Origin of the sequence: Mycolicibacterium novocastrense, from assembly GCF_001570485.1 — a bacterium.
Taxonomy (GTDB): domain Bacteria; phylum Actinomycetota; class Actinomycetes; order Mycobacteriales; family Mycobacteriaceae; genus Mycobacterium; species Mycobacterium novocastrense.
Window position 1 is genome coordinate 1 of the sequence record NZ_BCTA01000046.1, and the last position, 47,660, is coordinate 47,660.

Consider the following 47,660-nt stretch of genomic DNA (forward strand, 5'->3'; position numbering starts at 1 on the left):
CGCCGGTGGGGACATCATCTCCGACAACGAGGGCCCGGTCATCAACGATGTCGACATGAGTGGAGGCAACGGTGGAGGCGCGGTCGGCGGTGATGGCGGCGGCGGTCTGATCGGTGTGGGCAATGACGGCGGCAACGCCACCGGTGGGGCCGGCGGTTCTGGTGGGGGCATCGTGATCAACGACAACGACACGAGCACCACCACCGTGGAGGGCAACCAGACCACCGTCGGCGATATCGACGGCAGCGTGTCTGGTGGTATCTCGGGCGGGACGAGCATCGAGGACAACTCGGTGGACAACTCGGTGGACAATTCGGTCGACAACTCCGGGCAGGACAACTCGACTGACAACTCCGGTCAGGTCAACACCGACGTCGATGTGAGCACCACCGTCGACACCGGCCTGTTCTGAGCCCAACCACACAACGCCAGCCCAACCACACAACGCCACTGGCGGGGATCAATCCACGATCCCCGCCAGTCGGCACGTCTACCGTTGACTCACCGGCCCACCCGGACGCGAGGACTTCATGACGCAAGGCAACGACCCACGACCGGCCAGACAGACTTCGGCCGGCAAGCCGGCCAGACAGACTTCGGCGGGCGAGCCGGCCAAACAAACCAGAGTCATCGTCGAACTGATCGACCACACCAGCAGGATCGCCACTGCCAACGACCGAGGAGATCTGGTCGAGCGGCTGGCCAAGGCCAAGGACCGCATCACCGACCCGCAGATCCGGGTGGTGATCGCCGGTCAGCTCAAACAGGGCAAGAGCCAGTTGTTGAACTCGCTTCTCAACGTTCCTGTTTCGCGGGTCGGTGACGACGAGAGCACGGTGCTGCCGACCGTGGTGACCTACGGCGAGACCGCCGCCGCCAAGCTCATCGTGGCGCGGGGCGAGGGCGAGGAACCCGAGGCCGTCGAGATCCCGATGGCCGACATCAAGAACGACCTGCGTCGCGCGCCGCAGGCCCATGGTCGTGAGGTGATCCGGGTGGAGGTGACCGCGGCCAGCCCGCTGCTCAAGAACGGGCTCGCCTTCGTCGACACCCCGGGCGTCGGCGGGCACGGCCAACCTCACCTCTCCGCGACGTTGGGTCTGTTGCCCGACGCCGATGCGCTGTTGATGTGCAGCGACACCAGCCAGGAGTTCACCGAGCCCGAAATGACGTTCATGCGGCAGGCCTTCGAGATCTGCCCTGTCGCAACGATAATCGCGACCAAGACCGACCTGTATCCGCACTGGCGCCAGATCGTCGATGCCAACAAGGCGCATCTGCAGCGTGCGGGTGTCAACGTGCCGATGATCCCGGCCTCCTCACTGCTACGCAGCCACGCGATCGCGCTCAACGACAAGGAACTCAACGAAGAGTCGAACTTCCCGGCCATCGTGAAGTTCCTCAGCGAGCAGGTGCTGGCGCTGCAGAACGGCCGGATCCGCGACCACGTCGTCAACGAGATCTATTCGGCGGCCGAACATTTGACGCTCAAGGTCAAGGCCGAGCTGTCCGCACTCAACGACCCCGAGACGCGTGACCGGCTGAAGGAGGACCTCGAGCGGCGCAAGCAGGAGGCTCAGGATGCCTTGCAGCAGACCGCGCTGTGGCAGCAGGTGCTCAACGACGGGATCGCCGACCTGACCGCCGATGTCGACCACGATCTGCGCGGGCGGTTCCGCATCATCGGCCAGCACATCGAAAAGGTCATCGACACCTGCGACCCGACACATCACTGGGCCGAGATCGGCGCCGAACTCGAAAACGCGGTCGCCACGGCCGTGGGCGACAACTTCGTCTGGGCCTATCAACGCGCCGAGGCGCTGGCCGCCGAGGTCGCGCGCACGTTCATCGAGGCGGGTCTCGACGCCGTCAGCATGCCCCAGCTCGACCCCAGCCGGATGGGTGCCAGCCTCGGCGAGATGAAATCGCTGGGCAAGCTGGAGGCCAAGCCGGTCCGCGCGGGACGCAAGCTGACCATGGGCATGCAGGGCTCCTACGGTGGCGTCCTGATGTTCGGCATGATGACGTCGTTCGCGGGCCTGGGCATGTTCAACCCGATCTCGCTGGGGGCGGGTCTACTGATGGGGCGGACGGCGTACCGCGAGAATATGGAGAACCGGATGCTGCGGGTGCGCAACGAGGCCAAGACCAACACCCGCAGATTCCTCGACGACACCCAGTTCGCGGTGGGCAAGGAATCGCGCGACCGGCTCAAGGCCATCCAGCGGCAGCTGCGCGACCACTACCGCGGCATCGCCAACCAGACCTCCAGATCACTCAACGAGTCGTTGCAGGCGACCATCGCCGCCGCGCAGGTCCAGGAGGCCGAACGCAGTGGCCGGATCAAGGAACTCGAGCGCCAACTGAACATCCTCAACCAGGTCACCGAGCACGCCACCAAACTGATGCGCACCGAATCGGCGCCCGAACCCGTCGGGACCACGTAGCGGCGTCGGTGAATAAGCTGGACTCTTGGCCATCGCCGAACGCCGGAGGGCAGCCAGGAGCATTGGTGGGCAGCGCGAAATGAGCACGAGCGACCAGGTGCGCGCGATCCTGGGTGGAACCATCCAGGCGTACCAGGCCGATCCCGCGTATGGTCATCGCCCCGATGTGCACAACGAGCTGGAGCGCATCGGTGGTCGGCTCAACCAGCCGATCCGGATCGCGCTGGCCGGCACGCTCAAGGCGGGCAAGTCGACGTTGGTGAACGCGCTTGTGGGCGAGGACATTGCGCCGACGGACGCCACCGAGGCCACCCGGATCGTCACGTGGTTCCGGCACGGTCCCACACCGAAGGTGACCGCAAACCACCGCGGCGGCAGGCGATCCAACGTGCCGATCGGGCGCGATCCCAACGAGGGCGGGCTGACGTTCGACTTCGCCACGCTCGACCCCGAGGACATCGTCGACCTGGACGTGGAGTGGCCGGCCGCCGAGCTGATCGACACCACGATCATCGACACCCCGGGTACGTCGTCGCTGTCCCGCGACGTCTCCGAGCGCACCCTGCGCCTGCTGGTCCCCGAGGACGGGGTGCCAAGGGTCGATGCGGTGGTCTTCCTGTTGCGGACGCTGAACGCCGCCGATATCGCGCTGCTCAAGCAGATCGGTGAGTTGGTCGGTGGTTCCGCGGGCGCGTTGGGCGTGATCGGGGTGGCTTCTCGCGCCGACGAGATCGGGGCGGGGCGCATCGATGCGATGCTGTCGGCCAAGGACGTCGCGACGCGGTTCACCGCCGAGATGGAGCGGACCGGGACGTGTCAGGCGGTCGTGCCGGTGTCCGGCCTGCTGGCGTTGACGGCACGGACGCTGCGGCAGAGCGAGTTCGTCGCGCTGGAGAAGTTGGCCGGGGTGGACGCCGCCGAGCTGACCAAGGCGATGCTGTCGGTGGACCGCTTCGTCCGCGACGACAGCCAGTTGCCGGTGGACGCCGCAACGCGGGCGGCGCTGCTGGACCGGTTCGGCATGTTCGGGATCCGGATCTCGATCGCGGTGCTGCGCGCCGGGGTCAGCGATTCGGTGGCGCTGGCCGATGAGTTGTTGGAACGCAGCGGATTGGTGACGCTGCGGGAGGTGATCGATCAGCAGTTCGCGCAGCGGTCGGATCTGCTCAAGGCGCACACCGCGCTGCTGTCGCTGCGGCAGTTCGTTCAGGCCAACCCGATCTACGCGACGCCCTACATACTGGCCGACATCGACCCGCTGCTCGCCGACACGCACGCGTTCGAGGAGCTGCGACTGTTGAGTCAGTTACGTTCGCGGCCAACAACACTGAACGATGACGAGATGGCCTCGCTGCGCCGGATCATTGGTGGTTCGGGCACCGACGCGGCTAGCAGGCTCGGCCTGCAGCCGGACAATCCGTACGACGGGCCGCGCGCGGCGTTCGCGGCCGCACAGCGCTGGCGTCGGCGCGCCGAGCATCCGTTGAACGACCCGTTCACCACCAGGGCATGCCGGGCCGCGGTCCGCAGCGCCGAGGCGTTGGTGGCCGCGTACGCCGCGCAGCACCGGGCCTAAGGGGTCGGTGGCGCCGTCACGGTCTCGGTCACCGTTTCGGTGCTGGTCTCGGTGCTGATGCTCGTGGTCGGCGGAGGGGTGGTCGTCGTGGTGGTTGTGGTGGTTGTGGTGGTCGGCTCCGTGGTGGTCGGCGCGGCCGGCGGTGCGGTGATGGTCTCGGTCACCGTCTGGGGTGACGGTGTTGTGGTGACCGGTGCGGCGGTCCGCGTCGTGGTCGTCAACGGCGTCAACGACGTCGGTTCGGTGGTGGAGTCATTGCCGCTGATCAGGCTGGCCAGCCCCCACACGATGAGGGCGACGAGCAGGGCACCGATGGCGCCGAACGCGACCAGCGCCGCGGGCTTGCGGTACCAGGGAATCGGCTCCTCGGGAGGCAACCCGGGCCCGCCGTCGCCGTAATTGAGGTACGCCGTCGGCTCGTTGTCGGGATGGTTCGGGTCGTCGGGGGGTCCGTATCGCGCCACGGCCACCGATAGTAGGCGCTCAGGGGTACGGATAGAGCGTGCGCGTCACATTCGTCCGGGGTCGGCGCGTCGTGCGGGTCGTGGTCGGATCCTCGTCCTCGTCGGCCTCGCTGGTGGGCGTCGTGTCGCTGCTGGTCGTCGTCTCGCTGGTGGTCGTCTCGGTGCCCGACGTCGTCTCGGTGCCTGACGTCGTCGTTCCCGAGGGCGGGGGGTCGTTGATCTCGGTCGTCTCCGGTGGACTGGTGGTGGTGATCGTTCCGGTGGTCGCGGTGGTGGATGTCCGGGTCTCGGTTGCGGTGAATGTCGGCTCGACGTAGTTCAGCGGCGCCTGCGGCGGTTCGCTCGATCGGCCGGTGACGAACGAGACTGCCAGCACCAGGATTCCGATCGCGAGCAGGCCGAGCAGGCTCGCGCCGACGACTTCCGGCGTGCGGTTGTACCAGGGCTGCGGCGGCGGGTTCCCACCGCGGTCGTCGTCGCTGTCACCGCCGGGCACGGCCACTGATCGTAGGGCCGCACGCCCGCGCGCGCCTGCTCAGCGAAGCTGCGGCAGCACCTCGCGAGCGACGAACTCGAGGTGATCGAGGTCTGACATATCGAGAACCTGCAGGTATATGCGCTGCACTCCGGCCTGGAGGAATGGTCTGAGTTTGTCGGCGATCTCGGCGGGCGTGCCGACCGTCGGAGAGTTGCTCCGCAACTCGTCGACCTCGCGGTTGATCGCGGCCGCCCTGCGGGCGATTTCGCCGTCGTCGCGGCCGGCGCACAGCACGAACGCCGCGGAGTACGTCATCGAATCGGGGGATCGCCCGGCATCGGACACCGCCGCGGCGACGCGCTCGAACTGGGTCTTGACCGTGTCGAGCGGCACGAACGGGACGTTGAACTCGGTGGCGTACTTCGCGGCCAGTGCCGGCGTGCGCTTGGCGCCCTGGCCGCCGATGATCACCGGCGGATGCGGTGACTGCGCGGGTTTGGGCAGGCCGGGAGAGTCGGCGACCGTGTAGTGCCGGCCGGTGTAGTCGAACGTCTCGCCCCGTGGCGTCGTCCACAGACCGGTGATGATCTCGAGCTGTTCGGAGAGCCGGTCGAATCGTTCGCCGAGCGACGGGAACGGGATCGCGTACGCCTGGTGTTCGGCCTCGAACCAGCCCGCGCCGAGGCCGAATTCCACCCGGCCCCCACTCATCTCGTCGACCTGGGCGACCGATATCGCCAGTGGGCCCGGAAATCGGAAGGTCGCGGAGGTCACCATCGTCCCCAGGCGGATCGTCGACGTCTCGCGCGCGATACCCGCCAGCGTGACCCACGAGTCGGTCGGGCCCGGCAGGCCGTCGCCGCTCATCGCGAGGTAGTGATCGGACCGGAAGAAGGCGGAGAAGCCCAGATCTTCGGCGGCTCGCGCGACGGCGAGCTGGTCGGCGTACGACGCGCCCTGCTGCGGTTCGACGAAAACCCGGAAATCCACCGATGAGCTCACGGACGCCAGCTTAGGCACGATCGACGGGTCACAGCCCGCGGCGGTTTGCGCGCACCGCCTCGACGGTCGCCGGGTCGCCGTCGAAGTCCAGGCGCACTTCGTCGCGACCGGAGATGAACAGCAGCAGTTCCTGCGCTTCGCCGACGACGGTCAGCGGTTGCCCCTTTCCGACCGTGGCAAGCACCTTGCCCTGCGGTGTCTTCAGCGTCATCCGCGCGGGCGCCTTGGCCAACGTCATCTTCGCCATCAGCGGTAGCGAACGCGTCAGGGCGCTGACCGTGCTGTCATCCAGAGGCCTTGGCTCCCAACCGGATTGCGCGCGCCGGACGTCCTCGTGGTGAATGTACATCTCGCCCATGTTGGCCACCGGGTCGAGCAGTTTGAACGGCGAGTACAGCGGCGGGCCGGAGGCGACCTTGTCGAGCAGTTCCTGCCAGTCGGTCTGCGCGGTCTGCCGTTGCACCTTGTCGGTGTATCCGGCCAGAGCGGGGATCATGATCCCCGGGGTGGCGTCGAGCCTGCGCTCGCGTACCACCAGATGCGCGGCGAGGTCCCGGGTGGTCCAGTCCCCACACAAGGTGGGCGCGTCCGGTCCGACCTCGCGCATGGTCTCGACGAGTGCGGCGCGTTCCCGTTGTGCGGCGGTCATTCCTCCACCTTAGGGACGGGCGAGCGTCACACGCCCCACCTGACCATCTGCCGGCCGGGATGGGCTTCGTGCCACGCCGCGATCGCCGCATCCCAGTCCTCGCCGTCCAATTCGGTGATCGACGCAGGGAAGATCCCGTCCTCCTCCTTACGGGTGTGCTCCCAGAGGTCCTCGACGGCGTCGCGGATGGCTCGCTGATCGGCCTCGCGGCTCAGGTCCACGGAGGCGAGGAGCGCGGCGAGTTCACGGTGCTCGCGGATGAGGGGCTCGATGTGCTCGGCGAACAGGTCCTCGCGCAGAAGCACTTTGAACAGGCCGTTCTCCTCGCCGCGCCAGTGGGTGCCCAGGTCCTCGGCCATCTGCGCCAGAAGCTGTCGCGCCGTGTCGAGGTCGCCGCGGTCGATGCGCCGGACGGCTTCGCCGCCCAGGTTGAGGACATGGGCGTGCTCGTCGATGTAGTCCCGGATCAAGGGCATGTCGCGGCAGCCGCAGTACTGACACATCGGATTCGACGGTACGCCGCGGGAACAAATCCGCGAGGAGGCCCGTTGACCGATTCGACAGTTGAGTGAAACAGACTCAAGTTTGAGTTGACAGGGTAGGGTTCGTCGGCGCAGGCTTGAGTGCGGTGCACTCAGACCCCAACAAGCAGGACTATTCCAGGAGGAACCAACATGGCTCGTGCGGTCGGAATCGACCTCGGGACCACCAACTCCGTCGTCGCGGTACTGGAGGGTGGCGATCCCGTTGTCGTCGCGAACTCCGAGGGCTCCCGCACCACGCCGTCCGTCGTCGCGTTCGCGCGTAACGGAGAGGTGCTGGTCGGCCAGCCCGCCAAGAACCAGGCGGTGACCAACGTCGACCGGACCATCCGTTCGGTCAAGCGGCACATGGGCACCGACTGGTCCGTGGAGATCGACGACAAGAAGTACACGGCGCAGGAAATCAGCGCCCGAACGCTACAGAAGCTGAAGCGCGACGCGGAGAGCTACCTCGGTGAGGACATCACCGACGCCGTCATCACCGTGCCCGCGTACTTCAACGACGCCCAGCGGCAGGCCACCAAGGAAGCCGGGCAGATCGCCGGACTCAACGTGCTACGCATCGTCAACGAGCCCACCGCGGCGGCGCTGGCGTACGGCCTGGACAAGGGCGAAAAGGAACAGACGATCCTGGTCTTCGACCTCGGCGGCGGCACGTTCGACGTCTCGTTGCTCGAGATCGGTGAGGGCGTCGTCGAGGTGCGCGCCACCAGCGGCGACAACCACCTGGGCGGCGACGACTGGGACGACCGGATCGTGGAGTGGCTGGTCGACAAGTTCAAGGGCACCTCCGGCATCGACCTGACCAAGGACAAGATGGCGATGCAGCGGCTGCGTGAGGCCGCCGAGAAGGCCAAGATCGAGCTGAGCTCGAGCCAGAGCACCTCGATCAACCTGCCCTACATCACCGTCGACGCGGACAAGAACCCGCTGTTCCTCGACGAACAGCTGACCCGCGCCGAGTTCCAGCGCATCACCCAGGATCTGCTCGACCGCACCCGCCAGCCGTTCCAGCAGGTGGTCAAGGACGCCGGCATCTCGGTGTCCGACATCGACCACGTGGTGCTGGTCGGCGGCTCGACCCGCATGCCCGCGGTGTCAGATCTTGTCAAGGAGATGACCGGCGGCAAGGAGCCCAACAAGGGTGTCAACCCCGACGAGGTCGTCGCGGTCGGCGCCGCCCTGCAGGCCGGTGTGCTCAAGGGTGAGGTGAAGGACGTTCTGCTGCTTGATGTCACGCCGCTGTCCCTCGGTATCGAGACCAAGGGTGGCGTGATGACCAAGCTGATCGAGCGCAACACCACGATCCCGACCAAGCGGAGCGAGACCTTCACCACCGCCGACGACAACCAGCCGTCGGTGCAGATCCAGGTCTATCAGGGTGAGCGTGAGATCGCCGCGCACAACAAGCTGCTCGGCAGCTTCGAGCTGACCGGTATCCCGCCGGCTCCGCGCGGTGTGCCCCAGATCGAGGTCACCTTCGACATCGACGCCAACGGCATCGTGCACGTGACCGCGAAGGACAAGGGCACCGGCAAGGAGAACACGATCCGCATCCAGGAAGGCTCCGGCCTGTCCAAGGACGAGATCGACCGGATGATCAAGGACGCCGAGGCGCACGCCGAGGAGGACCGCAAGCGTCGCGAGGAGGCCGACGTCCGCAACCAGGCGGAGTCGCTGGTCTACCAGACCGAGAAGTTCGTCTCCGAACAGCGGAGCGGTGAAGGCGGCTCCAAGGTTCCCGAGGACACGCTGGCCAAGGTGGACGCCGCGATCGCCGATGCCAAGAAGGCGCTGGAAGGCACCGACATCGGTGAGATCAAGTCCGCCATGGAGAAGCTCGGCGTCGAGTCGCAGGCTCTCGGTCAGGCCATCTATGAGGCCACCCAGGCCGAGCAGGCGGCGAGCGGCGGTGCGGACGCCGGTGCGGCGGACGACAACGTCGTGGATGCCGAGGTAGTCGACGATGATTCGGACAAGGAGAACAAGTGACAGGAAACGATCCGCACGAGCCGGTGACCGTCACCGACAAACGGCGCATCGATCCGGTCACCGGTGAAGTGAGAGAAGCAGGTTCGGGCCCGGCGCCGGATTCGGCGCCGGACGAGCCCACTGCGACGGCGGCAGGGGAGGAGGCCGACAAGGCCTCCGAACTGCTCGCCGATCTGCAGCGGGTGCAGGCCGATTTCACGAACTACCGCAAGCGGGCGTTGCGCGATCAGCAGGTGGCGGCGGACCGGGCGAAGGCTTCGGTCATCGCGGAGCTGTTGCCGATCCTCGATGATCTCGACCGCGCGCGAAGTCACGGTGACCTCGAGAGCGGACCGCTCAAGGCGATGGCTGACAAGTTGGTCAACACCCTTGAGGGGCTGGGTCTTTCGGGATTCGGCGCCGAGGGCGACGACTTCGACCCCGAACTTCACGAGGCCGTGCAGCACGAGGGCGAGGGCACTCACCCCGTCATCGGCAACGTGATGCGGCGCGGCTACAAGGTGGGCGACCAAGTCGTGCGCCATGCGCTGGTCGGGGTGGTGGACACGGTTCCCGGGGACGGCGGCGACACCGCCTCGGGCGACGGTGCGCCGGAAGCCGAAGCCGAGTGATGAGGAGGTGGCGCGGAATCGCCGAGAGCGACGAATCCTGCGCCACCTTCGCCTCATCGGCGACGATGGATCCGACGCGAATCGTCGGTAACCAGCAAAATCTGAAGTGAGACTGCGATAAACCTACAGAAGCGGAAGGAGGTGACGCGGTATGGCCCAGCGTGAATGGGTCGAGAAGGACTTCTACAAGGAGCTCGGCGTCTCCTCTGACGCCAGCGATCAGGACATCAAACGGGCAGCCCGAAAGCTGCTCGCGGAAAACCATCCCGACCGCAACCCCGGGAACTCGGCCGCCGAGGAGCGGTACAAAGCCGTCTCCGAGGCCAAGGAGGTGCTCACCGATCCGGCCAAACGCAAGGAGTACGACGAGACCCGGCGGCTGTTCGCCAACGGCGGATTCGGCCGTGGCCGGTTCGGCGGGGGCGGGGGCTTCGGTGGTTTCGGTGGCGGCGACGGCGTCGAGTTCAACCTGAACGACCTGTTCGATGCGGCCGGACAGACCGGCGGCGCGAACATCGGCGACCTGTTCGGCGGGCTCTTCGGCCGCGGTGCACAACAGGCGCGACCCAGCAGGCCGCGCCGCGGCAACGACCTCGAGACCGAGGCCGAGCTGTCGTTCCTGGAAGCCACCAAGGGGGTGGCGATGCCGTTGCGGCTCACCAGTCCCGCGCCGTGCACGAACTGTCATGGCAGCGGCGCCCGTCCCGGAACGAGCCCCAAAGTCTGCCCGAACTGCAACGGGTCCGGTGTGATCAACCGCAACCAGGGCGCGTTCGGATTCTCCGAGCCGTGCACCGAATGCCGCGGCAGCGGGTCGATCATCGAGCACCCCTGCCAGGAGTGCAAGGGCACCGGCGTGACCACCCGCACCCGCACGATCAACGTGCGGATCCCCCCGGGCGTGGAGGACGGTCAACGGATTCGGCTGGCCGGCCAGGGCGAAGCGGGTCTGCGCGGCGCACCGTCGGGCGACCTGTACGTCACCGTTCACGTGCGGCCCGACAAGGTGTTCGGCCGCGACGGCGACGATCTGACCGTCACCGTACCCGTCAGCTTCCACGAATTGGCGCTGGGGACAACGCTTTCGGTGCCCACGCTCGAAGGCAAGGTCGGTGTGCGGGTACCCAAGGGCACCTCGGACGGACGCATCCTGCGCGTGCGCGGTCGCGGTGTGCCGAAACGCTCTGGCGGACACGGTGATCTGCTGGTGACGGTGAAGGTGGCGGTGCCGCCGAACCTGGAGGGCGAGGCGGCCGAGGCGTTGGAGGCCTATGCGAAGGCGGAGCGGGCCACTGGCTTCGATCCGCGGGCCGGATGGGCAGGTGCGTAATGGCAGCGAAACGGTCCAACGACGAGGCCCGCACGTTCCTGATCTCCGTCGCCGCGGAGCTCGCCGGCATGCATGCCCAGACGCTGCGCACGTATGACCGGCTCGGGCTCGTGCGTCCGCAGCGCACCTCCGGCGGCGGTCGGCGCTACTCGCAGCACGACGTCGAGTTGCTCCGCGAGGTGCAACGGCTGAGCCAGGACGAGGGCGTCAACCTCGCAGGCATCAAGCGCATCATCGAACTGACCAACCAGGTCGAGGCGCTCCAGTCGCGGGTGCGGGAGCTGACCGAGGAAGTCGAGGCGCTGCGGGGTTCTCCGCGCCGCGACCTCGCCGTGATGCCGAAGAGCACCGCGGTTGTGGTCTGGCAGCCCGGAGCGGGTCGGCGGCGACGTCAGGCGGAGTAGAGCTTCTGTCAGTGAATCGTGATCGAGAACCGAGCGGTCTCCGGCTTGCCGGGGGCCGCTTTTCGGTATCCGCCTCTGCGTAGCGCATCCGTCGGCGCCGCCATCGGTTCGATACCGATCAGGTCGTCGTTCGGGGGCGCGAAGAGTTGCGCTGCGGGATAGCCGGTTTCGAATGTCACGTCGATGCGGCGGCCACCTCCGGCGAGGGTGAACACCGCGCCTTCGGGCACCTGGTCGAAACCGTCGTCGTAGGCGGTGACCATCAGGGTCTGCTCACCACCGGGCCAGGGCTCGTCAGCGCCGGTGGGTATGCCCTTGTCGTCCACCGGCAGATGGCGCATCGGCGGGGTACTCAGCACCCACTCCTCCCGCGGCACACCGGGGATCTTCACGTACGGGTGATAGCCGAAGCACAGCGGTACGGACAGCGACGAGGTGGGCGTCACCGTGGTCTCGATGGCGAGCCTGCGGTCCTCGAGCACCACGTGCTGGGTGAGCACGTGCGGGAAGGGAAACGCCGCGAGCAGTTGCGCGTCGGCGCCGTAGTCGAGCACCGCGGTCAGGCTGTTGTCGGTACGGTCGCTGACCTCCCAGCCGGGGTACGCGGCGAGCACGCCGTGGATCGGCGCACCGTGCTCATCGGTCCGCACACCACCTGTGCCCGGAGCCAGGGTGACGACGGACCCGTCGACCTCATAGGTGTTGGCGCTCAACCGGTTCGCCCACGGATACAGGATCGGGATCCCCATGGTCTTGCCGTTGTTCACATACGCGGTCAAACCGCGGCGCTGACCGAGGAACTCGTCACCGGACTCCGCCAACGACGTGCCCACCATGCCTGCGGCGGGCACGAACGTCGCGGTCAGGTCCGACGACGGATCGCTCAGCGTGACGGCATCGAAGTCGATCACAAGACGATCGTCGCACGCTGCGCACGTGGAGTCGGGCCCCTTACTGGTTTGTGAATCTGGCGACGCTCGAAGCGCCGAAACCGTCGCCAGATGCACAATTCAGCGGGCTCAGTCGTAGACGATCACCGCACGGCCGACGAAATCGCCGCGGCCCAGCGCGTCGATGTGGTCGTTGACGTCTTCGAAGCGGACCTGCGTGACGCTGTCCTTGATCTTGCCCGCCTCGGCGAGCGCGACGACCTCGGTCAGGTCGGTGTAGTTGCCCCAGAACGACCCGAAGAACGTGTACTCCCTGCCGACCACCGGAAACAGCGGGATGTCGACGCGGTTGCCCACCAGGCCGACCGACGCGACCGCACCTTCGGTGGCCAGCAGCGCGAAGGCCAATCGGATGCTCTCCTCGGCACCGACACACTCGATCACCGCGTCGAACTCGCGCCTGCCGGTGGCCTGCTCGAGCGCATCACGCACCTGATCGTCGGTCCTACCCCTGGTGTTGACCGTGTGGTCGGCGCCGTTTTCGGTTGCCAGCGCCAGCTTTTCGTCGCTGCGGGCGAAGGCGACCACCGTCGCACCCGCCCCGAGCAGCTTGGCGTACTGGACGGCGTACGCGCCGAGGCCGCCGACACCCATCACCGCCACCGTCGTTCCGGGCCCGAGCACACCCGCCGCACGCAGCTTCTTCAGCCCGCGGTACGGCGTCAGGCCCGCATCGGTCAGCGGCGCCAGCGACACCGGTGACAGGTCGGCCCCGACGGGTATCACCTGTTGGTACGCCACCGGTACGTACTCCGCGTACCCGCCGTGCGGACCGAAGCCGACCCAGTGGCCCTGGTTGCAGATCTGTTCGTTGCCGCGGTGGCACTGGCGGCACGACCCGTCTCCGAGTGGGCCGAAAACCACCGCGCGAATCCCCTCCGACAGGCCCGCAGACGCCGGCACGTCGGCACCGATCCGGTCGACGGTGCCCGCAACCTCGTGACCCGGCGTCACCGGAAGCGGCATCGGCAGGCTGAAGTAGCCGTCGATGAGCTGAAAGTCGGTGCGGCACATGCCTGCGCCGCCGACCTTGATCAGCACCTGGTTCGGCTCGATGTCGGGTATGGGGATCTCCTCCAGCCGCAGCGGCTGCTTGTACCCGTGCATGCGTGCGGCTCGCATCGTCGCCATCTGAGCCCCCGATCGTTGATCTTGATCGGAGTGTACGGGTGCGGTGGCCACCGCGCGACGTTTCAGGAGGCCAGGGGATCGTGCTGAATACGTTCGGGGGGCGCCCCTTTGGCGATCAGGGCGGCCTTGGTCGCCGTCACCATGGCAGGGCTGCCACAGATCAGGATCTGCCGGTCGCCCCAGTTGCCGTAGCGGGTCACCACGTCGGCCAGCACGCCGGTCTGTCGCACGTGCAGGCCGCGGGGCGGCTGCACATCCGGGTAGTCAGCCGCCCACGGCGGGTCGACGTTGAACTCCGAGACCGGTGTGACCGAGAGCCACGGGTTCTGTGAGGCGATCTCCCACAGCGTGCGCAGGTCGTAGAGGTCGCACGGATACCGCCCGCCGAAGAACAGGTGCACCCGCGGATTGACCCCCCAGCGGGTGAGGTCCATGATCAGTGCCCGCAGCGGCGCCAGCCCGGTGCTACCCGCCACCATCAACACGTCGCCGCCGTCGCGGTCCACGTGCAGCGCGCCGTGTGGGTTGGACAGCCGCCACCGGTCGCCGGGTGTCGTCTCGGCGACGATCGCGGTACTCACCATCCCCCCGGGCACCGAGCGGATGTGGAACTCGATGCCGCCGCTGGGTTCGGTCGGGATCGACGGGCTCAAGTACCGCCACCGCCGCGGCCACTGCGGGACCTGGACCGTCACGTACTGGCCCGGGTGGTAGAACAGCGGCTGGTCCAGTTGCAGCCGCACGACGGAGACGTCGCGGGTGACGCGCAGGTGCTCGATGACCGTGCCGTCGCAGAACGGCGGGCCGTCCTCGGCGTCGGCGGCGCCGCGCATCACCCCGATCATCAACGCGACCGCGTCATGCGTGGCCTCGGACAGTTGGTCGTTCCAGTTCGCGCCGAAGTGATTGCGGAAGCCGGCATACAGAGCGGTCTGCATGCTGTCGTAATGCCGTTGTGTGACACCGTATTTGCGGTGGTCGCGGCCCAGCTGGGCGAGGAATGCCACCGGCTCCTGCGCCCGCTGGGCGACGAGTTCGCCGAGAACCCAGCTGACGGCCTGCCCGAAGCGCCGGCGTTGCTCGTCCATGTCCGGCGGGAACAGGTCGCGCACCGACATGTCGATCGCGAACCAGTGGGTGTAGAAGCGTCGGATCAGGTCGTCGCCAAGCGCGGGGTCGACCGCGTCGCGCAGCATGCGCAGCGCGTCACGGTCGTCGAGTCCCACGCGGCCCGAGTGTATGTCAGGCGCGTCGGGCCCTTCTTTGGCGAAGTGCCGCCAGCACGATCAGCGCCACGCCCAGGGCGGTCCAGCAGAACAGCACGATGACCGGCACCGCGCCGCCCGCCCCGTCGAAGAACGCCGCCGAGCGCAGCAGGGTGGCGTTGGCGCCCTGCGGCAGGAACTGCCCGAACTGTCCCCAGCCGCTCGGCAGTAGTTCCGGGGCGCTGTTCAGGCCGGACAGCGGATTGCCGACGAGAAGCGCCAAAACCGCGCCCAGCGCCAAGCCGACGCGGCCGAACAGCGATCCCAAGCCCAGCAGGGTCAGCCCCGTCGCCAGGATGCCCAGCGTCAGCGCACCGGTGACTCCCCAGAAGTTCGCGTCGATCGACCCCAACACCCAGCGCAACAGCGCGGCGATGGTCAGGCCGGCGACACCGGCGAAGACCACGGCGGTGGTGAACCGGGACCACACTTCGCGCTTGAGCGCGAACACCAGCGCGATCGCGGGCAAGAGCCCGGCGAGGGTGATCGGCAGCGCCGATGCGGCCAGCCCGGCGCCGCGTGGGTCGTCGGCGGTCGGGGGCGCCAGGTCCTCGACGCGCAACTGGGCACCGGTCTTCTGCGCGATGCCGTTGCCGATCTGGGTCAACATCTGGGCGATCATCGGGCTGCCACCGGTCGCGATCATCAGCGTGGGGCCCTCAGGTCCGAGTGCGATGCCGCCGTAGACGTCGCGGGCGCGGATCGCTTCGCGCAGCGCGCCGGCGCTCGGGTAATAGGTGAACGAGAACGCGCCCGGGGCCTGCTGCTCCATCGTGGCGGCGACTTGCCCGCTCGCCGCCTGCGGGCCCGCCGCGCCGATCGGCACGTGGTGCGGAGCGGTGCGAGCCGCGGGCAGTGCGAAGGCCAACGCGACGATCGCGATGACGACGGTGAGCACCACGACCACGCCCGTCGCCCGTATGGCGGCAGGTGGCTCGTGCGCCGGTGATGTGTGGTGGTTGGACCGCGCGGGGGTTTCGATGGTCATGTCGGCCGCCTTTTCATTCGTCGTTGAATTAATGCGTAGCGGCAGCGTAACTCCGCAGGCTTCACTTTTCAACAGGCATTGAAATGATAATCTCGGGGCATGGCGTCACCAGCGAAAACGGCCCGTCGCCGAGGCCGCCGCGAAGGCGAGCCGGTGTCGCGCGACGCGGTGCTCGCCGCGGCGCGCAAGCGGTTCGCCGCCGAGGGATACGAGAAGACGACGCTGCGCGCCATCGCCGGCGACGCCCACGTCGACCCCTCGATGGTGCTCTACTTGTTCGGGTCCAAGGCCGAGCTGTTCCGGGCGTCGCTCAACGTGGTCGTCGACCCTGGGGCGCTGGTCTCCGCGCTCGCCGGGAACTCCGATGACGACCCCGACATCGGCACTCGCATGGTGCGGGCGTACCTGCGGATCTGGCAGTCACCCGAAACGGGTCCGACGATGGTCGCGATGTTGCAGTCGGCGACCTCGAACTCCGATGCTCACGAGGCGTTCCGCGGGTTCATGCAGGACTATGTGCTGAGCGCGGTGTCCCAGGAGCTCGGGGGCACAGAGCAGGCCCGGCTGCGCGCACTGCTGGCCGCGAGCCAACTCGTGGGCACGGCGATACTGCGCTTCGTCATGAAGATCGCACCGTTGGCCACGCTGCCCGACGACGACCTGGTTCGGCTCCTGGCGCCGACGGTGACGCGGTACCTCACCGCCGGCGCCGCCGAGCTCGGCTTGCCGACGTTCGACGAGTCATAGCCCGTGAATGCCCTTGTACAGCACCATGAGACCGATGACGACGAGGATGCCCGCCGTGAGGACGGCGTGCTGGCTGTCCATCCAGTCCTTGAGCCGGCTCAGCGGTCGGTCGAGGCGATCACCGGAGACCGCATAGGCCAGGATCGGCAGCGCGACCGTCGATCCGGCCGCGATCACGAACCAGGCGACGGCCGGCCAGTCGTCGCGTGCGCTGCCGCCGGCGGTGCCGATCGCCAAACCGGCTGCGGCGCAGATGAACAAGACTTTCGGGTTGGCGACGGTCAAGGCCATCGCCGCACCCCCGGCCCGCAGCGGGGTCAGCGTGCTCAGGCTCTGCATCCATTTGGGTTTGTGGGCTGACTTCTTCCTGTTGAGCCACCGGTGCAGGCCGAACGCGATGAGTGCCGCACCGACCACGATCCGCAACCAGGACGCCCACCCCGGCGGGTGACCCTCGCGCCCGCCCATCAAGCTCGACACTTGCAGGAAGATGCTCGTCAGCAATGCCAGCCCGATGATCCAACCCGCCAGAAAGGCCAGCCCGGTCGGCCGCGGGCGCGCTGTGTGCAGCACGAGGACGGCGGGAATGATCGACAGCGGCGAGAGCGCGACCACCAAAGCCAAGGGAATCAGTTCAGTCAGCAACGATCCCGTGTCCACGAGGCCGAACATTATCGGAATGCCCGCTGTCGGTGCGGTTCTTACCGCCAGATGCGATGCGCGCGTCGCGGCGCCTCGGGTCCGGTGTCAGTGCAGACGCCAGAGGACGACCGTCGCGAAGTGGAACGTCAGCGCCCAGAACAACATGGTGATCGCGACTGTCGCGAGGCCGCGCACATTGGTCCGTGCTGGGGGCACGTCCGGCGGCGGGCGCAGCCAGTTTCCCAGCAGCGGGTTCACGTAGTAGGGCATGACGACGAAGCTGATGATCAAGCTGGACAACAGGTTTCCGACGAGCAGGTTCAACCACAACGGCAGACGCAGTGGGGACAGGGCGATGGTGAGCAGCATGACGGTCGGATACAGGCCGACCCACACCGCGATCGACGTCTTGAGGTCCGAGGGTGGTGGGGCCGGTCTGCCGTGCTCGTCGAAGGCGAACCAGCTGCCGAACGAATTGTCGACGGTGCGCAGTTCGAAGTCGGAGAACCTCTCGCCCTCGGCAAGGAGGTCGCGCCGCTCCTTGGAGCCCAGCCACCGGTCGAGGTCAGCGGCGGTGTCATAGCGGTAGATGGCGGTCCACTCGTCCTGGACCTCCGGCACGGGACGGAACAGCTCGCTGCCGCGGAAGCCGGGAAAGGTGTTCTCGGCCAACCGAAGTCGCTCCTGCCACGCGAGAAAGTCGTCGACCTGATCGGCGCTGACGCGGTGGCTGACGACCGCAGTCACCAGCGCATCGTCCGGCTTGGCCCGACCGCCGACGACCTGCTGGGTGGCCGGGCCGTCAAGGTAGTCCCGGCCCGCGCTCAGCCGGTCCTGTCGGGTAGCGCTGTTGAGCCACGCCTGCAGGTGAGCGATCGAATCGAACCGATAGACCACCACCCATTCGGGCTGAACGGCGGTGGGAGGGTCGACCTCGGCGCCGAGGAAGCCGGCATACCGGGAGGCCTCGCGGTTGAGGTCGTGCTGCCAGCGCTCGAACTTCCGCTCCTTACCGGCGCGGACCCGCTGCCCGATGATGACCGTGGCGACGGTGTCGTCGTCAGTCTTGGCGTCCATTTGGTGGACTCAGAAGACCGGCAGCGGTCGAGGTCCACGGGAAGCGTCGGCGATCATCACGGTCAGATCGATCGCGTGGGGTGGTACTGGCACGCCTTCCACTCGCCCCCCTCGCGCAGGAAGTCGATGTCGAAGGTCTTGGCGGTGGGCTGGTTGGCGGCAGAGAACCGCACTGTGGCGACGGCCGACACCACGGGTTGGCCCGCGACCGTCACCGCGCTGACCGAGATCCGGGTGGGACCGTCGGCCGTGCGGCTGGCGTGCCACTCGTCCTCGAACCCCGCGGCCCGGCGCATGGGTGCGCAGACGTGCTCGGCGAACGATGCGAAATCCGCGCGGTTGTAGGAGCCGTTCATTCCGGCGAGCACCGCGCGGACCTGATCCTCATCACTGGCCGCAGAAGCGGAGGCAGCCAACGCTGTCGAGGCGACCGCGCTCAGCGCGATGCCCGTGAGCACGGCGGAAAGTCGACGCATGGAACAAGCGTCGCTGATACAGATGTGAAAACTGTGACAGCCGTGCGGCGTGTTGTTCTGCTGACGGAACATGCGACGGTAATGAGGCCGGAAATTGATTAGACTTGAGCGGAACAGACTCAAGATTGACGACGTTGAAGTATCCGACAAGCATTTTTGCCAAGCTCACGTACCCAGGAAAGGGAAGGTGTCGTGGACTCGTTCAACCCGACGACCAAGACTCAGGCGGCGCTGACCGCGGCGTTGCAGGCGGCCACGGCCGCGGGCAACCCGCAGATCACCCCCGCCCATCTGTTGATGGCTCTGCTGACTCAGAACGACGGTATCGCCGCACCCCTTCTCGAGGCCGTCGGCGTCGAACCGGCGACGATCCGCGCGGAGACGCAACGACTCCTCGACCGGCTACCCAGCGCCAGCGGCGCGGCCTCGCAGCCGCAGCTCGCTCCGCAGGCTCTGGCCGCGATCACCGCCGCCCAGAACCTGGCGACGGAGATGGACGACGAGTACGTCTCGACCGAACACCTGATGGTCGGGCTGGCCACCGGTGACTCGGATACGGCCAAGCTGCTAAGCGGTCACGGGGCCTCCCCGCAGGCGCTGCGTGAGGCGTTCGTCAAGGTGCGCGGCAGCGCCCGGGTCACCAGCCCCGATCCCGAGGGCACCTATCAGGCGCTGGAGAAGTACTCCACCGATCTGACCGCGCGTGCCAAGGAGGGCAAGCTCGACCCGGTGATCGGCCGCGACACCGAGATCCGTCGCGTCGTGCAGGTGCTGAGCCGTCGCACCAAGAACAACCCGGTGCTCATCGGTGAGCCCGGCGTCGGCAAGACCGCGATCGTGGAGGGCCTGGCCCAGCGCATCGTGGCCGGCGACGTGCCGGAGAGCCTGCGCGACAAGACCGTCGTCAGCCTGGACCTGGGCTCGATGGTCGCCGGCTCGAAGTACCGCGGCGAGTTCGAGGAGCGGCTCAAGGCCGTGCTCGACGACATCAAGAACTCGGCGGGCCAGATCATCACCTTCATCGACGAGCTGCACACCATTGTCGGCGCCGGTGCCACCGGTGAGGGCTCGATGGACGCCGGCAACATGATCAAGCCGATGCTCGCCCGCGGCGAGCTGCGCCTGGTCGGGGCGACCACGCTCGAGGAGTACCGCAAGCACATCGAGAAGGACGCCGCACTGGAGCGCCGGTTCCAGCAGGTCTACGTCGGTGAGCCATCGGTCGAGGACACCGTCGGCATCCTGCGCGGGCTCAAGGACCGCTACGAGGTGCACCACGGTGTGCGGATCACCGACTCCGCGCTGGTGGCGGCGGCGACGCTGTCCGACCGCTACATCACCTCGCGGTTCCTGCCGGACAAGGCGATCGACCTGGTCGACGAGGCCGCCTCCCGGCTGCGCATGGAGATCGACTCGCGTCCCGTCGAGGTCGACGAGGTTGAGCGGCTGGTGCGCCGGCTCGAGATCGAGGAGATGGCGCTGTCGAAGGAAGAGGACGCCGCCTCCAAGGAACGCCTCGAAAAGCTGCGCGCTGAACTTGCCGACCACAAAGAAAAGTTGGCGGAGCTCACGACCCGCTGGCAGAACGAGAAGAACGCCATCGACATCGTGCGCGAGCTCAAGGAGCAGCTCGAGTCTTTGCGAGGGGAAGCCGATCGCGCCGAACGCGACGGCAACCTGGAGCGGGCCGCCGAACTGCGGTACGGCCGCATCCCCGAGGTGGAGAAGAAGCTCGACGCGGCGCTCCCGCACGCCGAGGCGCGTGAGGACGTGATGCTCAAGGAGGAGGTCGGACCCGACGACATCGCCGACGTGGTGTCGGCCTGGACCGGCATCCCGGCGGGCCGGATGCTCGAGGGCGAGACGGCCAAGCTGCTGCGCATGGAAGACGAGCTGGGCAAGCGGGTCGTCGGCCAGCGCAAGGCGGTGACGGCGGTTTCTGATGCGGTGCGCCGCAGCCGCGCCGGTGTCGCCGACCCGAACCGGCCGACCGGTTCGTTCATGTTCCTGGGCCCGACCGGTGTCGGTAAGACCGAGCTGGCCAAGGCGCTGGCGGAGTTCCTGTTCGACGACGAGCGCGCCATGGTCCGCATCGACATGAGCGAGTACGCCGAGAAGCATTCGGTGGCCCGCCTGGTCGGCGCGCCTCCGGGTTACGTCGGCTACGACCAGGGTGGTCAGCTGACCGAGGCAGTGCGGCGGCGCCCGTACACGGTGATCCTGTTCGACGAGATCGAGAAGGCCCACCCGGACGTGTTCGACGTTCTGCTGCAGGTGCTCGACGAGGGCAGGCTGACCGACGGCCAGGGCCGCACGGTCGACTTCCGCAACACGATCCTGATCCTGACGTCGAACCTGGGTGCCGGCGGTACCGAGGAGCAGGTGATGGCCGCCGTGCGCGGGGCGTTCAAGCCGGAGTTCATCAACCGGCTCGACGACGTGATCGTGTTCGACGGGCTGAACCCCGAGGAGCTGGTGCACATCGTCGACATCCAGCTGGCACAGCTGGCCAAGCGGTTGGAGCAGCGCAGGCTCACCCTCGAGGTTTCGCTGCCCGCCAAGAAGTGGTTGGCCGAGCGGGGCTTCGACCCGCAGTATGGCGCCCGTCCACTGCGCAGGCTGATCCAGCAGGCCATCGGTGACCAGCTGGCCAAGATGCTGCTGGCCGGCGACGTGCACGACGGCGACATCGTGCCGGTCAACGTCAGCCCCGACGGCGACTCCCTGGTCCTGGGCTGACCCGTCGTTCCGCCCGCGAAATTGCATTCCGGCAGCGAAATGTCGAATAGGCACCTGCTGGAATGCAATTTCGCGCGATCGATATCGCAAGATGCCGGGTTGTGACCAGCACGAGTTCTGGATTCGGCGCTACCTGCAAGTAGGCTAGAGCGCAATGGTCCCGCTTTGGTTCACGCTGTCCGCGCTCTGCTTCGTCGGTGCGGCCGTGCTGCTGTACGTCGACATCGACCGTCGACGGGGCTTGGGGCGCCGGCGCAAGTCCTGGGCGAAGTCGCACGGCTTCGACTACGAACACGAATCGGCCGACATCGTCCAACGGTGGAAGCGCGGCGTGATGTCGACCGTCGGCGATGTGACGGCCAAGAACGTCGTCCTCGGGCAGATCCGCGGCGAGGCGGTGTTCATCTTCGACCTCGAAGACGTCGCGACGGTGATCGCCCTGCACCGCAAGGTCGGCACCAACGTCGTCGTCGACCTGCGGCTCAAGGGGATCAAAGAGCCTCGGGAGAACGACATCTGGCTGCTCGGCGCGATCGGGCCGCGCATGGTCTACTCCACCAACCTCGATGCCGCGCGACGCGCATGCGACCGGCGGATGGTGACCTTCGCCCACACCGCGCCCGACTGCGCCGAGATCATGTGGAACGAGGAGCATTGGACGCTGGTTTCCATGCCGGTGACCAGCACGCGGGCCCAGTGGGACGAGGGGCTACGCACCGTGCGTCAGTTCAACGATCTCCTGCGTGTCCTGCCGCCGACCCCGCAGGCCATGGCGAGCCAGGGCAGCCAGGCCGCGCTGGCCCGGCGAAGCGGGTCGCCGAGCCGCCCGCTCACCCCCGCCGCCGGCCGCGGTGAGCCGGCACCGGGCATCGACGCACCGCCCCGGCCCGAGGCGCGCTACCCCCAGCAGCCGCCCCCACGGCCCGACGCGCGGCGTCAACCGCCCTCGCGCAACGGCCGGCAGTCACCGCACTACCAGCGGTAAGTGCCGCCCGGAGCTTGTGCCCGGGGAAGTAGCCTGAAAGCCATGTCTCGCCCCGTCGCCCTGATCACCGGACCGACGTCCGGCATCGGCGCTGGCTTTGCGCGCAGGTTCGCCCGCGACGGTCACGATCTCGTGCTCGTCGCGCGCGACGCCGGCAGGCTCGAGCGCCTGGCCGCCGAACTGCGCGACGAAGGCGGTGCGGCCGTAGAGGTGCTCACCGCCGATCTCGCCGAGGCCGCCGACCGCGCGAAGGTGGCCGACCGGCTCGCCGCGGGTGTTCAGGTGCTGGTCAACAACGCCGGTTTCGGAACGTCCGGGGAGTTCTGGAGCGCGGAGTACTCCCTGTTGCAATCGCAGCTCGACGTCAACGTCACCGCCGTCATGCAGCTGACGCACGCGGCGCTGCCCCCGATGCTGGACGCCGGCCGCGGCACGGTGATCAACGTCGCCAGCGTCGCCGGTCTGCTACCCGGCCGCGGGTCGACGTATTCGGCGTCCAAGGCGTGGGTGGTCGCGTTCTCCGAGGGCCTCGCCAACGGCCTGGGCGGCACCGGGGTCGGAGTGCACGCCGTGTGTCCGGGCTTCGTCCGCACCGAGTTTCACCAGCGGGCGGGCATCGACATGGACGGCACACCGTCATGGTTCTGGCTCGAGGTCGACGATGTGGTTCGCGAGACGATGGCCCATGTCGGGGAAGGCGCGAAGAACGAGAAGGTCGTGATCATCCCCGGTGTGCAGTACAAGGTGCTCACCACCGCAGGGCGGATGGTGCCGCGAAACCTGGTGCGCGCCATGACCAAAGTCGTGGGCAGGGGCCGTGGCCGGACTTAGGGCACTGCGTACGTGCGTGCGCTGATCGCGGCGCTGACCGCGATCGTCGTCGTCGCGGCCTCGGCATGCTCCAAAGACGATGCGTCGGTTCATCCTTACGGCGCGCAGACCGCCACCATCGGCGAATCGCTTGCCACACTGGGCTGGAACATGTCGGTGTCGAACCTGCGCTTCGACGGCGACTATGTGTTGTTCGACGTCGACGCCTCACCCGCGCAGGCCGACGGGCCGCACGCCAACCCGAAGACATCCGGTTCGGCCTGTACGGGGCGCTCGCGCACCCGATCGAGGCCAACGGCATCGGAAGCTGTCGGGACGCGACCGACCTTGAGTTGCAACCACTCTCGGCACCCGCGGCCGACCGTCTCACCGGCACGGTGTGCATAGGGCCCGCACGCGACCAGGTGCAGGTTCGCGGTGTGTACGCCTACTCGCCGCGCGACCGGACACCGGGCACCACCGTCGCCCATCCCGCGGCCTTCCCCGTCGGCCTGCCCGCGGTCAGGGACAACGACACCGGATTGTCGCTGCGCACCACGAGTTTGGATGCCTTCCGCGCCGACGGCGCCATGCTCGCCCCGGCGGCGCTGGGTGACCCGAACGCGTTCACCGGAAACGGTTACATGCTGGTCGGTCTCGAGATCAGCGGTGTGGCAGAGCAATACCGCGAGGTCTCGCAACAGCGCGGCGGACCGGCGATGGTGCTGGTCGCCCCGACGCTGCCCGCGCCGGGGCTGAGCCACGCATGCGACGTCTACGGCGCCTCGGTGTTGGTGCTTCCCGACGCCTCCCGCGATGCCGTGCAGGTCCGTGCATCGCTGTGCACGCAGGGCGAGATCAACAACGCGCTGCTGTACGCCACCGTTTCGCTCGTCGGTACCCACGCCGCGCTCTGGACGAAGGATGACTGACGCAGGGGAACCCGAAGCCGCCGGCCCCACCGAATGGGGCGAGGCGCCCGGCGTCGGCCCCTGGCAGGGGACGCCGCCCGACGACCCGCGCTACGACCCGACCCTGCTCCGCGATGGAGACAGCCGCAATGTCGTCGACGCGTACCGCTACTGGACTCGCGAAGCGATCATCGCCGACATCGACACGCGCAGGCACGCCCTGCACATCGCGATCGAGAACTTCGGCAACGACGCCAACATCGGCGCGGTCGTGCGCACCGCGAACGCGTTCGCCGTGGACACCGTGCACATCGTCGGCAGGCGACGGTGGAACCGTCGGGGCGCGATGGTGACCGACCGCTACCAACGGCTGCGCCACCACGACACCACCGCCGCGCTGCTCGCCCACGCGGCCGACGCCGGCCTGACGGTGGTCGCCGTCGACAACGTCCCGGGGTCGGTGCGCATCGAAACCACCCCGCTGCCGCGGGACTGTCTGCTGGTCTTCGGCCAGGAAGGGCCGGGCATCACCCCCGAGGCGAGGGCCGGCGCCGCCATGACCGTGTCCATCGCCCAATTCGGCTCGACGCGAAGCATCAACGCCGGCGTCGCGGCGGGTATCGCGATGCACATCTGGATCACCCAACACGGGGACCTTTCGGCGGCCTGGTAAGGCAGGATCGACACCATGGATCAGCTCTGGGCCAACCGCGCAGCCAGCGCTGAGGCCGCAATCGCCAAGCGACACATCAGACGGTTGTGGGGCCTGCCGGGTACCCAGCTCGGCGTCGTCGCCTGGCCCGCGACCCGGCAGCACCGGCTGTTCGGAACGTGGCACTACTGGTGGCAGGCGCACCTGCTCGACAACCTCGTCGACGCCCAACTGCGCGACCCGCAACCCGAGCGGCAAAAGGCGATCGCCCGCCAGATCCGCGCACACCGGTTGCGCAACAACTTCTCGTGGGTCAACGACTACTACGACGACATGGCGTGGCTGGCGCTGGCACTGGAACGCGCCGCCGCGCTCGCATCGGTCGACCGGCCCAAAGCGCTGAAGAAACTCTGCGAGCAGTTCATGAACGCGTGGGTGCCCGAAGACGGTGGCGGCATCCCCTGGCGCAAACAAGATCAGTTCTTCAACGCGCCCGCCAACGGCCCGGCGGCGGTCTTCCTGGCTCGCTATGACCGGTTGCGCCGAGCGCAGCAGATGTCGGACTGGCTCGACGAGACCCTGATCGACCCGGACACCCACCTCGTGTTCGACGGCATCAAGGGCGGCTCGCTCGTGCGCGCGCAGTACACCTACTGCCAAGGCGTGGTGCTGGGGCTGGAAACCGAACTGGCGGCGCGCACCGACGACCCCGAGCACGCCGCCCGGGTGCACCGGTTGGTCGCCGCGGTCGCCGAACACATGGCGGTCGACGGCGTCATCAAGGGTGCCGGGGGCGGTGACGGCGGCCTGTTCAACGGCATCCTTGCCCGCTATCTCGCGCTCGTCGCGACCACGCTGCCGCAGAACTCCGAGCACGACGCCGCGGCGCGGGACACCGCCCGCTCGCTCGTGCTCACCTCCGCCGAGGCGGCGTGGCAGAACCGCCAGGTGGTCGACGGGCTGCCGCTGTTCAGCGCATTCTGGGACCGCACCGCCGAAATGCCCACCGCTGCCGGGGAGCAGGCGCAGTTCGTCGAGGGTGCCGTCAACGCCTCCGAGGTGCCCGAGCGCGATCTGTCCGTGCAACTGGCGGGCTGGATGCTGATGGAAGCCGCCCACGCGGTGGCCGGGGAGTGAGCTTCGAAGCCGCCCCGCGCATCGGCCGTGTGCTGCCCGCCCGATTCAGCGCCGGCGCCAAAGCGGCCAAGACCGGGGAGAACGCCGCGGCGGGCCTGCTGCTACTCTTCACCGTCGCGGCGCTTCTGTGGGCGAATTCGCCTTGGGCGCACAGCTATTGGGCGCTGCTCGACACGCATGTCGGATTCACCTTTGCCGAGCACCGCTTCGAACTGACCGTCAAGCATCTGATCAACGACGGTCTGATGGCGTTCTTCTTCTTCATCGTCGGCCTCGAGGTCAAGCACGAGTTCGCCATCGGCGAGCTCACCGACAGGGCCAGAGCGGCGGTACCCGTGGTGGCGGCGTTCGCCGGCCTGACGGTTCCCGCCGCGATCTTCTTGTTGTTCAACCCCTCCGGGGAGGACGCACAGGCGTGGGGTGTGGTGATCTCCACCGACACCGCGTTTCTGATCGGCGCTTTGGCGATCATCAGACCGAAGTTCCCCGCCCGGCTGCGGATCTTCCTGCTCACGCTAGCCGTCGTCGACGATGTCGGCGCGCTGTGCGTGATCGCCCTGTTCTACTCCGAGCGCATCGACGTTGTGCCGCTGGTGATTTCGATGGTACTGATTGCGGCGATCGCGGTGGTGCGGTTCATGCCCGCGGGCCGGGGCCCCGCCTACGCCGCGCTCGGCTTCTCACTGTGGGTGAGCCTGTACATGGCCGGGGTGCATCCGACGCTGGCGGGCGTTGCGGTGGCTCTGCTGATTCCGGTGTTCTCGCCCGAGCGCAGCCAGGTCGAGGAGGTCGTCGCGCGTATCCGGGCGTTCCGCCAGTCGCCGAACTCCCACTATGCCCGCGAGGTGACTCGCGGTCTGCGCGATTCGATCTCGATCAACGAGCGGCTTCAGACCAGCGTGGGCCCCTATGTGTCCTTCCTGGTGCTGCCGCTGTTCGCGTTGGTCAACGCCGGTGTCCAACTCGACGCCCAGAGCATCTCGGCGGCGTTGCGCTCCCCGCTTACATGGGGGGTGGTGGCCGGTCTGGTGGTCGGCAAGTTCATCGGTATCACCGCCGCGACGTGGATCATGCAACGCAGCGGTGTCGGCGCACTGGCGCCCGGGCTCAGCCTGCGCCGGATCGCCGGGGGTGCCGCACTGTCCGGAATCGGCTTCACCATCTCGCTTTTCATCGTCGACATCGCGATCGACGATCCGGTCCGTCGAGAGCAGGCCATCATCGGCGTGCTTCTCGCGTCGGTGATCGCCTTCCTCCTCGGCTGGTTGATCTTTCGGGTCACCGACCGGCTCAGCCCGCCGGACCCGGTTGGCCTCAAACTCTTGCGCCCGGTTGATCCGGACCGCGATCACATCGCGGGCGAACCCGACGCCCCGCTGACGTTGGTGGAGTACGGCGACTTCGAGTGTCCGTTCTGCAGCCGGGCGACCGGGGCCATCGAGGAGGTGCGCGAGCGCTTCGGCGGTGAGCTGCGCTACGTGTGGCGCCACCTACCGCTGGAGCGCGTCCATCCCCGCGCCTTCGACGCCGCGCGGGCCAGCGAGGCCGCCGCACTCCAGGGCAGGTTCTGGGAGATGGCCCACGAACTGTTCGCCCACCAGGACGATTTGGAGTGGTCGGATATGTACCGCTACGCCGTGGCGGCGGGTTGCGACATCGAGCGGTTCGACCAGGACGTACGGGTGCACTCGTCGAAGGTCTTCCACCACGTCCAGGACGACGCGCAGGACGCGGAGTTGATGGACCTGAACTCGACGCCGAGCTTCTTCGTCAACGGCAAGCGGCACACGGGTCCGTGGGATGCGGCCAGCCTGATCCGCGCGCTGGAGAACAGCCGAGCCCGCTAGCCTGGCTGCTCTCCCGAGGAGGAGTCGAGCGGGGGCGCGGCGATCCCGGCGCGTTTCGCCGCGCGGCGCCGCTTGTACCACTCGATGAACATCGGCAGCACCGAGATCACGACGATCGCGATGACGATGGGCTCGAGCAGCTTCTGGACGGTCTCGAACCGGCCGAGCCAGTATCCGAGCAGGGTCAGGCCCACCCCCCACACGACGGCGCCGACCACGTTGAACAGTGTGAACACCGGATAGCTCATTCGGGCCGCGCCGGCCGTCAGCGGGGCGAGGGTGCGGACGATCGGCACGAAGCGGGCGATGACGATCGCGAACGGTCCCCGCTGCTCGAAGAACACGTGCGCCTCTTCGAGGTACTTCTGCTTGAGGATCCGAGCATCGGGCCGAAACATCGCGGTGCCGATGTTGCGCCCGATCCAGTACCCGACCTGACCGCCCAGGACCGCGGCGATGGGGATGAACAGCAGCAACTGCCAGAGCTGGAAGTTGATGACCTCGCCGCCGCCCTCGGCCAGCGCGGCCGTGCCCGCGGCCAGCATGCCCGCCACGAACAGCAGCGAGTCGCCCGGCAGGACCGGGAACAACACCCCGGACTCGACGAAGACGACGACCAGCAGTCCGACCAGCGCCCACGTGCCGAAGTAGCCCAACAGCGTCATCGGGTCGAGGAAGTCCGGCATCAACGCCAGGTGGTCGGTCGCCGCAAGGGCCGAGATTCTCACAAGGCCCCAAGATACCGGGCTGTCAGGGCAGTCCGAGAAATGACGAAGGCGGGCGGCCCCGCGGGCCAGCGAATACGCTCACAAAATGCCCACTCACAAGGCGGTTCTCGTCGAATCCGTTGGCGGTCCTCTCACCTTGGCCGACGTCGAGACGACGTCGCCGCCGCCGTTGCATGTGCGCATCGCCGTCGCCGCCTGCGGCGTGTGCGGTACCGACCAGGGCTTCGTGGCCGGCGGCTTTCCCGGCCTGAACTGGCCGATCACGTTGGGCCACGAGATCGCCGGAACCGTCGCCGAGGTGGGCGACGGTGTGGAGGACTTCGCGGTCGGTGACCGGGTGGCCGTGGGATGGTTCGGCGGCAACTGCAACCGGTGTGTGCCGTGCCGCAAGGGCCAGTTCATGCAGTGCGCGCGCATGCAGGTGCCGAGCTGGCACTATCCGGGCGGCTACGCCGAATCGGTGACGGCGCCGGTCACCGCGCTGGCCCGCATCCCCGAGGGGTTGTCGTTCGCCGAGGCCGCCCCGATGGGTTGTGCGGGCGTCACCACCTTCAACGGCCTGCGGCAGACGAAAGCCAAGTCCGGTGACCTCGTCGCCGTGCTCGGCGTCGGCGGCCTCGGTCACCTCGGTGTGCAGTTCGCCAGGGCGATGGGTTTCGAGACCGTGGCGATCGCCCGCGGGGCGGACAAGGAGGTCGACGCCCGCGAACTCGGCGCTCATCACTACATCGACTCCAGGGCCGTCGACGTCGCCGCGGCGCTCACGGACCTCGGCGGTGCGGCCGTGGTGCTGGCGACGGCGGCGAATTCACAGGCGATGGCCGACACCGTGGGTGGGCTGGCGGCCCAGGGTGAGCTCGTCATCATCGGCGTCACCGCCGACCCGTTGCCGATCGCCCCGGTCCAGCTCATCACCGACGGACTGAGCGTGAGCGGCCATCCGTCGGGCACCTCACGCGATGTCGAGGAGACGATGCACTTCGCGGTGCAGAGCGGGGTGCGCGCCCGGATCGAGGAGCGTCCGCTGGCCGAGGCCGCCGAGGCCTATGCCGCGATGGAGCAGGGCCGGGCCCGCTACCGCATGGTCTTGACCATGTGAACAGGCCGCCGCGGTGGGATAATCGCCGAAACGGCGAGAGGACGACCCATGCCCATCGCAACGCCCGAGGTGTACGCGCAGATGCTCGACCGGGCCAAGGAGCACGGTTACGCGTTTCCGGCCATCAACTGCACGTCGTCGGAATCCGTCAACGCCGCCATCAAGGGTTTCGCCGACGCCGGTAGTGACGGGATCATCCAATTCTCCACCGGCGGAGCTGAATTCGCGTCGGGCCTCGGGGTCAAGGACATGGTCACCGGTGCAGTCGCCCTCGCCGAGTTCGCTCACATCATCGCCGCCAGGTACCCGATCACGGTGGCGTTGCACACCGACCACTGTCCGAAGGACAAGCTCGACACCTACGTGCGACCGTTGCTCGCCCTCTCGCAGCAACGGGTCTCCGAGGGTAAGCCTCCGTTGTTCCAATCGCACATGTGGGACGGCTCGGCGGTACCGCTCGACGAAAACCTCGTCATCGCACGCGAACTGCTCAAGGACGCCGCCGCGGCGAGAATCGTGCTGGAGATCGAGATCGGCGTGGTCGGCGGCGAGGAGGACGGCGTCGCCAACGAGATCAACGACAAGCTCTACACCACCGCCGAGGATTTCGAGAAGACCGTCGAGGCGCTCGGCGCGGGCGAACACGGCAGGTACCTGCTGGCCGCCACGTTCGGCAATGTGCACGGCGTGTACAAGCCGGGCAACGTCAAACTGCGGCCCGAAATCCTCGATCAGGGGCAGAAGGTCGCCGCGGCCAAACTCGGATTATCCTCGGATGCAAAGCCTTTCGACTTCGTCTTCCACGGCGGCTCGGGCTCGCTGAAATCCGAGATCGAGGACGCGTTGCGCTACGGCGTCGTGAAGATGAACGTCGACACCGACACCCAGTACGCCTTCACGCGGCCGGTGGCCGCGCACATGTTCACCAAATACGACGGCGTGCTCAAGGTCGATGGCGAGGTGGGGGACAAGAAGGCCTACGATCCGCGCAGCTACCTGAAGAAGGCGGAGGCCTCGATGAGTGAACGCGTCGTCGAGGCGTGCCGCGATCTGCACAGCGCGGGCCGTTCGGTCACCGCGGGCCGGTAGTCACTGGGGCGCCTGGCAGATCTTCCACTGCTCGTCGCGGAACTCCAGATCGAAGCTGCGGGTCGACCGGGTCTGGGGGGCGTAGGCCATGAACGCGGTGACGTTCGCCTCGGCGTGGTCGCCGTTGATCACCACCTGGTCGATGCTGGCGACCACCGGATACTGCTTGGCGGCGGCGACCCGTTCGTGGATCTCCGCCCAGGTCTTGTCGTCGTATCGGACGTAGCTGTCGCGCTTGGCGCCGCAGGTGATGCTGCGCAGTTTGGCCAGATCGCCGTTCTGGATCGCGGTGTCGAACTCCTCGATGGTGTTGCGGACCATCTCCTCCTGAGACACCCGGGGCCCCGAGTCCCGGGTCAACAACACGGTGCCCAGCACCGCGATGGCCACCAGCGCGGCGATGACCAGCACCACGGCCACCACCCACCCCCAGCTGCGGCGCTGCCGCGGCGGCCCGGGAGCGTCACCACGCGGCGGAATGACCTGCGGGGCAACGGGTTTGTGCTGTCCGGGGGCACCGGGAGAGGAGAACACCTCGGTGGCCGGCTCGGCGGGGGTGTCGATCCGCTGCGTCGTGCCCGCATCGAACCCGGACGGCGCGGTGAATCGACGCTCGCCCTGGTCGGCGCCCGGGGCCGACTCGGCGTGCGGTTGGGCGGTCGACATCACCTCGGTCGCGGGCTCATGATCGCCGTGCGGTTCGATCACCTCGGTGGCCGGTTCGGCCCCCTCCGGGGTCTCTTCCGTTGCTGAAGGGTCGTCGTTTGTGGCCGCTTCGGGGTTCTCGGAGGCGGGAACCTCTGAGGCGTCCGACCCTTCCGGACCGTCTTCCGGCTGGTCAGGCCCTGATGGATTCGACATGCCTGCTGCGGTCCTCCCTTACGACGCTACGGCCGAAGCTTAGCTACCGCCGGCCAGTGCGCGCTCAGACCCGTGCGGTGACGGCGGCGCTGGCGCACACGGCACAATGGGGGCCATGACAGGCATGGGTGATCTCCTGGGGCCGGATCCGGTACTGCTGCCCGGCGACAGCGACGCCGAAGCCGAACTCGCCGCGGGGGAGAAGCCCGCGATCGTGGCGGCCGCGCATCCCTCAGCATCGGTCGCGTGGGCGACGCTGGCCGAGGATGCGCTCGCCGACGACAGGGCGATCACCGCCTACGCCTACGCGCGGACCGGCTATCACCGCGGGCTGGATCAGTTGCGCCGCAACGGCTGGAAGGGCTTCGGGCCCGTGCCCTTCCGTCACGAGCCCAACCGCGGATTCCTGCGCTGTGTCGCGGCCCTGGCGCGGGCGGCCGACGCTATCGGGGAGACCGACGAAAACCAGCGCTGCCTGGACCTGCTCGACGACTGTGATCCGTCGGCGCGGGCCGAACTCGGGCTGGCCTGACTACTCCGCTTCGCAGTTGCAGTCCCCGGCGCCGTCGCCCGGTTCCACCTGAACCGTTGCGTGATCCAAACCGCGTTCGGTCAGCACGGCGCGCGCATCGTCGAGCACCAGCGCCGAATCCCGGTTGCTGGTCAGGTGCGCGGTGACCATGTCCTTGCCGGGCACCAGCGTCCACACGTGCAGATCGTGCACGTCGGTCACGCCCTCGACCGCGCACAGCGCGGTCCGCAACTCCTCGACGTCGATGTGAGCGGGTGACGATTCCGACAGGATCCGCAGGGCCGCCCGCGCCAGTGAGAACGCCCTCGGCAACACCCACAGCGCGACGAACACCGCGACGACGACGTCTGCGTAGGGCCAGCCCGTCGTGACCGTGACGATGCCCGCGATCAACACGCCGATGCTGCCGACCGTGTCGGCGACGACCTCCATGTAGGCGCCCTTGACGGCCAGGCTCGTCTCGGAGTGGGAACGCAGCAGCAGCACGACGACGGCGTTGGCCACCAGCCCCGCCAGCGCCACGACGATCAACGGGACACCGGGCACCTCGGGCGCGTCCCCGATCCGCTCGATCGCCTCGATCAGGATGAATGCCGCGACGCCGAGCAGCAGCACCGCGTTGGCCACGGCGGTGAACACCTCGGCGCGGTGCCAGCCGTATGTGCGGGCCGGGGAGGTGCTGCCCTTGCGGGCGAGCAGCACCGCGGTCAGGCCCATGAACATCGCGACCAGATCGGTCAGCATGTGGCCGGCATCCGCCAACAAGGCGATGGAGTTGATCAGCAGGGCCGTGACGAGCTCGATCACGAAAAAGGCGGTCAGGATCGCCGCCGCGATCACCATCCGGCTGACTCGGGTGTCGCCTCTGCTGTGATCGTGACCGGCACCCATGGCAGCAATATATGCGCAAATCCGCATATGTTGCAAGGACGTGGCCGCTGCGGGCCCGCCGGGGCGGATCAGAACCAGGCCGACCAGAACCGGGTCAGATCACTGCCCAGCCACACCAGCGGGCGCGGCACGCCCGTGAAGTCGAAGAACCACAGCACCAGCTGCCAGAACCAGGTGTTGAGTCCCGGGGTGAAGAGCAGTAGCAGCAGGACCAGCAGGCCCCACTGTTTGGCAGGGGCCACCGCTCGTTGGGTCTGCGGGCTCAGGTGCGGCTCGAGCGCGCCGTACCCGTCCAACCCGGGGACCGGGAGCATGTTGAGCACGAACGCCGTCACCTGGAGAAAACCCAGGAACGCCATACCCGACCAGAACACGCCGTGTGCGGGGTCGTAGAGCGCGCTCGTCAGCACCAGCAGCAGGGCCGCGAACACCAGGTTGGTGGACGGTCCGGCAAGGCTGACCAAGGTGCGCTGACGCTTGGTCATCCAGCCGGTGTGGACATACACCGCCCCGCCGGGCAGGCCGATACCGCCGATCGCGATGATCGCGACCGGCAGCCCGATCGACAACAGCGGGTTGGAGTACTTCAGCGGGTTGAGCGTGAGATAGCCGCGTCCCGCGACGTCGCGGTCACCGAACCGCCATGCGGTGTAGGCGTGGGCGAACTCGTGCACGCACAGCGACACCAACCAGCCCGCGATCACGAACGTGAACACCCCGACATAGGCCAGCGGTCGCGAGATCTCCGTCGCGCACACCCATGCCACCACGCCGCCGGCCACGGTGGCCGCCACGATCGCGAGGAAGACGGGGCTGGGCCGCACCGACTGGTGCAGCGGTCGAACGCTCACGGGTCGAAGCTACCGGCTGTGAGACAGTCGAGCATGCGACCGCCAAGGCTGCCTGCGCCCAAACCCTTCTCCCCGGTTTTCGGGGGTTTGTATGCCGCGGCCTTCGGACTGGGCGGCCAGCAGCTCGTGCACCAGCTGATACAGCGTTACGGCCCCGTGGTGGAACTGCCCGTTCTGGGTTTCGGAAAGGTGGTCGCCGTCGCAGATGCGACGCTGGCCAAGCAGGTGTTCACCGAGCAGCCCGACATCCTGCTGGGCGGCGAAGGGGTGGGTCCGGCTGCGGCGATCTACGGTCCACGATCCATGTTCGTCCAGGAAGAGCCCGAGCATTTGCGCAGGCGTCGGTTGCTCACCCCGCCGCTACACGGCCAGACGCTCACCAGCTACGTGCCGATCATCGAATCGGCGACGCGGTCGGCGATGGCAACCTGGCCCGTCGGGCGCTCGATGCGCATGCTCGATGCCGCCCGTGAGCTCACCCTGGACGTGATCGTGCGGGTCGTCTTCGGGATCGGTGACCCAGAATCGGTGACTCGGTTCGGTAAGCCGTTCGAGGAATTGCTCGACTTGGCGCTGTCCGAGGAGACACCTGTGCGATATGCGCTGCGGCGCGTGGGAGCACTGCGCCGGTGGGGCAAGCTGTCCGAGGTCAACTGCAGGATCGACGAGTTGGTGCTGCCGTTGATCGCCGAACGCCGTTCCGATCCTTCCTCGGCCGAGCGCACTGACATCCTCAGCATGCTCGCCAACGCTCGGACCGACGACGGTGACCGCCTGTCGGAGGCCGAGATTCGAGCCGACCTCATCACCTTGGTGCTCGCAGGTCACGAAACCACCGCGACGACGTTGGCGTGGCTGGTCGACCTGCTGCTGCACCACCCCGACACGTTGGCGAGGGTGCGTGCCGAAAGCCGGTCCGGCGACACCCGGTACACCGAAGCCGCCATCTCCGAAACGTTGCGGCTGTGGCCGGCCGCGCCGATCACCGGCCGGATGACCACCGGGCGCTACCGGCTTGGTGACTACATCCTGGATCCGGGGACTCGCATCGTGCTGCTGCTCGATGTCATCAACCGAGATCCCGTCACCTATCCCGCACCGGCCGAGTTCCGGCCCGAGCGGTTCCTTGACAGCCGGCCGCATCCCTACGCCTGGGTCCCGTTCGGTGGGGGTCTCAAACGGTGTATCGGCGCCAGCTTCTCGATGTGCGAGCTGACCACGACACTGCACACCATCCTCCGTGAGGGCGATCTCGAACCGGTCAACACGCGGCGGGAGACCGCGCCGCTGCGGGCCGCGCCGGTCGTGGTTCCGCGCGAGGGCACGATGGTGCGGTTCACACCCGCAGCCAGCCTTCGGTGTGCCGGTAGAACGTCGAGCGCTTCACCGGACGGGGGGCCGTGACGCCGTCGCGGACCACGACGGCGCCGGTGGTGCCGAGTTGGGCCGCTCGTCCGCTCACCCACCGTTGCGGCCGCATGTGACGCGACAGCACGCTGGCGCGCAGACCCGGCATCGTCGGTGTCGGCTCGATGCGCACCCCGGTCGCTGCTCCGTCGAAGAGCACCTCGTCGTCGACCACCGCCTCACCGATCAATTCGACGGGCGGCGAACCCTTCTCGAGCCCGCTCTCACCGAGCCAGAACGCGGCGCCGACCAGCGCCGTTCCCCGGTCGTCGCGGATGAGCGGCACCCGGGTGGCGCGCCCGCGTAGTGCTCTGCGCGCGTGCCATGGCCGCCGCACGTGGGCGACCTCGACACCGAGTCGATCGGTGCGCAGCAGCCGGGTCAGCACCGTGGCCACATCGGCCTCGGAGCCGACGACGACCAGGCGACGGCAGGGGATGTCCGGTGTCTCGGCAACCGGGAGTCCGCGCAGCGCGGACGGTATCCGATGTCGGCCGAACCGCAACACCACGACGTCAGCGGTGCTCAAGTTCGGCTCCTCGCAAGTTGCTGGGATAGGGTGTCTCACCGGCTGCAACAAGGTTTTGGGTGCAAGAGTAGCCGGAATTGCGAGGACCAAGTCATGCCGGCAATCGTGCTCATCGGCGCGCAATGGGGCGACGAGGGCAAGGGTAAGGCCACCGACCTGCTCGGTGGACGCGTCCAGTGGGTGGTGCGGTATCAGGGCGGCAACAACGCCGGCCACACCGTCGTGCTGCCGACGGGTGAGAACTTCGCCCTCCACCTGATTCCGTCGGGGATTCTCACCCCGGGGGTGACCAACGTCATCGGCAACGGCGTGGTGGTCGATCCGGGGGTGCTGCTCACCGAGCTGCAGGGACTCGTCGATCGGGGCGTGGACACCGAGCGGCTGCTGATCTCCGCGGACGCGCACCTGTTGATGCCCTATCACGTCGCGATCGACAAGGTCGTCGAGCGGTATGCGGGCAGCAAGAAGATCGGCACCACCGGCCGCGGTATCGGCCCCTGCTACCAGGACAAGATCGCCCGGATCGGCATCCGTATGGCCGACGTGCTCGACCCCGTGTTGCTGTCCGAGAAGATCGGGGCCGCACTGGAATTCAAGAACCAGGTGCTGGTCAAGATCTACAACCGCAAGGCGCTCGACGCCGCCGAGGTGGTCGACAGCCTGCTCGACCAGGCCGAGGGTTTCAAGCACCGCATCGCCGATGCCCGGTACCTGCTCAACACGGCGCTGGAGAAGGGCGAGACGGTGCTGTTGGAGGGCTCCCAGGGAACTCTGCTCGACGTGGACCACGGCACGTATCCCTATGTGACGTCGTCGAATCCGACGGCGGGTGGCGCCGCGGTGGGGTCGGGGATCGGGCCGACGCGGATCACCACGGTGCTCGGAATCCTCAAGGCCTACACGACGCGCGTCGGCTCGGGTCCGTTTCCCACCGAGCTGTTCGACGACAAGGGCGAGTACCTGTCCAAGACCGGCGGCGAGTTCGGCGTGACGACCGGCAGGCGACGCAGGTGCGGTTGGTTCGACGCCGTCATCGCCCGCTATGCCACCAGGGTCAACGGCATCACCGACTACTTCCTCACCAAACTCGACGTGCTGTCCAGCCTCGAGACCGTGCCGGTGTGTGTCGGGTATCGGGTGCACGGCCGGCGTCTTGACGACATGCCGATGACCCAGTCCGAGATCGCGCTTGCCGAGCCGATCTACGAAGAGCTGCCCGGCTGGTGGGAGGACATCTCCGGGGCGCGCGAGTTCGACGACCTGCCGGCAAAGGCGCGAGATTACGTGCTGCGGGTGGAAGAGCTTGCCGGAGCCCATGTTTCGTGCATCGGCGTCGGTCCCGGCCGAGACCAGACGATTGTGCGCCGCGATATCCTGGCGCAGCCGTGATGTGGGGGTACCGCCCGCTTGCGGGGGACGCTTGCGCGAAGAACCGACCGCTATGAGCGATCCGCACCTCGAAGATCCCGACTACGACAGGCACGGCGGATTCCCGAACTATCAACGTGCCGAACCCGGCCCGGGATTCGGCCGCTTCCTGGCGGCGATGCGTCGCGCCCAAGATCTCGCGGTGTCGGCCGACCCCGACAGCGACACCTGGGAGCGAGCTGCCGACCAGGCCGAGGCCCTGGTGGCACTGCTCGACCCCTTCCGCGCCGCCGAGGGCGTCGGCCCGGCCAACCGGGTGCCGTCGCTGCCTGGTGCGGGCAGCCTGCTCATGCCGCCGTACCGGGAGGTCGAGCTCGACCCGGCCGGGGTCACGCTCAAGGTCCGGTTCAGCCGATACCACGTCGGAGGCAACTCCGCGGTGCACGGCGGCGTGCTGCCGCTGTTGTTCGACTCGGTGTTCGGCATGGTGATCCACGCCGTCGGGCGCCCGATCAGCCGCACCGGCTTCCTGCACGTCGACTACCGCAAGGTGACCCCGATCGACACCGACTTGACCGCGCGCGGCTGGCTGCGGGAAGCGCAGGGCCGCAAGGCGTTCGTCAACGCCGAGCTGCGCGACCCCGACGACAACCTGCTCGCCGAGGCGAACGGGTTGATGATCCAGCTGCTGGCCGGGCAGCCGTGAACTGACGCGCCGGAACTGCTGACGAACCGTAACCAGCGAGAATCGGCGATCCGCCCGCACCTTCGAGCACCCGATGTCACGATCACGGACGTGACAAGCGACCGAACCAGTCAGCGGCCCCGAAGCCTGACCGCGCCCCGCTCGGCCGCCCTGGCCGGTGTCGCGTTCGCGCTGCTGTTCGCAGCGGCGCTCGTGCTGATCCGCATCGCCCTACCCGAGGATGGCGAGCCGGGTTCGCAGTGGATGCGCGAGCACAGCGTCAACATGAGGATCGCGGCGATCCTCATGCCGTTCGCGGGGATCGCGTTCCTCTGGTTCATGGGTGTGCTGCGGGACGGTATGGGCCGGTACGAGGACAAGTTCTTCGCGACCGTCTTCCTCGGAAGCGGCCTGCTGTTCTTGGCGATGATGTTCGCCGCCGTCGCCGTGGGGGTGGGACTCGAACGCAGCGGCGCAGCAGCGCATCCCGATGTCGCCGCGTTCGGACAGATGACGCTGTTGACGATCTCGAAGACCTACGCGCTGCGGATGGCGGCGGTGTTCATGATCTCGCTGGCCACGATCTGGGTGAAGACGCGACTGATGCCGCGGTGGTTGGGCATCGCCACCTACGTGGTGGCGATCGCGGTACTGCTGGCCGCCGACCTCAGCATGTGGTCGGTGCTGATCTTCCCCGCGTGGGTTGCAGTGGTCAGCGTGCAACTGCTCGCGCACCGACCCGGCCCCGGCTAGTCGACAAGCCGCAAAGCCTGTGCCGGACAAAGCTTCACAGCCTCGCGGGCGTGGTCGAGCTCATCGTCGGGCACCTCATCCACCAGCACCACGACGATGCCGTCGTCGTCCTGGTCGAAAACGGCGTCGGCCGACATCACGCAGTTGCCGGCCTGGATGCAGACGTCGCGGTCGGCATGCACCTTCACATTCGTCACCTCCAATCCACTGACAGCGACTTGAGACCGTAGATGAAGTGGAACGACCGGAACTGCACATCGGCGAAATCCTCGGCCAGCCGCAGGGCCGGGAAACGTTGCAGCAGAGCGGGAAACGCGATGCGCATCTCCATCCGTGCCAGCGGAGCCCCGAGGCAGTGGTGCACGCCGTGACCGAACGCGAGATGCCCGGCGGCGCCGCGGCCGATGTCGAGCACGTCCGGGGCGTCGATGAATGCGGGATCGCGGTTACCCGACGGCAGCGACGCGAACACCAGCTGCCCGGCCGGGATCGCCACACCCGCGATCTCGACGTCGGTGGTGGTGATGCGCGGTATCGCGGTGTGCACGATGGACAACCACCGCAGCAGCTCCTCGACCGCGGGTCCGACGGCGTCGGGATCGTCGCGGACGACGGCGAGCTGATCGGGATGGCGTAGCAGGGCCAACGTGCCCAGGCCGAGCATGTTCGAGGTGGTCTCATGGCCGGCCAGAAGCAGCAGCCCGGCGATGCCGACCAGTTCGTCGTCGGTGAGCTCGATGCCGTGTTCGCGCACCAGCATGCCGAGGATGTCCTCGCCGGGGTGTCGGCGGGCGCGTTCGACCAGCGACCGCATGTACGCCCGCCCCGCCCGCTGCAGCTCCAGCCGCTCGGTGAACGGCAGCGACAGGTCGAGCTGGCGCGCGCTGCGGTGCTGGAAGTCGTCGCGGTCCTCATAGGGCACCCCGAGCAGCTCGCAGATGACCAGCGACGGGATCGGCAGTGCGAAGTGCTCGACGAGATCGACGGGGGCACCGGCGTTTTCCATCATGTCCAGGTGGTTCTGGACGATCTCGACGATGCGGGGCTCGAGCCGTTTGATCCGGCGGATCGTGAACTCCGGGGTGAGCATGCGGCGCAGCCGCTGGTGCTCCGGCGGGTCCAGGCCGAGCAGGTTGCCGGCGCGGGCACTCGCGAGCTCCTCCTCCGACAGCGTCGGCGCGCCGGCGACGACGAATCCCGGGGGACGGCCGTTGGAGAATCTCTCGTGATCGGACAGCACCAGCTTCACATCGTCGTGGCGGGTGATGAGATACACCGTCATACCGAAGCTGTTGACTACCGTGCGGACGCCGGTGGTGTCGCGGATCTCGGCCAGCGCGGGGGTCGGGTCCAACGCGTCGCGACGCATGTGCAGAGGCGGCAGCTCCGGTGCTTGCGTCATGACCCGACGCTACCCGCGTAGCGCGAACTCCTCGAGATCGACGCTTTCGTCGCTTCTACTCGCGCTGATCGACCGAAACGTCCCTCTCGGCGTCGCGGCCCTGGAGTGCCGGCCACCAGATCCGCGGCCCGATGAGCGTGAACAGCGCCGGGATGATCACGGTGCGCACGATGAACGTGTCGAGCAGGATGCCGAGGCCGACGATGATGCCGATCTGGGTGAGCACGATCAACGGCAGCACACCGAGCACGCAGAACACCGAGGCCAACACGATGCCCGCGCTGGTGATCACCGCTCCGGTCGCGGACACGGCGCGCACGATCCCGCCGCGCGTTCCGTGTTCCGGCGTCTCCTCACGCGCGCGGCTGACCAGGAAGATGGTGTAGTCCACCCCGAGCGCGACGAGGAACAGGAACGCGAACAGCGGTGTGGTGTTGTCGAGGGCGGGAAAGCCGAACACGTGCACGCTGGCCCAGCCGCCGAGGCCCAGAGCGGCCAACGCGCTCAACACCGTGACCGCCACCAGGATCAGCGGCGCCAGCGCGGCGCGCAGCAACACGTACAGCACCGCGAGCACCACGACGAGGATGGCCGGTACCACGACCGCCCGGTCGCGCGACGCGGCGGCGCTGGCGTCGCGGGCGGTGGCGTCGGAACCGCCGACCAACGCCTCCGGATCGGCGGATCGCACCGAATCACGCAGCGCGTCAACGGTTTCGAAGGCCTCATCGGAGGCGGGTTCGGCGTCGAGGACCACCGACCACTGCGTCAGACCCGAGGGGGTCTGCCCCGCGGGGTCGGCCGACACCACGCCCGGCGTCTCGGTGATCGCACGCTGCACGTCGGCGGCGCGGTCGGTGGACGCGATGACGCGGTTGGGGTCGGTCAGGCCGCTCGGGAAGTGGTCGGCCAACCGCGAGTATCCGCTGACCGACTCGGCCTGCACCCGGAACTGTTCGGTCTGCGACAGCCCGATCGGGGTGGCGACCAACCCGATGCACAGCACCGCCAGACCGCCGATCGAGATCGTCGCGACGGAACCGGGCCTGCGGGCCACCGCCTCGGCGATGCGGTGCCAGATGCCGCTGTCGGTGAGCGCCCGGTCGCCGATCTTGGGGATGAACGGCCAGAACAAGCGCTTGCCGAACAGGCCGAGCAGCGGCGGCAACACCAGCAGCACGAACACCGCGGCGACGATCAGGCCCGCTGCGGCCTGCACTCCAAGGCTGCGAACGCTCGGCGACGACGCGAACACCAGTGTGAGCAGCGCCAGCACCACCGTCGCATTGCTGGCGATGATCGCCGGCGCGGCCCGTCGCACCGCGGTGTCCAGTGCGTCGTGATGGTTCTCGGTGCGGCCCAGTTCTTCCCGGTACCGCGAGATGAGCAGCAGCGCATAGTTGGTACCGGCGCCGAACACGAGCACGCTGGTGATGCCCGAGGTCGAACCGTCCGGGCTCATGCCGGCCGCCTGGGCCACGGCGGTGCCGAGCACGGCGGCCACCCGGTCGGCGAATCCGATCACCGCCAGCGGCACCAGCCACAGCACTGGCGAGCGGTAGGTGATGATCAGCAGCAGTGCGACCACCGTTGCGGTGACCGCGAGCAGCGTGAAGTTTGCGCCGGAGAACGAGTTCGCGATGTCGGCGCCGAACGCCGGACCGCCGGTGACCTCGCTGCGCAGGTCGGCGGGCAACCCCTCGGCGGCCTCCGCGCGCACCTTCTCGACCGCGTCGGTCAGGTCGAACCCGGAGAGGTCGGCGTCCATCGGCACCACGGCCAGACCGGCTGCGCCGTCCTCGGAGAGCTGGGTTGCGGGCCATTTCTGTTTGACGGCGTCGACGTCGGCGGGGCTCAGCGGCGCGCCGTCGGTACGGGTGATCACGACGATCGCGGGAACGCGGTCACCACCGGGGAACTCGGCGCGCAGGGCGTCGACGCGCGCGGACTCGGCGGAGTCGGGCACGGGTACCGGTGAGCGTGCGCTCGAGTCGTCGCTGCCGACAAGGCCCATCAGGGCGCCCGACACGAGCACCACGAGCACCGCGAGGATCCAGGAGATGCGGCGGGACATGCCTACGAATATTTCAAAAACTTAACTAACAATCAAACCATCCCGGCCGACCGGGCCTATGCTTTCGGCGTGTCAGAGGACCGTGACGCGCTGGAGGCGACGATCGCCGCCGACGTGCGCGCGATGAACGCCGAATCCGATGAGATCGGCAGGCTCTTCGCGAGCCGACATGATGTCGCGGCCAACGACTTTCGTGCACTGCTCCATGTGATGGTCGCCGAGACAGAGGGTGTGCCGCTGACGGCGGGGGACCTGCGCAGGCGGATGGGCATGTCGGCCGCGGCCATCACCTACCTGGTCGAGCGGATGATCGCCTCCGGGCACTTCCGTCGGGAGTCGGATCCTCGCGATCGCCGGAAGGTGATCCTGCGTGTGGCAGATCACGGAGTGGACGTCGCCCGAGGGTTTTTCACCCCGCTCAGTGAACGCACCCGCGCCGCGTTGGCGGGTTTGTCAGATGACGAGCTGGCCGCCGCCCATCGCACGTTCACCGCGCTCATCGACGCCATGCGCGATTTCCGCGGCCAGCTGGAGCAGTCCGCCATCCCGAATTGAGGCACGCCCGCCCGACGGCGGTGGCCGGTCCGCGACGACGTCTGGCAGGCTGGAGCCCCGATGACTGATACCCCGCAGACGGCGGTCGATCCCGGCGATCCGGTGACCGACCCCGAACCGGTCGCCGGCACCCCCGGCGCCTCATCGGTGATGCTGCTCGGTTCGGGCGAACTGAGCCGGGAGCTGGCGCTGGCGTTCCAGCGGTTGGGCGCCGAGGTCATCGCCGTCGACCGCTACGCCGACGCGCCGGCGCACGGTGTGGCCGACCGCCCGGTCGTCGCGAAGATGAACGACGCGGAGGAACTGACCGCGCTCATCGAGAAGGAGAATCCGCGCTTTGTGGTGGCCGAGGGCGGTGTCATCGCCGCCGACGCGTTGATCGCGGTCGCCGAGCGCGGCGTCGCCGAGGTGTTCCCGACACCGCGCAGTACCCGGCTGTCGCTGGATCGGGAGGGCCTGCGCCGCTTGGCCGCCGACGAGCTGGGCCTGCCCACCGCGCCGTTCTGGTTCGCCGGATCGACCGAGGAGCTCGGGGCCGTCGCCCAGCACGCCGGTTTTCCGTTGGTGGTCAAGCCGATCGCTTCGGCCGCGGGTGAGGGCGAGTCGGTGCTGGTGCGCGCCGAGGACGTCGAGCCCGCGTGGCAGCGCGCGGTCGCCGCGGGCCGGATACCGCACAACCGCGTGATGGTCGAGTCGGTGGTCGAGGTCGATTTCGAGGTCACGCTGCTGACGATTCGCACCGTCGGGCCGACCGGACCCGCGGTGCACTTCTGTGAGCCGATCGGGCACCGCCAGCCCGACGGCGATGTGCTCGAGTCGTGGCAGCCGCAGCGGTTGACGCCGACCGCGCTGGATTCCGCGAAATCGATCGCCGCGCGCATCGTGAACTCGCTCGGCGGTCGCGGCGTGTTCGGCGTCGAACTGTTGGTGCGTGGCGACGAGGTGTACTTCGACCATGTGCGCCCGCGGACGCACGACAGCGGCCTGGTCACGCTGCGCTCGCAGCGGCTCTCGGAGTTCGAGTTGCACGCCCGCGCGATCCTGGGACTGCCCGTCGACACGATCATGATCTCGCCCGCCGCCGCGGAGATCGTCTACGCCGGCGCGGAGGCTAGGCCCGCGAGCGGGCAGGATCCGCAGGCGGTGCTCGCCGAGGCGCTCGCCGTGGCCGAGAGCGACGTCGCCTTGTTCAACCGTCCCGACGAGACAGAGGACAGGCGACGGCTCGCGGTGGCGTTGGCGACCGCACCCGATCCGATCGTGGCCCGTGACCGCGCACGCCGCGTCACCGCCGCGCTGCGCAGGCTCTGGTAGCGGTGGCCGAATCCCAATCCGAATCCGGAGCCACACCCGGGGACCGGCCCACAGCGGCGCCGTTTCTGATCGGGCTCACAATCTTTGTGCTCGTCGTGATCGTAATCGGGTTGCTGAACCTGTTCGGCGGTGAGCAGGAGCCCGTCGACCAGCAGGTGGCCCGGGCCGCGGTCGGGCAGAACGACGCACTGCAACGGCAGAGCTACTCCGACTACCGCGGCTACACCTGCCCGGAGCAAGCCGGCACCGAGGCGCAAGTTCTTGCCGCACAGCGGGATTCCGTTGCTCAGCGCGGTGAGCGGTTCGTCGATGACGTCTCCGAGGTCGCGGTCGCCGGTGACCGCGCCACCGCCAAGGTGACCTACCACTTCGACAAGACGCCCGACGACAAGAAGACCGTCGAGGTGGCGTTCGTGCGCGACGGCGACGCCTGGAAGGTCTGTTCCCCCGGTCCCAGGTAGCTGTGGGACACTCAACGACCGTGAGTTACGCCGGAGACATCACGCCCGAAGAGGCTTGGAAGCTGCTGACCGGCACCCCCAACGCGGTGCTGGTGGATTGCCGCACCGACGCCGAGTGGCGCTTCGTCGGCGTACCCGACCTGTCGTCGCTGCAGCGCGAGGTCGTGTTCATCGAGTGGAACCGCGTCGACGGTACGCACAACGACGCGTTCGTCTCCGACCTCCGGCGCGAGATCGGCGGCGCCGGTTCCGACGTGGGGCCGGTGGTCTTTCTGTGTCGCTCCGGCAACCGGTCGATCGGCGCGGCCGAGGCCGCCACTGAGGCCGGGATCGGGCCGTCCTACAACGTGCTCGACGGCTTCGAGGGCCACCTCGACGAGGACGGGCACCGCGGCGGCACCGGGTGGAAGGCTGTCGGACTTCCCTGGAAGCAGTCATGAGTCCGGGTCCCGACGAAACCGTCCCGTCCGTCCGCATACCCGCCGAATTGCCGGAGGGCGTCAGCCAGGCGACCATCGGCGTGCGCGGCGGGTTGTTGCGATCGGAATTCGAGGAGACCGCCGAGGGACTGTTCCTCACCTCCGGCTATGTGTACGCGTCGGCCGCCGACGCCGAGAAGGCGTTCACCGGTGAGATCGACCGCTATGTGTATTCGCGCTACGGCAATCCGACCATCTCGATGTTCGAGGAGCGACTGCGGCTGATCGAGGGTGCACCCGCCTGCTTCGCCACCGCCACGGGCATGGCGGCGGTGTTCACATCGCTGGGGGCGCTGCTGGGCGCCGGTGATCGGCTGGTCGCCGCGCGCAGCCTGTTCGGCTCGTGCTTCGTGGTGTGCAACGAGATCCTGCCGCGGTGGGGTGTGGAGACGGTGTTCGTCGATGGCGACGACCTCACACAGTGGGAAGAGGCCCTCTCGGTTCCCACGCAGGCGGTGTTCTTCGAAACCCCGTCCAATCCGATGCAGTCGCTGGTGGACATCGCCGCGGTCTCTGAACTCGCGCACGCGGCGGGCGCAAAAGTGGTGCTGGACAACGTGTTCGCGACGCCGATGCTGCAGCAGGGCTTCCCGCTCGGCGCGGACGTCGTCGTCTACTCGGGGACCAAACACCTCGACGGACAGGGCCGTGTGCTCGGCGGTGCGATCCTCGGCGACAAGCAGTACATCGACGAGCCGGTGCAGAAGTTGATGCGCCACACCGGGCCCGCATTGAGCCCGTTCAACGCGTGGACACTGCTCAAAGGACTGGAGACGCTCGCGGTGCGGGTGGACTACCAGAACACGTCGGCGCAGCGGATCGCCGAGTTCCTTCAGGACCACCCCGCGGTGAGCTGGGTGCGCTATCCCTTCCTCGAGTCGCACCCGCAGTACGACCTGGCCAAGCGCCAGATGACCGGCGGCGGAACGGTTGTCACGTTCGAGGTCGCAGGCGGCAGCAAGGAGCGCGCGTTCGAGGTGCTCGACAAGCTGCGCATCGTCGACATCTCCAACAACCTCGGTGATGCCAAGTCGTTGGTCACCCACCCGGCGACCACCACCCACCGCGCGATGGGCCCGGAGGGCCGCGCCGCGATCGGATTGGGCGACGGCGTGGTGCGAATCTCGGTGGGCCTGGAGGGAACCGACGACCTGCTCAACGATCTCGACCAGGCGTTGCGCTAAGTGTCCAAGCGCAGCGACGCGAAGAAGGCCCGCCGCCGCAAGCGGCAGGCCGCCCGCAACGAGCGCTGGATCCCCGACACCGTGATGGACGCGCTGACCGAACAGACCGCGACGGCGGCGGTGCTCGAGGCCTTCGACGAACGAATCACCGAGCGCGGCTGGGTGTTCGACGACGAGCTCTCCGACGAGGAGTCCGCGCTGTGGTTCTACCCACCGTCGCAGGCCGAGGTGGCCGACGAAGATCTGGTGTCCGTCACCACCGTCGTGCTCACCGCTGATGACGCCGCGGACGTCGCGCACGTGGTGTTCGTCGGCACGGCCGACGACTACCAGTTCAACTTCGACGAGCTGTTCGAGTGCCTCGACGTCGTCGAGGCCTACCGGTTGGGCGACCCGGCACCGACGTTCCCGATCTGAGAACCCGCCGAGCGCTCACCCCCTGTACGGTCTGCTGCGCTTGGATGCAAGGCTGCGCGCTCGGCAGGAGAGGAGTCAGTCCTCGACGACGCCCTGCGCGGTGCGCGCGCGGTCCTCGTACTTCTTGCGGGCGGTCGTGTCGAAGTCGAGGAACACCCGGTCCAGTCCGAGCTTGTTGTTGAGCCAACGGCGCCCGCGCGGGCCGAGCATCTGCGCGGCCTGAGCGGTGAAGCGGAGCGGGGGTGGCACCGAGACATGGGTTTTCGGCTTGTCGAGTGTCTTGACGATCGCCGCGGCGATGTCCTCGGGTTCCACCGGCTTGATCGCACCGCTGCTCTTGGTGCCCGAGATCAATTCGGTGTTGGTGAACGGCGGCATGATCACCGAGACGTCGACGTTGTGTTGCGCGACCTCGTCGGCGAGCGCCGCGGTCAAGCCCACCACGCCGAACTTCGCGCCCACGTACACGACCTGACCCGGCACCGGGATCAGCCCGGACAGCGAGGCGATGTTGATGATGTGTCCGCTGCGCCGCGCGATCATGTCCGGCAGTACCAGCTGACAGCCGGTGATCACGCCGTAGAGGTTGACCTCGAGCGTGGACCGGATCGACTGCTCGGTCTCGTCGACGAACGGTCCGATGGGCATCACGCCGGCGTTGTTGATCAGGACGTCGATGCGTCCGCCGCCCTCGGTGCGGGCCTTGTCGAGGAACGACGCGAACGACTCGCGGTCGGTGACGTCGAGCGGATAGCCTGACGCCTGTCCCAGGTTGCCCAACTGGGCGACGGCTGATTCCTGAAGCGCCACGTCGCGGTCGCCGATCACCACACGGGCACCGCGCGCCAGCAGCGCCTTGGCGGTCGCAAAACCGATACCGCGGGCGGCGCCGGTGATCACGATGGTCTTGCCGCTGATGTTGTCCATGCGGCCAAACTTTACACGTGTCAAGTTTGGTTCGGGAAGTGGCGATCGCCGGATCAGGTCGAGCCGGCGTGCGGTGCCGGAATGCATGGGCCCGGTTGGCGTTGACAGTTAGCCTCGATCTTTCGTGAGTGAGGCAGTGACTGGTCGCTGGGGTTGTTGTCGTGTCGGTATTTCTTGGGCCATGGGTGGCCACCGGCGCTGT

General features: G+C 67.9%; 47 protein-coding genes and 2 pseudogenes. 28 read left to right on the forward strand and 21 right to left on the reverse strand.

Features of this window, described 5'->3' with window-relative positions; all coding sequences use genetic code 11:
- The 3 genes and pseudogenes from RMCN_RS18130 to RMCN_RS18140 form a co-directional block, all read left to right on the forward strand.
- Positions 1-412 (forward strand): annotated as a pseudogene (locus RMCN_RS18130) (IniB N-terminal domain-containing protein); the annotation flags it as partial.
- Positions 413-530: 118 nt separating this feature from the next.
- Positions 531-2,447: a dynamin family protein gene (locus RMCN_RS18135; protein ID WP_084377561.1), complete on the forward strand. Its 1,917-nt coding sequence runs from the start codon at positions 531-533 to the stop codon at positions 2,445-2,447.
- Positions 2,448-2,526: 79 nt separating this feature from the next.
- The gene (locus RMCN_RS18140) at positions 2,527-4,023 is read left to right on the forward strand and encodes a dynamin family protein (RefSeq protein WP_067392049.1); all 1,497 of its coding nucleotides are present in this window, start codon (positions 2,527-2,529) and stop codon (positions 4,021-4,023) included.
- Here the strand turns inward: RMCN_RS18140 and RMCN_RS18145 are convergent.
- Genes RMCN_RS18145 through RMCN_RS18165 form a run of 5 tightly spaced genes read right to left on the reverse strand, consistent with a single transcriptional unit; the run spans position 4,020 to position 7,092 of the window.
- Positions 4,020-4,487, reverse strand: a complete 468-nt coding sequence (locus RMCN_RS18145; RefSeq protein ID WP_067392051.1) for a hypothetical protein — start codon at positions 4,485-4,487, stop codon at positions 4,020-4,022. The genes RMCN_RS18140 and RMCN_RS18145 overlap by 4 nt on opposite strands.
- Positions 4,488-4,506: 19 nt before the next feature.
- The gene (locus tag RMCN_RS18150) at positions 4,507-4,983 is read right to left on the reverse strand and encodes a hypothetical protein (RefSeq protein WP_234787704.1); all 477 of its coding nucleotides are present in this window, start codon (positions 4,981-4,983) and stop codon (positions 4,507-4,509) included.
- 39 nt (positions 4,984-5,022) lie between these two features.
- Positions 5,023-5,967: an LLM class F420-dependent oxidoreductase gene (locus RMCN_RS18155; RefSeq protein ID WP_064415136.1), complete on the reverse strand. Its 945-nt coding sequence runs from the start codon at positions 5,965-5,967 to the stop codon at positions 5,023-5,025.
- A gap of 28 nt (positions 5,968-5,995) precedes the next feature.
- Positions 5,996-6,616: a TIGR03085 family metal-binding protein gene (locus RMCN_RS18160; protein WP_064415135.1), complete on the reverse strand. Its 621-nt coding sequence runs from the start codon at positions 6,614-6,616 to the stop codon at positions 5,996-5,998.
- A 26-nt stretch (positions 6,617-6,642) separates the two neighbouring features.
- Positions 6,643-7,092: a hemerythrin domain-containing protein gene (locus tag RMCN_RS18165; protein WP_110765875.1), complete on the reverse strand. Its 450-nt coding sequence runs from the start codon at positions 7,090-7,092 to the stop codon at positions 6,643-6,645.
- Between the two features lie 198 nt (positions 7,093-7,290).
- Here RMCN_RS18165 and dnaK point away from each other — a divergent pair, with 198 nt between their 5' ends.
- The 4 genes from dnaK to RMCN_RS18185 all read left to right on the forward strand — a co-directional run bounded on the left by dnaK (position 7,291) and on the right by RMCN_RS18185 (position 11,495).
- A complete protein-coding gene (gene dnaK / locus RMCN_RS18170) occupies positions 7,291-9,150 on the forward strand; it encodes a molecular chaperone DnaK (protein WP_064415133.1) in 1,860 nt (619 codons plus the stop codon).
- A complete protein-coding gene (grpE, locus tag RMCN_RS18175; RefSeq protein ID WP_067392060.1) occupies positions 9,147-9,761 on the forward strand; it encodes a nucleotide exchange factor GrpE in 615 nt (204 codons plus the stop codon). Before dnaK ends, grpE begins: the two co-directional genes overlap by 4 nt.
- 151 nt (positions 9,762-9,912) lie before the next feature.
- Entirely contained in the window at positions 9,913-11,091 is a 1,179-nt protein-coding gene (gene dnaJ / locus RMCN_RS18180) for a molecular chaperone DnaJ (protein WP_064348310.1), read from the forward strand.
- Positions 11,091-11,495, forward strand: a complete 405-nt coding sequence (locus RMCN_RS18185) for a heat shock protein transcriptional repressor HspR (protein WP_064348309.1) — start codon at positions 11,091-11,093, stop codon at positions 11,493-11,495. Before dnaJ ends, RMCN_RS18185 begins: the two co-directional genes overlap by 1 nt.
- An 8-nt stretch (positions 11,496-11,503) precedes the next feature.
- Here the strand turns inward: RMCN_RS18185 and RMCN_RS18190 are convergent, their stop codons facing one another.
- The 4 genes from RMCN_RS18190 to RMCN_RS18205 all read right to left on the reverse strand — a co-directional run bounded on the left by RMCN_RS18190 (position 11,504) and on the right by RMCN_RS18205 (position 15,829).
- On the reverse strand, positions 11,504-12,406 hold the full coding sequence (locus tag RMCN_RS18190) for an aldose 1-epimerase (RefSeq protein WP_067392062.1): 903 nt from the start codon (positions 12,404-12,406) through the stop codon (positions 11,504-11,506).
- Positions 12,407-12,514: 108 nt separating this feature from the next.
- Entirely contained in the window at positions 12,515-13,576 is a 1,062-nt protein-coding gene (locus RMCN_RS18195) for an NAD(P)-dependent alcohol dehydrogenase (RefSeq protein WP_234787705.1), read from the reverse strand.
- A gap of 62 nt (positions 13,577-13,638) precedes the next feature.
- Entirely contained in the window at positions 13,639-14,802 is a 1,164-nt protein-coding gene (locus tag RMCN_RS18200) for an FAD-binding oxidoreductase (protein ID WP_067392065.1), read from the reverse strand.
- A gap of 16 nt (positions 14,803-14,818) precedes the next feature.
- The gene (locus tag RMCN_RS18205; RefSeq protein WP_067392067.1) at positions 14,819-15,829 is read right to left on the reverse strand and encodes a hypothetical protein; all 1,011 of its coding nucleotides are present in this window, start codon (positions 15,827-15,829) and stop codon (positions 14,819-14,821) included.
- Between the two features lie 99 nt (positions 15,830-15,928).
- Between RMCN_RS18205 and RMCN_RS18210 the strand changes: the two genes are divergently transcribed.
- Positions 15,929-16,576 carry a TetR/AcrR family transcriptional regulator gene (locus RMCN_RS18210; RefSeq protein ID WP_201028866.1) on the forward strand — a complete coding sequence of 216 codons (648 nt, stop codon included), beginning with the start codon at positions 15,929-15,931 and terminating at the stop codon, positions 16,574-16,576.
- On the opposite strand, the gene RMCN_RS18215 is transcribed toward RMCN_RS18210, so the two are convergent.
- The 3 genes from RMCN_RS18215 to RMCN_RS18225 all read right to left on the reverse strand — a co-directional run bounded on the left by RMCN_RS18215 (position 16,571) and on the right by RMCN_RS18225 (position 18,771).
- The gene (locus tag RMCN_RS18215; protein ID WP_409366057.1) at positions 16,571-17,236 is read right to left on the reverse strand and encodes a GAP family protein; all 666 of its coding nucleotides are present in this window, start codon (positions 17,234-17,236) and stop codon (positions 16,571-16,573) included. The two genes, RMCN_RS18210 and RMCN_RS18215, sit on opposite strands and share 6 nt — an antisense overlap.
- An 87-nt stretch (positions 17,237-17,323) precedes the next feature.
- On the reverse strand, positions 17,324-18,295 hold the full coding sequence (locus RMCN_RS18220) for an antibiotic biosynthesis monooxygenase (RefSeq protein WP_067392072.1): 972 nt from the start codon (positions 18,293-18,295) through the stop codon (positions 17,324-17,326).
- A 62-nt stretch (positions 18,296-18,357) separates the two neighbouring features.
- Positions 18,358-18,771, reverse strand: coding sequence for an Rv0361 family membrane protein (locus RMCN_RS18225; RefSeq protein WP_067392075.1), 414 nt, complete (start codon positions 18,769-18,771; stop codon positions 18,358-18,360).
- Positions 18,772-18,963: 192 nt separating this feature from the next.
- On the opposite strand from RMCN_RS18225, the gene clpB reads away from it, so the two are divergent.
- The 7 genes and pseudogenes from clpB (at position 18,964) to nhaA (ending at position 27,852) form a co-directional block, all read left to right on the forward strand.
- Positions 18,964-21,510: an ATP-dependent chaperone ClpB gene (clpB, locus tag RMCN_RS18230; RefSeq protein ID WP_067392085.1), complete on the forward strand. Its 2,547-nt coding sequence runs from the start codon at positions 18,964-18,966 to the stop codon at positions 21,508-21,510.
- A 154-nt stretch (positions 21,511-21,664) separates the two neighbouring features.
- Positions 21,665-22,495, forward strand: coding sequence for a trehalose monomycolate transport factor TtfA (gene ttfA / locus RMCN_RS18235; RefSeq protein WP_064415123.1), 831 nt, complete (start codon positions 21,665-21,667; stop codon positions 22,493-22,495).
- Between the two features lie 42 nt (positions 22,496-22,537).
- A complete protein-coding gene (locus RMCN_RS18240; protein ID WP_067392088.1) occupies positions 22,538-23,326 on the forward strand; it encodes an SDR family NAD(P)-dependent oxidoreductase in 789 nt (262 codons plus the stop codon).
- A 12-nt stretch (positions 23,327-23,338) separates the two neighbouring features.
- Positions 23,339-24,237, forward strand: a pseudogene (locus tag RMCN_RS18245) (hypothetical protein).
- A complete protein-coding gene (locus tag RMCN_RS18250) occupies positions 24,230-24,889 on the forward strand; it encodes a TrmH family RNA methyltransferase (protein WP_067392089.1) in 660 nt (219 codons plus the stop codon). The pseudogene RMCN_RS18245 and the gene RMCN_RS18250 overlap by 8 nt, the downstream one beginning before the upstream one ends.
- Before the next feature lie 15 nt (positions 24,890-24,904).
- Positions 24,905-26,005, forward strand: coding sequence for a glycoside hydrolase family 76 protein (locus tag RMCN_RS18255; protein WP_067392092.1), 1,101 nt, complete (start codon positions 24,905-24,907; stop codon positions 26,003-26,005).
- Positions 26,002-27,852, forward strand: coding sequence for a Na+/H+ antiporter NhaA (nhaA, locus tag RMCN_RS18260; protein ID WP_067392094.1), 1,851 nt, complete (start codon positions 26,002-26,004; stop codon positions 27,850-27,852). The genes RMCN_RS18255 and nhaA overlap by 4 nt, the downstream gene beginning before the upstream one ends.
- On the opposite strand, the gene RMCN_RS18265 is transcribed toward nhaA, so the two are convergent.
- A complete protein-coding gene (locus RMCN_RS18265; protein WP_064415143.1) occupies positions 27,849-28,538 on the reverse strand; it encodes a VTT domain-containing protein in 690 nt (229 codons plus the stop codon). The genes nhaA and RMCN_RS18265 overlap by 4 nt on opposite strands.
- A gap of 127 nt (positions 28,539-28,665) precedes the next feature.
- On the opposite strand from RMCN_RS18265, the gene RMCN_RS18270 reads away from it, so the two are divergent.
- Together RMCN_RS18270 and fbaA are read left to right on the forward strand one after the other, a co-directional pair.
- Positions 28,666-29,679 carry an alcohol dehydrogenase catalytic domain-containing protein gene (locus RMCN_RS18270; protein ID WP_067392097.1) on the forward strand — a complete coding sequence of 338 codons (1,014 nt, stop codon included), beginning with the start codon at positions 28,666-28,668 and terminating at the stop codon, positions 29,677-29,679.
- Between the two features lie 48 nt (positions 29,680-29,727).
- A complete protein-coding gene (fbaA, locus tag RMCN_RS18275) occupies positions 29,728-30,768 on the forward strand; it encodes a class II fructose-bisphosphate aldolase (protein WP_067392101.1) in 1,041 nt (346 codons plus the stop codon).
- Here fbaA and RMCN_RS18280 read toward each other — a convergent pair whose 3' ends face one another.
- A complete protein-coding gene (locus tag RMCN_RS18280; RefSeq protein WP_067392115.1) occupies positions 30,769-31,629 on the reverse strand; it encodes an Rv0361 family membrane protein in 861 nt (286 codons plus the stop codon).
- A gap of 115 nt (positions 31,630-31,744) precedes the next feature.
- Here RMCN_RS18280 and RMCN_RS18285 point away from each other — a divergent pair, with 115 nt between their 5' ends.
- On the forward strand, positions 31,745-32,161 hold the full coding sequence (locus RMCN_RS18285; protein ID WP_064348291.1) for a DUF3151 domain-containing protein: 417 nt from the start codon (positions 31,745-31,747) through the stop codon (positions 32,159-32,161).
- Here RMCN_RS18285 and RMCN_RS18290 read toward each other — a convergent pair whose 3' ends face one another.
- Positions 32,162-33,052, reverse strand: a complete 891-nt coding sequence (locus RMCN_RS18290) for a cation diffusion facilitator family transporter (protein WP_064416758.1) — start codon at positions 33,050-33,052, stop codon at positions 32,162-32,164.
- 68 nt (positions 33,053-33,120) lie between these two features.
- On the reverse strand, positions 33,121-33,903 hold the full coding sequence (locus tag RMCN_RS18295) for a site-2 protease family protein (protein WP_067392118.1): 783 nt from the start codon (positions 33,901-33,903) through the stop codon (positions 33,121-33,123).
- A gap of 33 nt (positions 33,904-33,936) precedes the next feature.
- Here RMCN_RS18295 and RMCN_RS18300 point away from each other — a divergent pair, with 33 nt between their 5' ends.
- Entirely contained in the window at positions 33,937-35,307 is a 1,371-nt protein-coding gene (locus RMCN_RS18300) for a cytochrome P450 (protein ID WP_067392121.1), read from the forward strand.
- On the opposite strand, the gene RMCN_RS18305 is transcribed toward RMCN_RS18300, so the two are convergent.
- Entirely contained in the window at positions 35,240-35,839 is a 600-nt protein-coding gene (locus RMCN_RS18305; protein WP_067392131.1) for a peptidase M50, read from the reverse strand. The genes RMCN_RS18300 and RMCN_RS18305 overlap by 68 nt on opposite strands.
- A gap of 93 nt (positions 35,840-35,932) precedes the next feature.
- Here RMCN_RS18305 and RMCN_RS18310 point away from each other — a divergent pair, with 93 nt between their 5' ends.
- From RMCN_RS18310 to RMCN_RS18320, 3 genes are all read left to right on the forward strand, one after another.
- Positions 35,933-37,228, forward strand: coding sequence for an adenylosuccinate synthase (locus tag RMCN_RS18310; RefSeq protein ID WP_067392134.1), 1,296 nt, complete (start codon positions 35,933-35,935; stop codon positions 37,226-37,228).
- 52 nt (positions 37,229-37,280) lie between these two features.
- Positions 37,281-37,913, forward strand: a complete 633-nt coding sequence (locus RMCN_RS18315; protein ID WP_067392137.1) for a PaaI family thioesterase — start codon at positions 37,281-37,283, stop codon at positions 37,911-37,913.
- Between the two features lie 90 nt (positions 37,914-38,003).
- Positions 38,004-38,645 (forward strand): hypothetical protein, encoded by a 642-nt coding sequence (locus RMCN_RS18320; RefSeq protein WP_409366058.1) that lies wholly within the window; start codon positions 38,004-38,006, stop codon positions 38,643-38,645.
- On the opposite strand, the gene RMCN_RS18325 is transcribed toward RMCN_RS18320, so the two are convergent.
- The 3 genes from RMCN_RS18325 to RMCN_RS18335 are packed head-to-tail and all read right to left on the reverse strand — an operon-like array spanning position 38,642 to position 42,121.
- Positions 38,642-38,833 (reverse strand): ferredoxin, encoded by a 192-nt coding sequence (locus RMCN_RS18325; protein ID WP_064348334.1) that lies wholly within the window; start codon positions 38,831-38,833, stop codon positions 38,642-38,644. The two genes, RMCN_RS18320 and RMCN_RS18325, sit on opposite strands and share 4 nt — an antisense overlap.
- 5 nt (positions 38,834-38,838) lie before the next feature.
- Complete coding sequence (locus tag RMCN_RS18330) at positions 38,839-40,047, reverse strand: cytochrome P450 (protein ID WP_067392140.1); 1,209 nt, start codon at positions 40,045-40,047, stop codon at positions 38,839-38,841.
- Positions 40,048-40,102: 55 nt separating this feature from the next.
- Complete coding sequence (locus RMCN_RS18335; protein WP_067392143.1) at positions 40,103-42,121, reverse strand: MMPL family transporter; 2,019 nt, start codon at positions 42,119-42,121, stop codon at positions 40,103-40,105.
- A 69-nt stretch (positions 42,122-42,190) separates the two neighbouring features.
- Here RMCN_RS18335 and RMCN_RS18340 point away from each other — a divergent pair, with 69 nt between their 5' ends.
- The 6 genes from RMCN_RS18340 to RMCN_RS18365 are packed head-to-tail and all read left to right on the forward strand — an operon-like array spanning position 42,191 to position 46,531.
- Positions 42,191-42,676: a MarR family winged helix-turn-helix transcriptional regulator gene (locus RMCN_RS18340; RefSeq protein ID WP_409366059.1), complete on the forward strand. Its 486-nt coding sequence runs from the start codon at positions 42,191-42,193 to the stop codon at positions 42,674-42,676.
- 60 nt (positions 42,677-42,736) lie between these two features.
- Entirely contained in the window at positions 42,737-43,990 is a 1,254-nt protein-coding gene (gene purT, locus RMCN_RS18345; protein WP_067392146.1) for a formate-dependent phosphoribosylglycinamide formyltransferase, read from the forward strand.
- A gap of 2 nt (positions 43,991-43,992) precedes the next feature.
- A complete protein-coding gene (locus RMCN_RS18350) occupies positions 43,993-44,451 on the forward strand; it encodes an Rv0361 family membrane protein (RefSeq protein WP_067392148.1) in 459 nt (152 codons plus the stop codon).
- Positions 44,452-44,471: 20 nt separating this feature from the next.
- Complete coding sequence (locus RMCN_RS18355; protein WP_067392149.1) at positions 44,472-44,891, forward strand: rhodanese-like domain-containing protein; 420 nt, start codon at positions 44,472-44,474, stop codon at positions 44,889-44,891.
- Entirely contained in the window at positions 44,888-46,114 is a 1,227-nt protein-coding gene (locus RMCN_RS18360; RefSeq protein ID WP_067392152.1) for an O-succinylhomoserine sulfhydrylase, read from the forward strand. The genes RMCN_RS18355 and RMCN_RS18360 overlap by 4 nt, the downstream gene beginning before the upstream one ends.
- On the forward strand, positions 46,115-46,531 hold the full coding sequence (locus RMCN_RS18365; protein WP_067392155.1) for a hypothetical protein: 417 nt from the start codon (positions 46,115-46,117) through the stop codon (positions 46,529-46,531).
- 75 nt (positions 46,532-46,606) lie between these two features.
- Here RMCN_RS18365 and RMCN_RS18370 read toward each other — a convergent pair whose 3' ends face one another.
- Entirely contained in the window at positions 46,607-47,458 is an 852-nt protein-coding gene (locus tag RMCN_RS18370; RefSeq protein WP_067392158.1) for an SDR family oxidoreductase, read from the reverse strand.
- Between the last annotated feature and the right edge of the window lie 202 nt (positions 47,459-47,660).

Coding starts and splice junctions, on each gene's coding strand:
- RMCN_RS18135 (WP_084377561.1), top strand. CDS start 531: ATGACGCAAGGCAACGACCCACGACCGGCCAGACAGACTTCGGCCGGC.
- RMCN_RS18140 (WP_067392049.1), top strand. CDS start 2,527: ATGAGCACGAGCGACCAGGTGCGCGCGATCCTGGGTGGAACCATCCAG.
- RMCN_RS18160 (WP_064415135.1), bottom strand. CDS start 6,616: ATGACCGCCGCACAACGGGAACGCGCCGCACTCGTCGAGACCATGCGC.
- RMCN_RS18165 (WP_110765875.1), bottom strand. CDS start 7,092: ATGCCCTTGATCCGGGACTACATCGACGAGCACGCCCATGTCCTCAAC.
- dnaK (WP_064415133.1), top strand. CDS start 7,291: ATGGCTCGTGCGGTCGGAATCGACCTCGGGACCACCAACTCCGTCGTC.
- dnaJ (WP_064348310.1), top strand. CDS start 9,913: ATGGCCCAGCGTGAATGGGTCGAGAAGGACTTCTACAAGGAGCTCGGC.
- RMCN_RS18185 (WP_064348309.1), top strand. CDS start 11,091: ATGGCAGCGAAACGGTCCAACGACGAGGCCCGCACGTTCCTGATCTCC.
- RMCN_RS18195 (WP_234787705.1), bottom strand. CDS start 13,576: ATGGCGACGATGCGAGCCGCACGCATGCACGGGTACAAGCAGCCGCTG.
- RMCN_RS18205 (WP_067392067.1), bottom strand. CDS start 15,829: ATGACCATCGAAACCCCCGCGCGGTCCAACCACCACACATCACCGGCG.
- RMCN_RS18210 (WP_201028866.1), top strand. CDS start 15,929: ATGGCGTCACCAGCGAAAACGGCCCGTCGCCGAGGCCGCCGCGAAGGC.
- RMCN_RS18220 (WP_067392072.1), bottom strand. CDS start 18,295: ATGGACGCCAAGACTGACGACGACACCGTCGCCACGGTCATCATCGGG.
- RMCN_RS18225 (WP_067392075.1), bottom strand. CDS start 18,771: ATGCGTCGACTTTCCGCCGTGCTCACGGGCATCGCGCTGAGCGCGGTC.
- ttfA (WP_064415123.1), top strand. CDS start 21,665: ATGGTCCCGCTTTGGTTCACGCTGTCCGCGCTCTGCTTCGTCGGTGCG.
- RMCN_RS18240 (WP_067392088.1), top strand. CDS start 22,538: ATGTCTCGCCCCGTCGCCCTGATCACCGGACCGACGTCCGGCATCGGC.
- RMCN_RS18250 (WP_067392089.1), top strand. CDS start 24,230: ATGACTGACGCAGGGGAACCCGAAGCCGCCGGCCCCACCGAATGGGGC.
- RMCN_RS18255 (WP_067392092.1), top strand. CDS start 24,905: ATGGATCAGCTCTGGGCCAACCGCGCAGCCAGCGCTGAGGCCGCAATC.
- RMCN_RS18265 (WP_064415143.1), bottom strand. CDS start 28,538: ATGCCGGACTTCCTCGACCCGATGACGCTGTTGGGCTACTTCGGCACG.
- RMCN_RS18270 (WP_067392097.1), top strand. CDS start 28,666: ATGCCCACTCACAAGGCGGTTCTCGTCGAATCCGTTGGCGGTCCTCTC.
- fbaA (WP_067392101.1), top strand. CDS start 29,728: ATGCCCATCGCAACGCCCGAGGTGTACGCGCAGATGCTCGACCGGGCC.
- RMCN_RS18280 (WP_067392115.1), bottom strand. CDS start 31,629: ATGTCGAATCCATCAGGGCCTGACCAGCCGGAAGACGGTCCGGAAGGG.
- RMCN_RS18285 (WP_064348291.1), top strand. CDS start 31,745: ATGACAGGCATGGGTGATCTCCTGGGGCCGGATCCGGTACTGCTGCCC.
- RMCN_RS18290 (WP_064416758.1), bottom strand. CDS start 33,052: ATGGGTGCCGGTCACGATCACAGCAGAGGCGACACCCGAGTCAGCCGG.
- RMCN_RS18300 (WP_067392121.1), top strand. CDS start 33,937: ATGCGACCGCCAAGGCTGCCTGCGCCCAAACCCTTCTCCCCGGTTTTC.
- RMCN_RS18310 (WP_067392134.1), top strand. CDS start 35,933: ATGCCGGCAATCGTGCTCATCGGCGCGCAATGGGGCGACGAGGGCAAG.
- RMCN_RS18315 (WP_067392137.1), top strand. CDS start 37,281: ATGAGCGATCCGCACCTCGAAGATCCCGACTACGACAGGCACGGCGGA.
- RMCN_RS18330 (WP_067392140.1), bottom strand. CDS start 40,047: ATGACGCAAGCACCGGAGCTGCCGCCTCTGCACATGCGTCGCGACGCG.
- RMCN_RS18335 (WP_067392143.1), bottom strand. CDS start 42,121: ATGTCCCGCCGCATCTCCTGGATCCTCGCGGTGCTCGTGGTGCTCGTG.
- purT (WP_067392146.1), top strand. CDS start 42,737: ATGACTGATACCCCGCAGACGGCGGTCGATCCCGGCGATCCGGTGACC.
- RMCN_RS18360 (WP_067392152.1), top strand. CDS start 44,888: ATGAGTCCGGGTCCCGACGAAACCGTCCCGTCCGTCCGCATACCCGCC.
- RMCN_RS18370 (WP_067392158.1), bottom strand. CDS start 47,458: ATGGACAACATCAGCGGCAAGACCATCGTGATCACCGGCGCCGCCCGC.